At 47.0% G+C, this 57671-nt stretch carries 62 protein-coding genes (1 of these 62 running past the window's edge); 48 read left to right on the forward strand and 14 right to left on the reverse strand.

Translation table 11 applies throughout. The features are described from left to right. Window positions 1–216 precede the first annotated feature (216 nt). Window positions 217–1065: an EcsC family protein gene (locus tag ABIE27_RS21195; RefSeq protein WP_123063158.1), complete on the forward strand. Its 849-nt coding sequence runs from the start codon at window positions 217–219 to the stop codon at window positions 1063–1065. Window positions 1066–1321: 256 nt separating this feature from the next. On the opposite strand, the gene ABIE27_RS21200 is transcribed toward ABIE27_RS21195, so the two are convergent. Beyond that, window positions 1322–2596: an MFS transporter gene (locus ABIE27_RS21200; RefSeq protein WP_123063159.1), complete on the reverse strand. Its 1275-nt coding sequence runs from the start codon at window positions 2594–2596 to the stop codon at window positions 1322–1324. Window positions 2597–2946: 350 nt separating this feature from the next. Between ABIE27_RS21200 and ABIE27_RS21205 the strand changes: the two genes are divergently transcribed. Beyond that, window positions 2947–3063: a putative holin-like toxin gene (locus tag ABIE27_RS21205; protein WP_240036669.1), complete on the forward strand. Its 117-nt coding sequence runs from the start codon at window positions 2947–2949 to the stop codon at window positions 3061–3063. A 313-nt stretch (window positions 3064–3376) separates the two neighbouring features. Here the strand turns inward: ABIE27_RS21205 and queF are convergent, their stop codons facing one another. The 6 genes from queF to ABIE27_RS21235 all read right to left on the reverse strand — a co-directional run bounded on the left by queF (window position 3377) and on the right by ABIE27_RS21235 (window position 7416). Continuing rightward, entirely contained in the window at window positions 3377–3868 is a 492-nt protein-coding gene (queF, locus tag ABIE27_RS21210; protein ID WP_110897191.1) for a preQ(1) synthase, read from the reverse strand. A gap of 61 nt (window positions 3869–3929) precedes the next feature. Next, window positions 3930–4667 (reverse strand): 7-carboxy-7-deazaguanine synthase QueE, encoded by a 738-nt coding sequence (gene queE, locus ABIE27_RS21215; RefSeq protein ID WP_123063162.1) that lies wholly within the window; start codon window positions 4665–4667, stop codon window positions 3930–3932. Next, the gene (gene queD, locus ABIE27_RS21220) at window positions 4660–5151 is read right to left on the reverse strand and encodes a 6-carboxytetrahydropterin synthase QueD (RefSeq protein WP_429351423.1); all 492 of its coding nucleotides are present in this window, start codon (window positions 5149–5151) and stop codon (window positions 4660–4662) included. The genes queE and queD overlap by 8 nt, the downstream gene beginning before the upstream one ends. Next, window positions 5151–5840: a 7-cyano-7-deazaguanine synthase QueC gene (gene queC / locus ABIE27_RS21225; RefSeq protein WP_429351525.1), complete on the reverse strand. Its 690-nt coding sequence runs from the start codon at window positions 5838–5840 to the stop codon at window positions 5151–5153. Before queC ends, queD begins: the two co-directional genes overlap by 1 nt. Before the next feature lie 397 nt (window positions 5841–6237). Next, window positions 6238–6942, reverse strand: coding sequence for an AIM24 family protein (locus tag ABIE27_RS21230; RefSeq protein ID WP_123063163.1), 705 nt, complete (start codon window positions 6940–6942; stop codon window positions 6238–6240). Between the two features lie 18 nt (window positions 6943–6960). Continuing rightward, window positions 6961–7416, reverse strand: coding sequence for a hypothetical protein (locus ABIE27_RS21235; RefSeq protein ID WP_123063164.1), 456 nt, complete (start codon window positions 7414–7416; stop codon window positions 6961–6963). Between the two features lie 333 nt (window positions 7417–7749). On the opposite strand from ABIE27_RS21235, the gene ABIE27_RS21240 reads away from it, so the two are divergent. From ABIE27_RS21240 to ABIE27_RS21250, 3 genes are all read left to right on the forward strand, one after another. Beyond that, window positions 7750–7917: a hypothetical protein gene (locus ABIE27_RS21240; RefSeq protein ID WP_192895061.1), complete on the forward strand. Its 168-nt coding sequence runs from the start codon at window positions 7750–7752 to the stop codon at window positions 7915–7917. Window positions 7918–8124: 207 nt separating this feature from the next. Then, window positions 8125–8829 (forward strand): hypothetical protein, encoded by a 705-nt coding sequence (locus ABIE27_RS21245; RefSeq protein ID WP_123063165.1) that lies wholly within the window; start codon window positions 8125–8127, stop codon window positions 8827–8829. 157 nt (window positions 8830–8986) lie between these two features. Further along, complete coding sequence (locus tag ABIE27_RS21250; RefSeq protein WP_123063166.1) at window positions 8987–9958, forward strand: helix-turn-helix transcriptional regulator; 972 nt, start codon at window positions 8987–8989, stop codon at window positions 9956–9958. Between the two features lie 35 nt (window positions 9959–9993). Here the strand turns inward: ABIE27_RS21250 and ABIE27_RS21255 are convergent, their stop codons facing one another. Continuing rightward, the gene (locus ABIE27_RS21255) at window positions 9994–10668 is read right to left on the reverse strand and encodes an exonuclease domain-containing protein (RefSeq protein ID WP_429351424.1); all 675 of its coding nucleotides are present in this window, start codon (window positions 10666–10668) and stop codon (window positions 9994–9996) included. Between the two features lie 549 nt (window positions 10669–11217). Between ABIE27_RS21255 and ABIE27_RS21260 the strand changes: the two genes are divergently transcribed. Next, window positions 11218–12954: a proline--tRNA ligase gene (locus tag ABIE27_RS21260; RefSeq protein WP_429351425.1), complete on the forward strand. Its 1737-nt coding sequence runs from the start codon at window positions 11218–11220 to the stop codon at window positions 12952–12954. 500 nt (window positions 12955–13454) lie between these two features. On the opposite strand, the gene ABIE27_RS21265 is transcribed toward ABIE27_RS21260, so the two are convergent. From ABIE27_RS21265 to ABIE27_RS21275, 3 genes are all read right to left on the reverse strand, one after another. Next, window positions 13455–15263, reverse strand: coding sequence for a 5'-nucleotidase C-terminal domain-containing protein (locus ABIE27_RS21265; protein ID WP_429351426.1), 1809 nt, complete (start codon window positions 15261–15263; stop codon window positions 13455–13457). A gap of 176 nt (window positions 15264–15439) precedes the next feature. Continuing rightward, entirely contained in the window at window positions 15440–15856 is a 417-nt protein-coding gene (locus tag ABIE27_RS21270) for an ImmA/IrrE family metallo-endopeptidase (protein WP_123063170.1), read from the reverse strand. Window positions 15857–15902: 46 nt separating this feature from the next. After that, window positions 15903–16343 carry a helix-turn-helix domain-containing protein gene (locus tag ABIE27_RS21275; protein ID WP_275670028.1) on the reverse strand — a complete coding sequence of 147 codons (441 nt, stop codon included), beginning with the start codon at window positions 16341–16343 and terminating at the stop codon, window positions 15903–15905. Window positions 16344–17045: 702 nt separating this feature from the next. On the opposite strand from ABIE27_RS21275, the gene ABIE27_RS21280 reads away from it, so the two are divergent. The 8 genes from ABIE27_RS21280 to ABIE27_RS21315 all read left to right on the forward strand — a co-directional run bounded on the left by ABIE27_RS21280 (window position 17046) and on the right by ABIE27_RS21315 (window position 25382). Then, window positions 17046–17528, forward strand: coding sequence for an ArpU family phage packaging/lysis transcriptional regulator (locus tag ABIE27_RS21280; protein ID WP_123063418.1), 483 nt, complete (start codon window positions 17046–17048; stop codon window positions 17526–17528). 95 nt (window positions 17529–17623) lie between these two features. Beyond that, window positions 17624–19297, forward strand: coding sequence for a GAF domain-containing sensor histidine kinase (locus tag ABIE27_RS21285; protein WP_123063171.1), 1674 nt, complete (start codon window positions 17624–17626; stop codon window positions 19295–19297). 19 nt (window positions 19298–19316) lie between these two features. Then, a complete protein-coding gene (locus ABIE27_RS21290; RefSeq protein ID WP_123063172.1) occupies window positions 19317–20126 on the forward strand; it encodes a response regulator in 810 nt (269 codons plus the stop codon). Between the two features lie 211 nt (window positions 20127–20337). Beyond that, window positions 20338–20907, forward strand: a complete 570-nt coding sequence (locus tag ABIE27_RS21295) for an NADPH-dependent FMN reductase (RefSeq protein WP_123063173.1) — start codon at window positions 20338–20340, stop codon at window positions 20905–20907. Between the two features lie 82 nt (window positions 20908–20989). Further along, a complete protein-coding gene (locus tag ABIE27_RS21300; protein WP_123063174.1) occupies window positions 20990–21448 on the forward strand; it encodes a VOC family protein in 459 nt (152 codons plus the stop codon). Next, on the forward strand, window positions 21445–22155 hold the full coding sequence (locus ABIE27_RS21305; RefSeq protein WP_123063175.1) for a VOC family protein: 711 nt from the start codon (window positions 21445–21447) through the stop codon (window positions 22153–22155). Before ABIE27_RS21300 ends, ABIE27_RS21305 begins: the two co-directional genes overlap by 4 nt. 143 nt (window positions 22156–22298) lie before the next feature. Continuing rightward, window positions 22299–23249: a hypothetical protein gene (locus ABIE27_RS21310; protein WP_240036670.1), complete on the forward strand. Its 951-nt coding sequence runs from the start codon at window positions 22299–22301 to the stop codon at window positions 23247–23249. Between the two features lie 429 nt (window positions 23250–23678). Continuing rightward, window positions 23679–25382 (forward strand): DUF4127 family protein, encoded by a 1704-nt coding sequence (locus ABIE27_RS21315; protein ID WP_123063177.1) that lies wholly within the window; start codon window positions 23679–23681, stop codon window positions 25380–25382. A gap of 95 nt (window positions 25383–25477) precedes the next feature. Here ABIE27_RS21315 and ABIE27_RS21320 read toward each other — a convergent pair whose 3' ends face one another. Further along, a complete protein-coding gene (locus tag ABIE27_RS21320) occupies window positions 25478–25954 on the reverse strand; it encodes a hypothetical protein (RefSeq protein WP_429351427.1) in 477 nt (158 codons plus the stop codon). A 235-nt stretch (window positions 25955–26189) separates the two neighbouring features. Between ABIE27_RS21320 and ABIE27_RS21325 the strand changes: the two genes are divergently transcribed. The 30 genes from ABIE27_RS21325 (at window position 26190) to ABIE27_RS21470 (ending at window position 52130) form a co-directional block, all read left to right on the forward strand. After that, window positions 26190–27371 carry a hypothetical protein gene (locus ABIE27_RS21325; protein ID WP_151458051.1) on the forward strand — a complete coding sequence of 394 codons (1182 nt, stop codon included), beginning with the start codon at window positions 26190–26192 and terminating at the stop codon, window positions 27369–27371. 185 nt (window positions 27372–27556) lie between these two features. Further along, on the forward strand, window positions 27557–27757 hold the full coding sequence (locus tag ABIE27_RS21330; protein WP_123063180.1) for a hypothetical protein: 201 nt from the start codon (window positions 27557–27559) through the stop codon (window positions 27755–27757). Further along, the gene (locus ABIE27_RS21335; RefSeq protein ID WP_123063181.1) at window positions 27757–29220 is read left to right on the forward strand and encodes a phage tail sheath subtilisin-like domain-containing protein; all 1464 of its coding nucleotides are present in this window, start codon (window positions 27757–27759) and stop codon (window positions 29218–29220) included. The genes ABIE27_RS21330 and ABIE27_RS21335 overlap by 1 nt, the downstream gene beginning before the upstream one ends. 198 nt (window positions 29221–29418) lie before the next feature. Further along, window positions 29419–29826 carry a phage tail tube protein gene (locus ABIE27_RS21340; RefSeq protein ID WP_123063182.1) on the forward strand — a complete coding sequence of 136 codons (408 nt, stop codon included), beginning with the start codon at window positions 29419–29421 and terminating at the stop codon, window positions 29824–29826. A gap of 155 nt (window positions 29827–29981) precedes the next feature. Next, on the forward strand, window positions 29982–30416 hold the full coding sequence (locus tag ABIE27_RS21345) for a phage tail assembly chaperone (protein ID WP_090918338.1): 435 nt from the start codon (window positions 29982–29984) through the stop codon (window positions 30414–30416). A gap of 14 nt (window positions 30417–30430) precedes the next feature. Then, window positions 30431–30574, forward strand: coding sequence for a hypothetical protein (locus ABIE27_RS21350; protein WP_186811683.1), 144 nt, complete (start codon window positions 30431–30433; stop codon window positions 30572–30574). A gap of 25 nt (window positions 30575–30599) precedes the next feature. Continuing rightward, on the forward strand, window positions 30600–32279 hold the full coding sequence (locus tag ABIE27_RS21355) for a hypothetical protein (RefSeq protein WP_429351428.1): 1680 nt from the start codon (window positions 30600–30602) through the stop codon (window positions 32277–32279). A gap of 56 nt (window positions 32280–32335) precedes the next feature. Continuing rightward, window positions 32336–32968, forward strand: a complete 633-nt coding sequence (locus ABIE27_RS21360) for a LysM peptidoglycan-binding domain-containing protein (RefSeq protein WP_429351526.1) — start codon at window positions 32336–32338, stop codon at window positions 32966–32968. Continuing rightward, window positions 32965–33954: an XkdQ/YqbQ family protein gene (locus ABIE27_RS21365; RefSeq protein WP_429351429.1), complete on the forward strand. Its 990-nt coding sequence runs from the start codon at window positions 32965–32967 to the stop codon at window positions 33952–33954. Before ABIE27_RS21360 ends, ABIE27_RS21365 begins: the two co-directional genes overlap by 4 nt. Continuing rightward, on the forward strand, window positions 33947–34357 hold the full coding sequence (locus tag ABIE27_RS21370; RefSeq protein WP_429351430.1) for a hypothetical protein: 411 nt from the start codon (window positions 33947–33949) through the stop codon (window positions 34355–34357). The genes ABIE27_RS21365 and ABIE27_RS21370 overlap by 8 nt, the downstream gene beginning before the upstream one ends. Next, complete coding sequence (locus tag ABIE27_RS21375; protein WP_429351431.1) at window positions 34350–34799, forward strand: DUF2634 domain-containing protein; 450 nt, start codon at window positions 34350–34352, stop codon at window positions 34797–34799. The genes ABIE27_RS21370 and ABIE27_RS21375 overlap by 8 nt, the downstream gene beginning before the upstream one ends. 4 nt (window positions 34800–34803) lie before the next feature. Then, a complete protein-coding gene (locus ABIE27_RS21380) occupies window positions 34804–35949 on the forward strand; it encodes a baseplate J/gp47 family protein (RefSeq protein ID WP_429351432.1) in 1146 nt (381 codons plus the stop codon). Continuing rightward, on the forward strand, window positions 35942–36517 hold the full coding sequence (locus ABIE27_RS21385) for a YmfQ family protein (protein WP_429351433.1): 576 nt from the start codon (window positions 35942–35944) through the stop codon (window positions 36515–36517). Before ABIE27_RS21380 ends, ABIE27_RS21385 begins: the two co-directional genes overlap by 8 nt. After that, entirely contained in the window at window positions 36517–37497 is a 981-nt protein-coding gene (locus tag ABIE27_RS21390) for a tail fiber protein (protein WP_429351434.1), read from the forward strand. The genes ABIE27_RS21385 and ABIE27_RS21390 overlap by 1 nt, the downstream gene beginning before the upstream one ends. Window positions 37498–37522: 25 nt before the next feature. After that, window positions 37523–37942: a phage tail terminator family protein gene (locus tag ABIE27_RS21395; RefSeq protein ID WP_429351435.1), complete on the forward strand. Its 420-nt coding sequence runs from the start codon at window positions 37523–37525 to the stop codon at window positions 37940–37942. A gap of 30 nt (window positions 37943–37972) precedes the next feature. Then, entirely contained in the window at window positions 37973–38215 is a 243-nt protein-coding gene (locus ABIE27_RS21400; RefSeq protein ID WP_429351436.1) for a hypothetical protein, read from the forward strand. Next, window positions 38215–39531: a phage tail sheath family protein gene (locus tag ABIE27_RS21405; RefSeq protein ID WP_429351437.1), complete on the forward strand. Its 1317-nt coding sequence runs from the start codon at window positions 38215–38217 to the stop codon at window positions 39529–39531. The genes ABIE27_RS21400 and ABIE27_RS21405 overlap by 1 nt, the downstream gene beginning before the upstream one ends. 1 nt (window position 39532) lies before the next feature. Continuing rightward, window positions 39533–39991 (forward strand): phage tail tube protein, encoded by a 459-nt coding sequence (locus ABIE27_RS21410; RefSeq protein ID WP_017690162.1) that lies wholly within the window; start codon window positions 39533–39535, stop codon window positions 39989–39991. Window positions 39992–40218: 227 nt separating this feature from the next. Beyond that, the gene (locus ABIE27_RS21415) at window positions 40219–40641 is read left to right on the forward strand and encodes a phage tail assembly chaperone (RefSeq protein ID WP_123063193.1); all 423 of its coding nucleotides are present in this window, start codon (window positions 40219–40221) and stop codon (window positions 40639–40641) included. 199 nt (window positions 40642–40840) lie between these two features. Next, window positions 40841–42919, forward strand: a complete 2079-nt coding sequence (locus tag ABIE27_RS21420) for a hypothetical protein (RefSeq protein WP_429351438.1) — start codon at window positions 40841–40843, stop codon at window positions 42917–42919. After that, the gene (locus ABIE27_RS21425; RefSeq protein WP_429351439.1) at window positions 42920–43618 is read left to right on the forward strand and encodes a LysM peptidoglycan-binding domain-containing protein; all 699 of its coding nucleotides are present in this window, start codon (window positions 42920–42922) and stop codon (window positions 43616–43618) included. A 13-nt stretch (window positions 43619–43631) separates the two neighbouring features. Further along, window positions 43632–44642: an XkdQ/YqbQ family protein gene (locus ABIE27_RS21430; RefSeq protein WP_123063197.1), complete on the forward strand. Its 1011-nt coding sequence runs from the start codon at window positions 43632–43634 to the stop codon at window positions 44640–44642. A gap of 6 nt (window positions 44643–44648) precedes the next feature. Then, window positions 44649–44906: a DUF2577 family protein gene (locus tag ABIE27_RS21435; RefSeq protein WP_429351440.1), complete on the forward strand. Its 258-nt coding sequence runs from the start codon at window positions 44649–44651 to the stop codon at window positions 44904–44906. Beyond that, window positions 44903–45316 (forward strand): DUF2634 domain-containing protein, encoded by a 414-nt coding sequence (locus ABIE27_RS21440; protein WP_123063198.1) that lies wholly within the window; start codon window positions 44903–44905, stop codon window positions 45314–45316. The genes ABIE27_RS21435 and ABIE27_RS21440 overlap by 4 nt, the downstream gene beginning before the upstream one ends. Continuing rightward, complete coding sequence (locus ABIE27_RS21445) at window positions 45309–46367, forward strand: baseplate J/gp47 family protein (RefSeq protein ID WP_123063199.1); 1059 nt, start codon at window positions 45309–45311, stop codon at window positions 46365–46367. The genes ABIE27_RS21440 and ABIE27_RS21445 overlap by 8 nt, the downstream gene beginning before the upstream one ends. Further along, window positions 46364–46909, forward strand: coding sequence for a putative phage tail protein (locus tag ABIE27_RS21450; protein ID WP_123063200.1), 546 nt, complete (start codon window positions 46364–46366; stop codon window positions 46907–46909). Before ABIE27_RS21445 ends, ABIE27_RS21450 begins: the two co-directional genes overlap by 4 nt. Further along, the gene (locus tag ABIE27_RS21455) at window positions 46909–49584 is read left to right on the forward strand and encodes a hypothetical protein (protein WP_429351441.1); all 2676 of its coding nucleotides are present in this window, start codon (window positions 46909–46911) and stop codon (window positions 49582–49584) included. Before ABIE27_RS21450 ends, ABIE27_RS21455 begins: the two co-directional genes overlap by 1 nt. Before the next feature lie 12 nt (window positions 49585–49596). Further along, the gene (locus tag ABIE27_RS21460; protein ID WP_429351442.1) at window positions 49597–50106 is read left to right on the forward strand and encodes a hypothetical protein; all 510 of its coding nucleotides are present in this window, start codon (window positions 49597–49599) and stop codon (window positions 50104–50106) included. Between the two features lie 219 nt (window positions 50107–50325). Then, window positions 50326–50865 (forward strand): phage holin family protein, encoded by a 540-nt coding sequence (locus tag ABIE27_RS21465; protein WP_429351443.1) that lies wholly within the window; start codon window positions 50326–50328, stop codon window positions 50863–50865. Between the two features lie 302 nt (window positions 50866–51167). Continuing rightward, a complete protein-coding gene (locus ABIE27_RS21470) occupies window positions 51168–52130 on the forward strand; it encodes a glycoside hydrolase family 25 protein (protein WP_429351444.1) in 963 nt (320 codons plus the stop codon). Window positions 52131–52273: 143 nt separating this feature from the next. Here ABIE27_RS21470 and ABIE27_RS21475 read toward each other — a convergent pair whose 3' ends face one another. Then, on the reverse strand, window positions 52274–52753 hold the full coding sequence (locus tag ABIE27_RS21475; protein WP_123063204.1) for a YbaK/EbsC family protein: 480 nt from the start codon (window positions 52751–52753) through the stop codon (window positions 52274–52276). A gap of 30 nt (window positions 52754–52783) precedes the next feature. Beyond that, window positions 52784–53341 (reverse strand): helix-turn-helix domain-containing protein, encoded by a 558-nt coding sequence (locus tag ABIE27_RS21480; protein ID WP_123063205.1) that lies wholly within the window; start codon window positions 53339–53341, stop codon window positions 52784–52786. A 1023-nt stretch (window positions 53342–54364) separates the two neighbouring features. Here ABIE27_RS21480 and ABIE27_RS21485 point away from each other — a divergent pair. The 4 genes from ABIE27_RS21485 to nikC all read left to right on the forward strand — a co-directional run. Further along, window positions 54365–56014, forward strand: coding sequence for an ABC transporter substrate-binding protein (locus ABIE27_RS21485; protein WP_429351445.1), 1650 nt, complete (start codon window positions 54365–54367; stop codon window positions 56012–56014). A gap of 138 nt (window positions 56015–56152) precedes the next feature. After that, window positions 56153–56281: a hypothetical protein gene (locus ABIE27_RS21490; RefSeq protein ID WP_275670030.1), complete on the forward strand. Its 129-nt coding sequence runs from the start codon at window positions 56153–56155 to the stop codon at window positions 56279–56281. Further along, a complete protein-coding gene (locus tag ABIE27_RS21495; RefSeq protein ID WP_123063207.1) occupies window positions 56278–57282 on the forward strand; it encodes an ABC transporter permease in 1005 nt (334 codons plus the stop codon). The genes ABIE27_RS21490 and ABIE27_RS21495 overlap by 4 nt, the downstream gene beginning before the upstream one ends. A gap of 143 nt (window positions 57283–57425) precedes the next feature. Further along, window positions 57426–57671 carry the 5' end (the start) of a nickel transporter permease gene (gene nikC / locus ABIE27_RS21500; protein ID WP_123063208.1) on the forward strand. It continues 654 nt past the right edge of the window, so the window shows 246 of its 900 coding nt (coding positions 1–246); it begins with the start codon at window positions 57426–57428; its stop codon lies off the right edge, out of view.

The following is a 57671-nucleotide window of genomic DNA, read 5'->3' on the forward strand; positions in this document are numbered from 1 at the left end:
AAAACCAAAACCAAAACCAAAACCAAAACCAAAACCAAAACCAAAACCAAAACCAAAACCAAAACCAAAACCAAAACCAAAACCAAAACCAAAACTCCTCAGTTTAAACTGTTTTCTACATATTTCCGGTGTTTCGTTATGATGTGTTAAGCTGAGAATGAGCTAGGTCAGATTCAGAATTTTTGGAGCACACTACCACCTTAAGGAGGATTACATATGGAATCACGCGAGATATTAGATGGGGAGCTTGAGCAGATTTTAAAATGGGAGAAGGAACAGAAGGATTTGTTCATATGGGACAAGATTGGGCGGTTGCCATTTGCCATGTTGGATAAAGTGATGCCGAAGGCGATCAAACAGAAGATAGGCGACGCCCTGAACGAAGTGGGCCAGTATCTACAGACGGGTGGCAAGTTTCTTGTTCAGAAGAAAAAAGTAGCCAAGCTCCTGCGAGAGGAAGCCGAGCGCTCGGGTTACCCCATAACAACGGATTATATCTACCAATTAGAGCAGGATACGGATATGGAGAACACTGCCCAAATTCAGAGTGTGGAAAAACTACCGCTTGAGGTGCTGGACCGTGTGGCGGATAGCATCACCGAAAGTCGAAGCAAATTTGCTGCGGCACAAGGAGCCGCGACAGGATTTGGAGGCATCGTAACGATCGCAGCGGACATTCCACTGGTAATGGGACTTTCATTAAAAGTACTTCAAGAGATGGCGCTGTGTTACGGGTATGATCCCGATGATCCGCTGGAGCGTATCTTTATCGTGAAGTGTCTGCAATTCTCTTCCGCCGATATTGTGGGCAAGAAAGCCATCATTGATGAGCTGGCTGACTACGATAATCCAGACAAGCAAGTTGAAGTGGTGTCTCAGATGCAAGGATGGCGTGAAGTGTTTAACTCGTACAGTGAGTCTTTTGGCTGGAAAAAGTTATTCCAGTTAATACCCGTTGCGGGGATGATCTTCGGCTCCGTCAGCAACAAAAATACAATTCAGGACGTCGCTGAGGCAGGTAAAATGCTGTACAAAAAACGGCTGATTTTGCAACGCTTGAAATAGACAAATCCGCCTCAGGCTGTTAGTTGTAGGTTGAGATTACTCTAGATGACTAGGGAAGCGAGTCTTAAGATAGGACGATATGATGAAAAAAGGCTCCTGCCGATCTGGATGAATTCAGATACGGACGGGAACCTTTTTATTTGTGTTTGATAAGCAGGAGCGGAAGCGAATTTTTGGAAATTTAACGATCTCGAGAGAAACTATTTCATCACTCTTACATTACCCCATATCAAAACCAGGATGTAGCCGAAAGAACTTACTCCTCACTACCGTTTTCCTGTGCCCAACGATTGAGCAACTTGTCAGATGGCAGCAGGAACGTAAAGATACCAATGAGCGGCAAAAAGCTGCATATTTGCATGACGGGTGAAACGCCGAAGACGTCGATCCAGTTCCCGAGCACGAGTGCCCCAAGACCGCCCATCCCAAAGGCAAGACCAGTAATCAGACCGGAAACCGTTCCGATTTTGCCCGGAATGAGCATTTGAGCGTATACCACAGTAACGGAGAAGCTGGATAACATGATAAAGCCAATAATCGTCAGCAGTACGCCCGTCCAGAACAAATTGGCGTAAGGTAACAACAGCGCGAGCGGTGCAGCTCCGGCCATGGATAGAAAGATCATGTTACGTTTACCGAATCGGTCTGCGAGCGGGCCGCCAAAGAAGGTACCCAGTGCACCGGCAGCCAGGAAGAGAAAAATATAAATTTGCGCGTCTTCCGTAGATAAAGCAAATGTATCTTTCAGATTAAAGGCGTAAAAGCTGCCGATCGAAGCTACGTACCACGAACGGACAAATACGAGCAGAATCAGGATCGTAATCGCGGCAGCAATCTTTTGACGCAATGCTGGATTGGGAGCGCGACGGGCAGCCGCTTGTTTACGCAAATAGGAACCGGATTGCAACATCTGACCATACCAACGTGCGACGTAGAGCTGTACGGCAATTCCCATTGCGGCAATACCCGTAAAGCCAATGGCACCAAACAGCCCAAACGGGATGAAAATCCAGCGTGTAAGCAGCGGTGCAAGGGATTGTCCAGCATTACCGCCTACCTGAAAAATAGACTGTGCCAGTCCGCGGCGCTGGCCCGCGGCCATGTGGGATACCCGAGAGCCTTCCGGATGGAAAGCCGCGGAGCCGAGTCCAACAAAAATGACGGAGATGAGCACCATCACATAACTGTCCGCAAAGGCGAGCAGCAACATGCCCGTAAATGTGAAACCCATCCCGATCGGCAGGATCGACGGAGTAGGTTTTTTATCAGCAAACCAGCCGACAACAGGCTGCATAATCGATGAGGTAAAGTTGATCGCAAAAGCGATCCAGCCAATCTGAGTGTACGTTAGATGCATGGAGTCTTTTAAGATAGGAAATATTGCCGGAATGACAGACTGGATGGAATCGTTGAACAGATGCACCAGACTGATGGCAATAAGTATCCGGTATACGGTGCTTTGAGCATCCAATCCGGGTGGGGCTTTCGAACGCGCTGCGGCGTCCTTGGCTAATGTGGTTTGTGTAGACATGTTCAGTTCTCCTTTGGTCGCGGTCACGAGGGATCAGCGCCTAATGTTAGATTATATGCAATTAAGCATATTGTTACATAATAGGATAGATTGCAAGAAGCGACAAGGGGAACAAAGAAGGAAGTTACAACAACAGAATGGCTTGAATGGGTGGTCGGCTAGGGCGTGTCTGAAAACGCTGAAGGAAGCAGATTTTGCTGAATTTTCGTTCCAAGCAAGGAAGTTTTCTGCAGGCGTGCCGGGGCACGTCAAGGGAAAGTGACGCAGGAGGGGGCGAAAAGGCAGTAAAAGATGCACTTCAGTAGGTTTCAAGACACGTCCTAGGTCTCCTGTGTAAGGAGGTGATGCCTGTGGAGATAAAAGATGTACTGACGCTGATGATCAGTTTTGCAGGGTTTACAGTAACCTTGATTAGACTGATTGTAACGATCGTCATTGCATTGAATAATCAAAACAAAAAGAAATAGACCGCCCCGACTAAGGTAATGGTCTATTTCAGTTACCGGTTACAGCCACCGCCCTTGAAGCGGCTGTTGTAAAAGAGTGAGGATGTTGATGCATCCTTACTCTTTTTTATAATCCTTATTGATTACAGTTTATCACAACATTCCCAAAACTCCACATGTACCATACTGACATTTTATCCGTTTCGTACTCATTCCTTCAAGGCTGAAGGTTAAAATCATTGCCAATAAGTCGGGATTCATCGTTTCAAACCGTGAAATCAGGACTGTTTCAGCCTTGAAGAGTCCCGCTAATAATAGTATCTACAGACTCAAATTAACGATTATCAATCGTCTCCGGATTCATGTCATGGTTCATCATGCGGTGTTCAGCCATTTGCTCGTATTTCGTTCCAGGTTTGCCGTAGTTGGTGTACGGGTCGATGGAGATGCCGCCGCGCGGAGTGAATTTGCCCCAGACTTCAATGAAGCGCGGGTCCATCAGCTTGATCAAATCGTTCATAATAATATTCACACAGTCTTCGTGGAAATCGCCATGGTTGCGGAAGCTGAACAGGTATAGTTTGAGCGATTTGCTCTCAACCATTTTGATATCGGGAATATAGCTGATATAGATCGTCGCAAAGTCCGGTTGACCCGTAATCGGGCACAGACTGGTGAATTCCGGGCAGTTGAATTTTACAAAATAATCACGGTACGGATGCTTGTTATCAAAGCTCTCCAGAATACCAGGATCATACTCAAACGTATATTTCACATTCTGGTTGCCCAGCAATGTTACATCTTGCATCTCGTCAGGTTGTCTCATTAAAATAAACTCCTCGTATTCAATTGAAGCCGTAGGCCTCGTATTATAATCTCGTATATAGTTAAACCCCGCGTTTATTCCCCCATACCAGCGTATGAAGCTGCGGAAGCACGCGCACGTTGTTCAGATCGTCCGAGGCACTTACCTGATCAATCAGCCATTCGTAACGCTCCAGCAACGAAGCCGCAAGATCCGGCGTATCCGCCGAAGAAACATCGGGGTTCCCCGTTTGTAAAAATAAAGCTGTGCCCGGATACCGTGCATGCACACGGCGGGCATAGTCCAGGTCTGTCTGATCGAAGATCACGATCTTCAGACTATGGCTTCGATCGGCCGGGCCAGCAGCCAGACGGCTGATCACATCGTCCAGAACAGCCCAGTCGGTGTCCATGCCTGAGCTGGGTGGCTTGGGCGAGACGGTGACTTCGTCAATGTCCGCCAGCCATGACTGCCAGCGTGAGCCCTGCGTCTCAACCGCGGTGCGGACGCCGTGCTCACGCAGCAGGGCAACCAGCCCGCCCAGCGAAGCGAGCAGGGCGGGGTTGCCGCCGGAGAGGGTTACATGGGAGAAACGCGTGCCGCCCAGGCGGCGCAGTTCATCCCATACCGCCTCCGGCGTCAGCATGCGAATCTGGTCCTTGCCACTGCCGTCCCAGGTAAAGGCCGAGTCGCACCAGGAGCAGCGATAATCGCAGCCCGCGGTGCGCACAAACATCGTTTTTTGCCCGATGACCATGCCTTCGCCTTGAACCGTCGGACCAAAAACCTCCATAACAGGGATCCGTGCTTCCTTACTCATCGATCATCCACTCCCGTCTTGCTTCAGCATAACTGGTCGGAGTCTCGAAGAGTCGCACGAATTCCATGCGGGCTCCGTCTGTGAGCCCGGCATAAGGCTCCGTTTGTAGAGCATGTTCCATCTGCTCGAATAGCCAGACCACCATATTTTCAGCCGTCGTATTCATGAGAGGCAATGTTTCATTCAAATATTGATGATCCAGGTAACCTTCAATCCGGCTTTTCCAGATGTCCTTGATATGTCCAAAATCAACCGTCAGCCCGGTTTCACCCGGATAACCGCTGATGCCAAAAACCACTTTATACGTATGCCCGTGCAGATTTTTGCACTTGCCTTCATAGCAGTGCAGATGATGTGCTGCATCAAAAGTAAATTCTTTGCTGACCAGCACACGTTTGCGGTGATATCTCAGCTGTGTGGGTAGAATATCCTGATCAATTCGCTGCAAGCGTTCAACGATGCGAAACGTTCCGGGTTCTCTCATCATGCATCCACTCCAGTGGAATGTGCAGTAGTACAAGTGGCTGCACGTTCCTCTGCATAACGATCCAATCCGGCTTTGCGTAGCTTGCAAGCCGGGCATTCACCGCACCCGTCACCGATGACGCCGTTATAACAAGTCAGAGTACGTTCGCGCACATAATCGAAAGCACCCAGTTCATCGGCCATCTTCCATGTTGCAGCTTTGTCCAGCCACATCAATGGCGTATGAATAACAAATGGGTAGTCCATCGACAGATTAAGAGTTACATTCATCGACTTTACAAATGAATCCCGGCAATCGGGATACCCGCTGAAGTCTGTCTCGCAAACACCTGTTACCAAGTGGCGAGCGCCTTTTTGTTTTGCCAAAATGGCGGCAAAGCTGAGGAACAGTAAGTTCCTTCCGTCAACAAATGTGCTGGGTAGTTCGCCTTCTTCATGCGCAATTTCCACATCGGAACGTGTGAGAGCGTTTGGTGCGAGCTGGTTAAGCAAGCTCATATCCAGTACGGTTTGCTGCACACCCAAATCTTTGGCAATCGCTGCTGCACACTCAATCTCCAGCTTATGGCGCTGCCCGTAATCAAACGTAACCGCTTCAACTTCGGCAAATTGTTTTTTTGCCCAGAACAGACACGTTGTGCTGTCCTGGCCGCCGCTGAATACAACGACCGCTTTTTCTTTGTTCAACATAAAAAAACCTCTCCATCTTCTTGAGATCACCCCTGCATATAAGCAAGAAATGTCGGAAGAACAGAGAAGTTCATGAACTGGCATCCATCAAAAAACACACCTTCTTAATAACCGCTTTAAAAAAAGCTGCTATAAGCAAGTGTCCTTAGTTTTTTACGCACACCGCGTCAGCCCGTATCCTTTTACAACTTAAGCTTTAAGCCTAAAGCATGTAAAAGCTACGTTTAATCACGGAAATCAGTACGCAAGACTGTAGCGACCATACACAGGTCAAGTCTTGTAGAGGGAGTTCGCGAACCTCTCCCATGCCATAGGCATGGATTTTCTTCTTTAATTGTCCGGGTTCAGTATACCATATCATTTACCGGATCGGCACATTTTTTAAAATCCATATTTACTTAATAATGACGTTACCAAAAGGAATGACTTCTTTTAATATACGTTTGAATAAACCTTCGTCATTGATGTCCTGTTGCAGTCTGTAGTTTTCCCGTCCCGCTTGAAAAAGCACCGGGCCTTGTCCTGTCATTTTCCAATGATAGTTCATATGCTGGCTGGCCAGGTTGTTTCCGTATACGGTTAATTCCAGATGAGCATTCTCGGGGTAGGCGATGACGCTCCCAGCATCTACATAAAGCGGGGCAGTGGGATGCAGTTCTTGCTGACATACCTGACCTTGTGTGAGCAATCCAATGGTTCCTTTGCCTGCAAACTTCATCTTCACTGCATCCCGGGTAATCAGCATATTTTTGATCTTTTGAATTTTGGTCTGCATGGTGACACCATCAGAATAGAAGAACAAATGGCGAAAATCATAAAGCAGATCACTGTGTTCTGTAAGCTGCACTTCTTTCATAGTGAATCCCGGAGGAAGGGCAGCTACAAATTGACATGGGCCGGTAATTTCTGATTTAATCAGCTTTTTTTTGCGATACATACCCGAAATATTCATGAATTTATCTTGTCTGCTGTTGCTGGGCCCGCGAAAAGCAACGATTTGCTGCGGATGCAGAATATGGAGGCGGTCATCCTGGATCAGTGAAAATGTAACCACTTGTCCGGCTCCGCCAGCTTCAGCATGGTTCAGATGTATATGCATGCAGTAACTCCTGTTCTTTTATAGTCGGCCAGATCGGCGACGCATTCCCCAGCGCATCACGCGAATCAGAAGGAAGTAACCCAATATGAGAGCAACAATGGTGATCACCATGGTTTGAATTCGCTGTGCGGTGGCTGTTCTGGCATCCTGTTCAGTTTGAAGTTTGCTGACCATTTCGGTCAGCTTCTGGTTCTGAGCCAGGAGTTGATCATTTTGTGCTTTGAATGCTTCCACATTCGCCTGGGCTTGTCCGAGCTGGGCGGAGGTTTGGTTTAGTTGCTCCAGTGTTTGCTTGTAACTCTCCTGTAATGCGTTCACTTCCCCGGGTAGTTCCGACACACGCTCCCAACCGTTATAAATATCCGAGAATATATTCGCACTCGCTGCATTTGCAGTAGAACCGAGTATGACTGTAAATAGAATGCATGTGGAGACAAACACCCGAATGAAATATCCCTGAATGGATTTTGGCATGAATGACACCTCTCTCTTCGGTAAGATCGATTCAGAGCTGATTTCGTCGTCATTTGTTGAATCCTCGCTCTTTCATTATACGTCAAAAACCTGGTGTTGGGTTCAAGAGGATTACGTTTTATTACCCGAATGTCTCGCGAAGAATTGGTAAAAGCAAATGTTTTAATTTAAAAATCAGCGGGTAATACAAGAATAGCAGTACCCCGGACAGAGCAAACACAAAGATTTACTCCCGTTCCGGGTATATCCTGTTCACAAATATGCAATGTAATGCTTAAAATTAATATATTTCGATTTTGAATAAGATCGCAAATAATGAAGGAGTAGAATAATATGTACGTATCAAACCAGAGCACGTCAACGAAAACGATCATGATTACTTTAAATGGTGAGCCAGTCGGACGCAAACTGATTATTGACAGTGTAACTTATGCACCGGTTGCTGAAACGGATAATGCGCAGTATATGCACAAAATGGAGCATAATCATCCAGCTGTTTAAGTTGGGACTTGTCATAGAGAAAGGTGTGAAAAGCTTGGCTATTAGCCAAGCTTTTTCGTCGTTTATTGTCGCTTCTAGGCGGATCAAGGGGAATAAAACTAATATAATGGAAAAAAGTAATGGGAACATATGTTCCGTGACAATATAGTGTCCATTCACCCTGCTAACTTAGAAGATAATACACATAAATCGGGGGAGAGACTACCAGTGAACTCAGTCTTTGAAGTATCTTATTCGTGGAATAAAGAGGCCATACCGACAGGGGGAGCCGATCCCGTATATATGATGGTAGAGTGGCGTTACGGAGCCCCTGCCAAAAGACTTAGGAAAATAGCACCCAAAATTATGTCGAGAGATTTAGAGCTTTTGCTCAAACCGGAATTTGGTGTCCAGCTTAAAGGCATCTATGGATGCCGATCCAAAGAAACGGATATTGGCTGGGTACTGCGACTTGGCGATGTACTCAAGGGAGAAAGCAAACAGATTCTGCTGGAATTTGCCGTAGGACCGCATCTCTCAGGAAAAGCAGCGATATGTTCTGCCTATTGGAGTACTCGGAAGTTAAAGCAAAGTCAGCGTGTGCTTCTACGTCGGGAGCAACTCTATATTCAGTATACAAGTCACCTGGGGATGCTAAGGCAGCCTGAAGACCCGAAAGTAGAGAAAACGATTAAATTGAATGAAACCGTACCATTACTCAAGCAGGCTCTACGTGCTTACGAACGAGGCCGCATCGAGGAAGGGAGCGAGATGCTGCGCCGTCATGCCGATGCACTGCTTATCGAAGCTGCACGCAAACAGGACATGGATTATTTTACAGAAGCCGAGATTGTCGAGAAGCTTCGTTATCATTATGGAATCACGTTTACAACAGGTCACCATAATCCTCAAAGAGCAATGTTAGGTGAATGATAACGTAATCAAGTGGTAACCGTACAGAGAGAACCAGTTTACATAAGTTTTGAAGGTGAAGTTAAACAACAAGTCGAATGTATATATCCATACTATATCGGTTGAGGATGGAGCTGTATCACACTATTTGAAACAACATCATGGAGGGCCTGGCCAAATGACAGACCGACTAATCCGATTAATGCGCATTATCACGCTGGTACAAGCCAAGCCAGGTATTCTGGCTCGGGAGCTTGCGGAGCGGTGCGAGACAACGGAAAGGACGATATACCGTGACATGGAGGCCCTCAGTGCAATGCATATTCCGATTGCCAATATGGGACACGGAAGAGGGTACATGTTTATCAGCCATTTTGCCATGTATCCGCTTAATTGGTCTGACGAGGAAGCTCAGGCTTTCATACAGCTTGCAGACGTTATGGAAGATATTCGTCCGCTGCTAAAGCCTGCCTTTGAGAGTGCCTACGAAAAAGTGGTAGCTTCAAGTCAGAAGAATAAAACCGAGCGAGTGGAATGGGCTGAGCAGATCAGAGGAATGTTCAAAGAGGGAGGAATCGTCTGGCAAAACAATGACGGAGATGAACCGAGTGATTCGCTCCTTTTGTTGCTTCAAGCAGGGATTTCACAAAACAGCATGGAAGGGAAGTATCAGTCTCAGGGAGAAATGGAGATGATTCGCTTTGATCCATATTGCCTGATTCCTCGGGAATATCAATTTGATCTGTTAGCTTATTGCCATCTCTCCGAGAGCATGAGAACGTTTCAGGTTAACCGGTTGCACGATTTACGAATCATTCCACGTACCTTCCGCAAAAATGATTATTTAATCCAGTCTTATTTCCGTACTGCCTGGATTTCGAGAGGAAGTACAGAAGAGACCGTGGTTAAAATCCGATTTTCTTCCCTAGTTGTGGACCGCGTGATGCAGGAACGCTTTTTTGTACGCCCCGTTCTGACCAGAGAACCTGAAGGTACCCTATTGTTTGAAACTGTAGTGAGTGATGCTGAGGGGTTTTTCGTGTGGATATCCAGATACGGACCAGAGGCTGAAATCCTGGAACCGGAACATTGTCGTACGCTGATGCAAGAACATTTGGAGCGCTGGCGGCAAGTGTACAATTCAAAATAAACTTCAGATTACAGGTTTAACGTCTGGAAGTCGTCTTACTCCTTGGCTTTAAAGAGATTGGCAAGATTGCCAAACGGTGATTCCTTTTCCTCATCATCCACAGTACTGGAGTAAACCACTTTGGAAGCAACGCCTTCATCATCCGCTGCGCAGTTACTTTCCAGTTTGAACTTGTCGAACTGGTGCATAAACACTTTAGCAGTATTAATGGCATCATCCAAAGCACGGTGCTGTGTACCGTCAAACTCAATTCCGCAAAGTTCAAGAGCCTGGGCAAGCCCGAGTTGCCGGAACTTTCCTTCTTTGTGCATGGCCCGCGACCATTGCTGCTGTAAATCATTATGATTAGTAATCCAGGCCACGTCCAGCTGATGTGTTCGGCAATGGGAGATGAGTTTGTTACGGTCATCTGGTCCCCAAGAGCACATATAATAAGGCTCATTGCCCATCCAATCGATGAACTGACTCAGTGCTGCCGGGAAAAGCGGGGCTGCATCGATGTCCTTCTGTGTGATTCCTGTGAACTGAACGGTGTCGGTGGACAAGACGGATTTGTTAGATGGACGAACATACGTATGAAAGGTGTCGGTGACTGTAAGACCTGTATCCGGGTTCTGGCTCACTTTGACGGCACCGATATCAATAATTTCAGAGGAGTAGCGTGTATTGCGGCTTACTGTAAATTCAAGATCATATATAATATAGGGCATAAGATAAACTCCTTTATGAAGGATACAAATTTCCATTCATGGATCTGTATGTTAGATCCGTGAAATGTTAATCTCTATTCTACAGTGAACCTGGGGCCGTGTCAGCCATTGTTATGAATTTTGCCTGAAGGATCTTGGCATAATGGTTTCGAGTGACCCATTCGTTTAATTGTATTTATTGACAAGTTCGTGTAAATGTTCTAATGTGATCAAAAATGAAAAATAGCGTTTATCGAGGACATAATTACGTAGGCTCGCTTCAACAGAGAGGGAATGGATTGCTGTAACATTCCTGTTGCTGCTGCGCAATTCCTACCTCGTTAGCTGCAAAGGGGAATGTCTGTCTCATAACAGGCTGCAACCTTTGCCGGAAGGGTCCGTTACGCCCCAAAGGACTGTATGTTAGCAGCAAGAGACATGAAACGACTGAATACAGTTAAATAAGGGTGGTACCACGACGCATTCGTCCCTGACGAATGCGTCTTTTTGCTGTTCAAGACTTCATGTGCGTAGTGCTTACCCATCTGATAAACAAGGAGTGTATTCAAGATGCGTCAAAGTGAATTGCTTGTTCCAACATTACGTGAAGCACCAGCGGAAGCTGATGCAACAGGGCACCGCCTGCTACTGCGCTCGGGTATGATTCGTCAAGTGGCCGCGGGAATATACAGTTATTTACCACTCGGGCGACGTGTGCTTCTGAACGTCGAGCAAATCGTCCGGGAAGAGATGGATCGTGCCGGGTGCCAGGAAGTACTGTTGCCAATTATGCAACCAGCAGAGTTGTGGGAAGAATCCGGCAGATACACGCAATATGGTCCAGAGTTAATGCGTCTGAAGGACCGGCACATGAGAGAGTTTGCGCTTGGACCGACTCATGAGGAGGTCGTTACAGCATTAGCTCGTGACGAAGTCAACTCTTACCGTAAGCTGCCCTTTACCTTGTATCAGATCGGAACCAAGTTCCGGGATGAGCGCCGTCCGCGTTTTGGCTTGTTGCGTGGCCGAGAATTTATCATGAAGGATGCCTATTCATTTGCATCGGATTGGGAGGAACTGGATCGAACCTATCAGGTAATGAATACAGCATATTGCCGTATTCTGGAACGCTGTGGTTTGGATTTCCTTCGGGTTGAGGCAGATGCGGGAACTATTGGTGGACAAGGCGAAACACATGAGTTCATGGCTTTGGCTGATGTAGGAGAGGATACCATTGTGACGTGTAAAACATGTGGTTATGCTGCAAATCTGGAGAAGGCGGCGTTTCAATCCGCAGCACCTGCTATCCTTACGAATAAACCAAAAGCTAATGAGCACACAGAAGTGTTACGGGTTGAGACACCAGGTGTTCGTACGATCGCAGAATTATGCTCTTTCCTTGGCAAGAATGCAGAAGAGATGGTCAAAACATTGCTTTATCTGGCGGATGGTCAGCTTGTCGCTGCAATTGTCCGTGGAGATCATGAACTCAACGATATTGCCTTGAAACAGGTGCTTGGCGCAGAGGAACTGGAGCTGGCTGACGATGCAACTATCGCCGCGCATTCTAATCTCACCGTCGGTTATCTTGGACCTGTGGGGCTTGGACTGCGTATGGTGGTAGACGCTGATGTGGCCACCATGAAACATGCAGTGACCGGAGCAAATGAGGCTGGCATGCATCTATCAGGTGTTCGTCCAGGCGTGGATTTTCCGCTGGATCAAGTTGAGCGTATCCGCTTTGCCGCTGAAGGGGATTGTTGCGTATCATGTGGCGAACCACTTGTGTTCACCAAAGGTATTGAAGTAGGGCATATATTCAAGCTGGGTACAAAGTACAGCGATGCCATGGGAGCTTCTTTCCTGGATCGTAATGGCCGCCAATGTGCACCTGTAATGGGATGTTACGGTATCGGGGTATCTCGTTTAATGGCAGCTATTGCTGAACAGTACGCGACGGAAGAGGGTATCCAGTGGCCTGTATCTGTAGCGCCTTATGATGTGCATCTCATCCCGGTAAGCTGGAAAGACGAGCATCAACAGAAGCTAACGCTTGAGTTGGAGCAACAGCTAATGGATTGTGGATTTCGTGTGCTCGTCGATGATCGGGATGAACGCCCGGGTGTAAAATTCAAGGATGCCGAGTTAATCGGACTGCCTGTACACATTGTTGTAGGCAGAGGAGCAGCCGAAGCACAAGTGGAACTGGGTGCCCATATGCTTGCTGTTTCAGGCGAAACGAAACGAATCAGTATGAAGGCACAGGAAGCTGTGAATTACGTGAAGGAGCAAATTCGCCGAGATTAAGCGAGGGTGTAGCATAAGAAGCGAAGAAAACACAGTAGTTTATGATAGATAAAATTTGCCTATATAATAGGACTGAATATTATGTCGATCTTTATTTTTAGCTGAATAAGCCAGAGGTTCCTTGGAAAACGGGACTCTAGAAGTAGAAAGAAAGTCTAATTACAGAAAATAATCATACCAAGTGACTACAGCTGGAAAATAAAGATTAGGTTAATTTCGCTTTTGCTCATAAAGCTGCGGTAAGCTTGGCTAATCGCAGTGATACGGGTATAAGTGTGCAAAACTAACGTAAGCGTGATTGTACTTCAACCATGCTGTAAATCGCATAAGTACGGATGTTACAGGCAAATATGTTCTAGTTCAGCAGGGGGTAGACATCGACTTTGAAGTCGAAAGTGGCATGCAAGGGATTTATTTTTGAAAAAGAAAACGAAAAGGAGTCCTTAGCCTGTGATCTGGGCAAGGGCTCCCTTTTGTCGTTTATTTGAAATGGCTGCAGATTAAGAGGCAGCAGGCAATTTCAGTGTTTGACCTGGATAAATCCAGTGTGGTTTTTTAATTTTGTTGAGTTTTTGCAGGGTCTGCCATGTTGTACCGTATTGTTTGGAGATCGAGTACAGAGACTCGCCTGATTTTACAATATGCAATTTAGCAGGGGCTGGAGCTGGTTTCCCTGGTGCTGGTTTGACCGGTTTCTCCGGTTGAGGCTTGGTTGGTGTTGGTGCTGGCACAGGGGCCGGAGCCTCAGTACCCGGTGCTTCTGGTTCTACAGCAGCTTTCTTGCCTTCGCTGATACGGCCGTCGGTTTTAATATCGACTGCGCCGAGCTTTTGCATGTAGTTGATCAACGCCTCATCCAGTGCACCGTACATACCGGTTGTTGGATACTTGGCGAACATCGTGTACTCATCACCGCCGACTGCTGTGAAGTCATTGGTTGCAAGTGTGTAGGTCGCTGCTGGATCAAGAGCTTTATCGCCGACCATTACGGAATGAACACGGCTGCCTTTTGCAGCAGCGGCATCGATTTTGAATGTGATCCCAGATACTTGCGGGAATCCACCGCTTGGTTCCGGGTAGGAGCCTACACCGTTCTCCAGGGCTGCGAGTACATCAGAGCCTTTTACATTAAGGGTCACAACTTGGTTGCCAAAGGGAAGAACGGTAATGACATCGCCTTTAGTTACGATGCCTTTTTCGATAGAAGAACGAATGCCTCCGCCGTTAGTCAATGCGATATCGGCTTTGCTGACATCACGGATTGCATCAGCCAGCAGGTCACCCAGATTGGTCTCGCCAGTGCGTACTTGCTCACGTTTGCCGTCGAGCAGAACGGCAGTATTTGCTACTTCTTCTTTCAGAATCGGTTCTTGTTTTTTCTGAATGGAACTTACGAGCGCGGCAACGTTCTCGTTTGGTTTAATGTCTTTGGCCCCGGTTTCATCCATTAATGTTGCTGTTTTCTTCGAAACTTTGCCGCCGTCTACCCACAGGTCAATGACACCTACATAATTCGTATATTCACCTGCACTTGCAATCAAAGTTCCATGATCAGATACAAGTCCGTTTTTCAATACGGTATGGCTATGTCCATCGATGAACACATCAATGCCTGGCACCTCTTTAACGACTTTGAAGCTTGTATCGGTACTGGAAACATCTTGTCCAAGGTGTCCAAGAACAACGACAACATCGACTTTGCTACGAATTTCATTCACGAGAACTTTAGCTTCGGCAGAAGGGTCTGTGATTTGCAGACCTTCTACGTTTTTCGGGTTCGTTTTGTACATGGTTTCTGGTGTAGTCAAGGCGATAATCCCGATCTTCACACCATCAACTTCTTTGATAAGGTAAGGTTCGAAGATACGAGTTCCGTCTTTTTTCTTTACGTTTGCACTGAGCATAGGGAATTTCATCATCTTCGCCAGCTCCATCAGACGTTCCGAGCCATAGTTAAATTCATGGTTACCAGGTACCATCGCCTGATAGCCTATTTCGTTCATGACCTGGGCAATGCTCTCGCCTCTGACAAGCGTAGCAAATGTGGTACCGTGTACCGCATCGCCTGCATCCAGCAAGAGGGTGTTTGGATTTTCGCTGCGATATTTGTCAACGATGCCTGCGACTTTTGCAAATCCCATAGCAGGTGACTGTTCAACTGCACGGGCATGCATGTCATTGGTATGTAGGATAGTGATGTGCTTACCTGTGCCTGGAGCAGAATCCGTTGCTGCCGCCGCAATGCCTACACTGCCAAACAGTAAACAAACCGTTAGCAGAAGTGAAACAACGTTTTTCCAGTTTTTCATGAATCCGAAACCTCCCAAAATAGTAATCTATTAGAGCGTTTATACAGCTCATGTAGTATTTTAACAGACTATGATGAGTAAATCTCGTGATTTGCGTAAAAATAAGTAACCTGAAAGTTACATCTGATTTTGCCTGTAAAGCAGGTTCAACACTACACTTAAAAGAACATATGTTCTTAAATGCTGTAAAAAAAATGCTGCGCTTCACGCGGCAGTCCGGTACGTAAGCAAAATTTCTCAAGAGATTCATCCGGTTCCGGTGTGATTCCGGCCGTCAATAGTTGAATGGCAAAAAGATTGGCTTGTCTCTCCAGTTTGCCTGGAGCGAAATAGGAATGCTCCTCCAGGAAGAAACGATTAATTCCTTTGTGCAGTCTGTCATGCCCCAATTCATGCGCGCATACAAAGCGCTGCCATTCGGGGGGCAAGTCGTTGTGTATCACAATAAATCTGCGACGAAGTTTGCGGAAATACAGCCCTTTCGTGGATTTGCCCAGATTCGTAAAACGAATCTGTATTCCTACAGCACGGGCAATGCTGAACGGACAGTTGGTTCGGTGTTTGCGAATCAGCTCGGTTACGATGTCATCCATATGATCTCACCTGCAGTTTCAATAAGTTTGAACTCGTGTCCTGTTCTCATGGGCGTTGATCCGATTCGCCTGACTTTTTCCGTTTATTCATCTGTTTGGCTTCCCAGAACAAACCGGTCAGCACGTCTTTGATCCGTTTCTTGTCCTCTTCATCCAGCGGAATACCGTCGAACATCAAATCGTCGTCATCCTCCAGCATCTTTTTAAAGTCCCGGCGATCCTTGTAAGTTGCCCATTCCGGCACTTCCTGATGGTTTGCCTCAAGTCCTGTTTCAATATAACCTGCCTGTTTCATCATGTCTGAGTAAGGTACGGCGAGTGCGTTGGCAATCTTTCGGATGGTTGCTGGTTTAGGCACCCCGCGTACACCATTTTCAATCCGTGAAATCTGTGAATTGCTTATTCCAGCCGCTTCAGCGAGCTGATTGATGCTGAATCCCTGTTGCTCTCGCAACTGTTTCATATAAGGACCAAAAGCGTGCTCCACAACTCATGCATCTCCTTCGACTCGTCATAAGTGTTTGTGATTATAAAGAAGTCCGTTCGTTCTGCTCATGTGACGTTCTGCAAACTTGCCCGTTCCGGATGCGGATCATTCTTTCGATCGCTGTTATCCCCGGATTTTCTGTCATGTTCTCCTTTAAAGGGAGAAATCCGGTGATAAAGGCGAACGCTCCGCTTCTCCAGAATTGATTCCGCCTCCTGCACTACGTCTGTGCGCCTGCTAACGTGGAGTCATTCCCAGAGCCATGGACTTCTTTATAAAAAACAAATGACTTATACGAGTTCAGTAATTATCTGTACTATATCGTATATATACCATTAGGTAAAGAGATATGAAACAATTATGCCAAAAGGTATAGAAAATGAGAGCGAAGGTTTTATTTTATCGTCTAAATGACCCGAAATGAAGGTTTACTCCATTCTCCAGAAAGTGGTATCCTCTAATAGAAATACGAACAAAATGCGAACATGGTGTAAACAGGAACTCGTTTCCAAAAGGCAACGTAAGAAAAAAATCAAAAAACGTTACGTTTTGAAGAATCGGAACAACTCTATATGAGAGACTGTCTTCGCTAGAAGATGGGGATGAGGATTAGTCTAAGTATCAGTATGGGTTGTCAAAATGGAATGAAATATAGAGGGAATCAACTTGAGGAGGAGAATGACTATGGCAACGATGGCAAATATGGAATTGATGTTACCGGAATTGGATCGTCGTAAAACGCAGGCAGCTGTGGAGGCTGTATTGGAGAAGTATCGGATTTATAAAACGATTGCTTTTGAAGAACGTGAGGTGCAAGTGACCGCAAGTTATACGGAACGTTTGCATGGAGCTACCAATGTCACGGGGGATTCTACCGCAAGAACAGCGATCTATAATGTGGATGTCCAGCGTGCGCGTCAGGCTTACTGCGATACCATCGATCATATCGTATCTCGGCTTAGCGAGAAGGAACGAGTATTGGTACAGGAGCGATATATGAAGGACGATGATGTTTTTGATTATAAAATATACAACCATGTTTTTGATCCGCCTGTGAGCAAGGATACCTACACCAAGATTCGCACCCGTGCTTTTTACAAATTGGCGCTGGCTTTGTCCGACCGTGGGCTGATGAATATGGAACCACTGTCATGCACAAGAAAAGAACGGAAGAAGCTTGGCTGAGTATTAGGCAAAAAGTTGAAGCTTTCATATCCACGAAGGATTGGTTACAATGGTTTGGACAAAATCACTGACGGAGCATCTGAGGGGGAGTGTCCATGCCGGAAGAGGCTGGAATGCAGGAAATGGTGACGCTTAAAACCATTGCGGAAACGTTAAATACCTCCAATGACCTTAGTCTGATGCTGGATACGGTTGTTGGCAAATTACTTGAGCTAACCGGACTCACGGCGGGATGGCTTTTTCTTATCGATGAACGCGGAGAGTATGCCTGTGTATCAGACTATAACTTGCCGCCAGCTTTAATTCGAAACGATAAAGAGCCCATGCGGATGGGAACGTGCTGGTGTATCAACCGTTTTAGGGATGGAGGGCTGCAACATGCGATCAATATCATTAACTGCAAACGTCTTGAAGATGCTGTGGAGTTTAAGTGGGGAGATACGCAGGATATTACACACCACGCGACAGTTCCACTGCGTTCGGGTGATCGAATGTTGGGACTGCTCAATGTAGCAGCGCCAGGCAAAGAGGTTTTCAGCGATAGTGAACTCGCACTTTTGCAGGCGGTAGCCTATCAGATTGGCAGTGCAATGGAGCGAATGCGATTTTATCGTGCAGAGCAGCGACGGGCAGAACTCTATGCCCGGCTCGGGGACTTCGGCACAGCATTAAGTCTTGCTGTCAATGAATGCAGTGAGCCGAATGCATTGCCGGATACTGTTGCAAGGCTGCTTGGCAAGCATTTTGATTGGTCGTTCGCTGCGCTTGTACAACAAACGAATAGCACATTTCATATACAGGCAATGTATGCACATGGTGAGGTATGGACGGACTCGGCAGATCCCCTTTCCTTGGAAGGGACACGCCTCATGGATCGGATCGTGGATCACTATCGTGCAGCCATCCTATCCGCGGATGAACTTGCTGAAATATTCGGCCAATTCAGCCTTGAATTTCAATGGGGTGAATTTGCTTCGGGGGTGGGTGTACCTCTCCCATATCATGCGCCAGAGGAACCGGGAGTGTTGATCATCGGTACTGAATCACGATCCCTGGATCTGATTCGGGCAGACAGGGAAGTCCTTGAGGCTCTGGCAGAGCATATCATTGCTTCACGGGAGAGCCTGAAGCTGGCAGATCATCGGCGCGAACTGGCGAGGCTTGAAGAGCGGAATCGGCTTGCTCGGGATTTGCATGATTCGGTGAATCAAATTTTGTTCTCCCTATCGTTGACGGCGAAAGGTGCAGAGAGTATGCTCTCCGGTACGGAGCCGATGCATCCGGCAGCAGAAGTGATGAGAGATATACGAGCCTTGTCTCAGGAAGCACTCAAGGAGATGCGAGCATTGATTATGCAGCTTCGTCCATCAGGTTTGGAGGCCGGATTAGTCAGCGCGCTTCAGGAGTATGGGGCAAAACAGGGGCTTCAAGTTATCGCTGATCGTAAGGGGATGCGCTCCATACCGCGTAATATCGAAGAAGGTTTGTGGCGTATTGGTCAGGAGGCTTTGAACAATATTCGGAAGCACGCAGGGGTGTCTTCGGCATGCGTACAGCTTGAATTCAGTGAACGTGAAGCGAAACTCACCATCTCGGATCAGGGGAAGGGCGGTGCCAAGCGGCGGAAGCCATCATCGGAAAATTCACTCGGATTGTCGATTATGAGAGAGCGCGCACAATCACTCGGAGGCAAACTAAATATAAGGAGTTCTTCGCGTAAAGGGACAACCGTGACAGCAGTTATACCACTTCCGTATGAAGCGGAATAGAGTCAGGAGGCAGGCAATGATGCCGATTACAATTCTACTTGCCGACGATCATGTCATGGTCAGACGGGGACTACATGTTTTTCTGAAAACGCAGGAAGATATGAAGGTTATCGGTGAAGCATCGAACGGGCAGGAAGCCTTGGAGCAAGCACAGGAGCTGGAGCCGGATGTTATTCTGATGGATCTTCATATGCCTGTCATGGACGGCATCGAAACAGCCAGGCGTTTGCGTAGTCTGCTGCCACATACGCGGATTATCGTGCTAACTTCGTTCTCGGATCAGGATCATGTCGTTCCTGCGGTTCGTGCAGGTGTGAAGGGGTATCTGCTTAAAGATATCGAGCCTGAGGATTTAGCCGCTGCGATCCGTAATGTGCATTCCGGTCAGGTCGAATTACATCCAGCGGCTGCAAGTCAATTGATGCATGTCATGGCGTCGATGGATATGCTGTCAGATGCACCGCAAGAGGAAGGGAATACCTCAGGAAAAAAATATTTACAACGTTCGAATCAGACGGATCAACAAACGAGCGAACCAAGCCAATCGAGTAAAACGAGTCAGTTAAATGAACCAAGTCCTTCAAGTCGTTCATGGAGTTCTAGTCAATCGCGTTCTCCGTCCGATGAAGGTCTAAATATACTTACTCGCCGTGAACGCGAAGTGCTGGGGCTGATCGCTCAAGGGCTGAGCAACAAAGAGATTGCCGTACGGCTCGTGATTTCGGAGAAAACAGTCAAAACACATGTCAGTCATCTACTGGATAAACTAGGGGTTGCAGACCGTACTCAGGCAGCACTGCATGCTGTTCGAAATGGCTGGGAACTGTGATGAATTACAGGCTACCACTGGAGTCGCCAAATTCAGACAAAATTCAGACTAAAGTCGTATGAACTCAACCCAAAGGTTGAGTTTTTTTGTGCTGAAGTTAAGTCCATTAGCTGACGAATGCCGAGCTACATCAAGGTAAAATAAGGATAACCAAAGCCGAGAGACAAGAGCAGGTAAGAAGATACTAACAGCGATCAGGAGAGTGAATGTAATGAATATTGTGATATTGGCAGGCAGCAACCGGAGAAATGCAACAAGCACACGTCTGGGTGAATATGCCGCAGAGATCATTCAAAGACAAGGACACGAAGCGAGCTTATTTAATCTGTATGAAAAACCACTTCCGTTCTATGCCCCAGATGAAAAGCAAGATACCGACGAGAACCTGGTAACATTGAATACCGCGATGCTTGCAGCGGATGCCATCATTCTTTCTACACCGGAGTATCACGGTAGCATAAGCGGTGTGCTTAAAAATGCGCTTGATCATCTGAGTCAGGCCCATTTCAGTGGTAAATCGGTTTTATCGATCAGCTCTGCTGGAGGAGCAGTTGGGGTAAGCTCGCTTACCCAAATGCAAACCATGGTACGTAATCTGCATGGTATTAATGCTCCGGAATGGATTTCCATTGGTGGTGCACAGCGCAGACGATTTGAAGCGACGTTTGATGGCTACGAGGAATACGAAGGAAGTCAGGATATTGAGGAACGGGTGCAGCGTGTACTGGGCTCTTTTCTGAATCTGGCTCAGACGTTAACGGCGGCAAGGAGTGCACTGTAGAGTAATCCAAGGCTGACAAGTGGGGCATCATTTCAGTCTAATAAATTCATCATCTTAACGAAATAGAAGGAGGGGACACAGCGTGATTAAAGGTTTATATGAAACACATCTGAATGTTGCAGATCTTCAAAGATCACATCATTTTTACGAGAAGGTACTGGGCTTACCTCTTGCTAATGCACAGCCGGAACACGGATACTTATTTTACTGGATTGGCGGCGAGCGCCATGCCATGCTGGGGCTGTGGGAGAAGGAACCTGCACAGGTGCAACGTCAGCACTTTGCTTTTCACGTATCTTTGGAAGATATGAAACATGCCGTTGAATACCTGGAAAACAAGGGCATCCCCACCCGTAATTTTCAGGATGATGATATTGGGGAATTATATGTCTTTGCCTGGATGCCTGCGGTTGCGGTCTATTTTGCTGACCCGGATGGTCACTCGTTAGAATTCATCGCTGTGCTGCCAGACGAAGCGAAGCCTGAGCTTGGCTTGGTGCCGTGGAGTGAATGGGAGAGGCTGCATGGGAGAAGTATATGATCATTGAACAAGTATTGTTTCATACCGTAAAGCTGGAGGAACTGCACCATTTCTATGGAGTTAGGCTGGGCATGAAGGTATCCGAGATTAATCCTGTAGAGGAGGCCTTCACTGTGAAGGCTGGAAGCACCAAAATGATATTCAAGCAGTGGAACTCTGCAACCGAAACAGAGAAAAAGGGCATTGAACCGTTTTATCATTTTGCCTGGATGATTCCGAGGAATCAGTTTCAGCAAGCGAAGCAGTGGGCAGCGTCACGGGTAACGCTAAGCACAGATGGAGAGCGGGATCAGACTTACTCAACCAATTGGGATTCACATTCGTTATATTTTGAAGACCCGGCCGGAAATATCGTGGAGTTGATCGCTCATCATAAGGAAAATAACGAGCAAGAGGGTGCATTTTCGGTGGAAAATATTTTGAAGGTGTGTGAGATCGGGCTGGTTTCGGAGGATGTGCCAGCCACAGTGCACGAATTGGAGAAAGTGGGATTACCCCGCTGGGGCGAAGGCAGTGATACGTTTTCTCCTGTAGGTGATCGAAACGGTTTGTTTATTGTGGTGAGGAAAGAACGAGTATGGTTTTTCTCTAATCAAAAGGCTCAGATTTTCCCGCTAGAAGCAACGATACATCAAGTGGGTACGCTTCGATTCGAGGGGGATTATAGCCATTCATCAGGATATTTTGCTACTGGACTGACAGGTTGAAAGTTCTTAGATCAGATATAGGGGAAAAGGGGAATAAGTATCTGAACTCCATCATGTTATAGAAGTAAACGCTTTATTTTATGGAGATCAGGAGTAGTCCGGCTTGTAGCGAGGCTTCCGTAACTTGAAGGGGGATGACACACTTGGATCGACGTTTGTTGGAAGAGGGACTAGCGACTATTGCGTCCAGTCGGGAACGCACAGGTGACCTATGGCATGCCCATTATGGGGCAGGGGCTATTGCGGCTTACTTTTGGGTGAGGGAAAATCGCCTCACAGCCCTCGCCGCTGGCAGTGTTACCGCCGAAGCGAAAGCGATGCTTCGCCAGCATGGGACACATATCAGTCATACCGCTTCACCAAGTGAGCGCATGCCGTTAGAAGAAGCCGAAGCGCGTATTGCAGACGCGCTGGAGCACACGATTGGCGAGTTGCACTGGGTAGGACACCAAGTGATCTATGGTGCGATTAGCCTCAAAGCCCTTCGTGAACTGGAAGGATGGGGCACCGTAGAAGAGATTGAGCAGATTGCTCAATTAATCGAGTCGTTTGAACGTACGATTCCAGGGAGATCCTGGGTGAATACAACAGTAAAAGAGATTCGCCATATGCAGCTGGACGATAATGACGATTTCCCTGAGATACTGCATCCGATTCAGTTGTCTCAGTTCATTCTGGAGGAACTTGGTGCGTTTCGTACAATTTATCAAGCGGAAGCCCATCATGATCTGATTGGACATATGCTTACCTACGGTCATGCGCTGAACATGCTTTATGAGCTGGGTTATCAGGCTCTATTCTATAAAGGCGTTCCGCCTTTTCTCAAAATGGTCAAGGCCTTGCGCCTGAGCCGTGATATCGATCTGACGCCGGAGGCAGCCACGCTGCAATCTCCTGTGGACGTGCTACCACTAGCACAAGCTGAGCGTTCACGCGCTCTGCCACATGAATTGGAATACTGGTTGAAGGATCGGCGCTGCCGTGACTGGTATGGCGGGCATATATTTAAATTTCCGTTCAGCTTCTATCACCATGCCAAACATGAGGAGCCTGAGCCTGGAATTTGGGAAAATTTCCGTTATATTATCGCGTGAACATGGATCAGTGTGAATATGCCATAATTGGAATCGATATATATGGATTAAACCGGCATCCTTGAATAACGAACAACTTAAAAAGATTAGCTTAGAAAAGCACTTGCCCAAGCGGCAGGTGCTTTTTCGGTAGAGCCGCACTATTTCTCATAAAACCGACGACAGATCGGCGTAATTCATCCGCAATACCGTCTACGTGAGGGAGAAAAGAAGGTAAGATGATAGTATCGGATCAGAAGCAAGGGAAGCAATGTGCCGTGCAGTTTGTAGCGTGTAGCGCACAAAGTCTAAACGATGTGCAAGAGACGGAAAAGTAGCTCACGCAGAAAAAGATCAGGCCAGCAAAATGCTGGTTTTTTTCATTTCGGTGATTGCGCCCTTGCCCTGATCGGGTATTGAAGAATATCAAAAAACAGGAGGATACATGATATGAAAACAGTATTGTATGTACCACTCGATGATCGTCCGGCGAATCTGGATGACGTCATTGTCCAAGGGAAAGCAGCCGGTCTTCACATCGTTACACCCAGCCTGAAAGATATCAAGAACCGTTTGGATACGAAGAAGACGACCGACGGCACAACGCTGCTGGGCACTTCGACGCCCGTTTACGGGAATCCGTCCAACATTTATGATTTCATTGTCAAACATGCAGCGAAGGCAGATGGTTTCATTATTTCAACGGATATGCTTGCTTATGGCGGATTAATCGGCAGTCGTCAGCTTCGCGAAAACGGCGGGGGAACGTATCCGTCATATGACGAGCAAACCACTCATTTGCTGGATGTCATTCGAATAATTAAAACGAAGTACCCTCGCAAACCGCTGTTTGTGATGGATACGATTATGCGGCTTGCAACCACTTCATTTGCAGATGGTTTGGCACTGGATGCCTATAATGAATCTCGCTCTCTGATGCAGCAACCACGCCAGACCTTCACGGAGTTTGAAGATATTATTCAAGGATATAACGTTTCTCCAGATGGAGTAGAGTATGGGGAGACCACTTATTTTGATAAACCGAAATACTATAATACAAGACAGCACAAGTTCAAAACCAATCGTTACATTCTGGATCAACTGGCTCGTACGGGTTATATTGATTTCCTTGCCGTTGGTGTGGATGATGCGAATACCCAAGGGGTTCAGATCAACGAGATCAAGTATGTCGAAGCACGGATTAACGAATGGCTTGGCGGCACGGATGGACAGAACCCGGATCGTGCGATTATTTTGCCGGATGCCGACGGTCTGGGACATGCTCTAGTCGCTCGAATGGCGAACCAGTTATTCAGGGGCGGAGCGAAAACGAAATATGGTGTGAAGTATTACGGGCCACACGGCTCGACGATCATCAATACCTACGAATATATGGATGTACATCAAAATGTGGTGCATCACGTCGATATTGTCGGTGGTGTTATGATTGAGGATGGGGCAGATTCTACGTTGGATATGGAGATCATTGCTATTACGGCGCTTGACCAGGCACAGGCGGCAGTGGAGCGTTTGGCAACGAATGGGGAACAGGGGTTGCCTTCGATCCTGATTGATTTTGTGGGTAAAGGGCCTGCGAATGTCGATGTGGCTGAAGCGTTGCTGAATAGTCCATATACCGGACGCGTACTTGGATACAGTGCCTGGAATACACCGGGGAACAAAATTGGTCTTGCGGTTGGCATGGCACAATCGAGATTTGCACTGATCACGACTGAAAAGCATGAATATAAGCTGCGGGATGCCATGAATGCACACGGCTCGCTGTTGTTCAAACGTTTCCTGAAGGACTACAGCTACAAAGCGGTAGCCATTGCCGATGTTCGTACCTATTCGCGTGCGCATGCACTGTATACCAATGTAGCAACACTGGCGGATCAGAATATGCTGCTGTTTAACTCGGAAGAGGATTACGCTCATCTGCAAAGCTTGCTGCGTGACCTTATGCAGACACACACCGCTGAACTGGCAAGCAAACCGGCTTTCGGGCAAGGCAACCCGGCCATTCGCCGAATCTGTGACGGGCAACTGACGTATGCAACTTATCATGGTGAATTGTTGGAATACAACAATCCGGATTTCATTTGGGGACGTGCGTTTGAAATTACGCTGAGCCCGCAAGCAAGGCTGAACTAAAATCATGTTTTAGAATGACAGAAGAAATGGACTGCAATTCAAGTTGAGAACAAATAGAGCGAGCTACTCATAAACGGTAGCTCGCTTTCTGATTCTCAATGCCAAGCAGCTATAATGACGAACATCATAGCTACAACAAAAGAAAGTATGAGAAATGATTTATAACTGTGACGCTTATGTGCGATCCATACCCCATAAGAAGACATGAGAGACGAGATAAAGAAAAATAGGTAGAATAACCTTCCTTCTGGAGAAAATAGAAAAGCAATGCTTGTAAAGTTCCAAAATCCAGAAAGAACAGGGATCGAATATACGGGGACAATGGCTGCAAGTGCGAATAACAGCGTTTGTGTCCAAAGAAAGTACTTATTTATCCATTTCAATAGAAGAATGGATAAGAGAAATAATAGCAAAGTTACTGTGAAAAAAGAGGGGGCGGTCCACATGAGAAGTTGTCCCCAACCACTCATTTTTTCATCATAAAGTAGAAATAAACCCAAGGTATACGCAACTAGGCCTGCCAAATAACTTGAGATGAACACCCAGATGTAAAATAGATCAGATTTTTTCATTTAATCGCCTCCACTCTAATAGAACACGATCACTTTATTAATGGTATATTTTTAACATTTAATTGTCTATCTTTAGAGAAAAAAGTCACATAAGAAGTGTCGTCTTTTTACCGCCCAACTTCCTCCCTTATTCGCGCACAAGTCAACCCAATCACCATCCGCGGTAGGGTAAAAAGGCTGTAAGATAGTATTATCGGATCCATTGCCGAGGGACACACCGAAAGCACATACGCTAATGTACAGACCAGTCAATAGGGCTGGTCTTTTTGATGCGGTGAAGTTGTCCCTGCATTTTGATCCGGTTTCTACACGGAGTGTGGGAAAAAGGGGGAATCCCGAACTGCCACATGGTTGCTGTAACATGCGGGCAGCATTCACTTTTACGGCGGAAGGGGGCGAAATGAATGTGTCTATTCGACATGAAATGAACAGTGAAACGAGCAATAAAATGAACAATGAGCAAAGCCACGAAATTAGCAATGGTGTATCAGAGATCAGGATATCAGAGATCAGACTAAGTACACGTATCAAAAAGACGTTAAAGCAGAAGCTTGCAACTCTCATACCTGCTTGGGAAGGCCGCGTGCAGGATATTCCTGCTTCGGGTGAAGTGCTGTCTGGCCCATGTGCAGTGATTGCTTTTGCTGAAGAAGTGCCCAAGTCAACCTGGGCAGGATACAGGAGAATCATCAAGATTTCACCGTATGCCCGATCGGAAGACGGGGGTGCAGAGCAGGTGGAGGCCTGGTCAGCAGAGTTAATCGCAGGCTTGCATCAGGTTCGGCTGGAAGATGAGCAAGGTGAAGCTTTTACCTGCCTCTATCTGGGTTCAACGGACAGTGACCGTGTTGATAGTGGATCGGGTATGGTTACGCGTAGTTTACGTTTTGGTGTATACGTTCCTGAACCGCAAGGCGCCGCCGGGAATAACCCTGTCACGGGTGATCCTTGGCTTGTTGCTTTGCAGCTATGGACAGCGAACAAGCTGGGATCGAATTGGTCTGTGTATGCCAATAGTTGGCCAGGTGGGTATAGGATGCCGTCTGTACTGTGGCGTTTAAGCGGGTACAGTACCGCAGTGGCCGGAACATCGGCGCTTGAAGTACGCAAACAGTGGATCGGGCATGTTCTCACCGATGATACAGGTCTGACAGATCAGGCGGCAAGCCACCTGGTCCAGCAATTGGCACTTCAATCGCGGATTCCAATGACTCCATTGGATAACGAGGAAGCTGGAGCTAACGCGATGGGCGAGAGTCATACACGGTATGTGACAGTAGATGAGGTAACAGCAGATTTGCAAGCCGATGCGTATCTGAATGGACAGATTCGTCTGACATTAACACAGCGTATCCGTCGTCCGGTTACAAGTGCACCGCTTATGCGTGAGATCCACCATAACAAAGGAATAGAGTAAAAGTAAGTCCCAGAGAAGCTATCACTAACGGGTAGTTTCAGATCGTTTTATATCGTAGCTTTTGTAGACTGATTAGTATCAGAAAGACTGCTTCAAAAGTAGATATTTCATCGATTATAGGATTAAAAATTAATAGGTGAGACGAGATCATTTGAACTTTGTTAAACCAACGAGGTGAGAAATACATGGCAAGCTTTATGAAAAAAAAGTCACCAGTTTCCCCGCAGTATACGCGGGCTGAACTGATGAATCATTCGGAAGCCCTCTTTGCCGTGAAGGCAGAGGTGCTGGCTGGTGCGCTGCACGAAGCGGCGCAACAGACGTTTTCCATTGAAGAAGCACAGGCAAGAATCAACCAATTTTTGAAAGCGAAGGTGAATGAATAATGGCAGGTGGAACTTGGGAACAAACAAATCGTCCGGTCCTTCCGGGTTTGTATATGAATTTTCAGGCGGCAGCGTCTTCAGCAATTCAGGCAGGCAGTCGTGGAACGGTCGTTGTGCCGGTCAAGGCTAACTGGGGTCCGGTGGGCACGTTTGTGGAAGTAAGCAGTGAAACGGCAATTGAACGTACATTTGCGGCCGATGCAATGGATAACGGTACGGCTTATACATCTTTGAAACTGGCTTTGCTCGGCGGACCGAAGAAACTGCTCGCTTATCGGGTGGCAAGTTCTGCAGCGAAAGCAGCCACGCTGACGTTGAAGGACGGCGGTGGTGCTGATGTGCTCCAGATTGATGCAAAATATCCGGGCGACCGTGCGAATGGCTTCTATGTAACGATTCAGCCGGGTGTGATCGACAATACGAAGTTTGAAGTGCGCCTGTTTGAAGGCAACCGCATGCTGTATGCTCTCTTGACGGCAGATGTTACAGCGGCAGCCCTTGCCAAAGAGATCAATGCCGATGAGCAAAATCTATGGATCACGGCTCAGGCGATTGGAGAAGGGACTGGGGAGGTTGCGAACGTATCGGGTGCGGCTTTCAAAGGTGGTGTAAGCGGCAATGATGCACTGACGAATGCAGAGTACATTGCTTTGCAGGGCGCGCTGGAAGGAGAGCAGTTTGATGTGCTTGCCCTGGATCATGCGGCGGATGCAGCGTTGCTTGCGAGCTTTGCGGCATGGGTCAAACGGGTACGCAGTGAAGGCAAGCCAGTCATGGCCGTATTCGGTGGCTCTACGGCAGATGATACGTCTGCTTCGGCAGCTCAGAAGGCTGCAGCACGCTCTCTTACGCTGAACCATGAAGGTGTGATTAATGTGGGCACGGGCGTGCGTTTGGGCGATGCTTTCTATAGCTCCGCACAGACCTCTGCTTATGTTGCGGGTCTTATCGCCGGACAACGTCTGAACGAATCCACGACATATGCGGCAGCACCGTTCGATGATGTTACACGCCGCTGGACACGCGCCGAACAGGAGCAGGCTGTACAGAATGGCGTATTTATTTTCTTCCACGATGGACGACGGGTTAAAGCTCTTCGTGGCGTGAATACTCTGGTTACCCCTGCTGCCGGACAAAATAATGCGTGGAAAAAAATCCGGTCGATCCGGGTCATGGATGTGATTAATACAGATTTGCAGCGCTCCGCAGAAGATACGTATATCGGCAAAGTGAACAATACCGAAGAAGGTCGTCAGGCACTGATTGGTGCGATGAAGGCCTATTTGGCGTTGCTTGCACAGAGTAATGTTATCGAAGCCGAAGGGTATGATGTTGTTCTCGACCCGGCGTATTACGGTGATGTTCCTGTGCTGAAACCGGAGGCAGATCAGGTATTCCTGCAATGGAATGTGAAGCTGACGGATGTGATGGAGCAGTTGTTTGGTACGTTTTACGTGCAATAAGGTAAAAGGCTTGATAACAGGCTAACAGGCTAGTAGATAGTTTTGTAAAAAAGTAGAAGGACATGTTGAGTGGTTGGTTTACACGAATAACGGAGAGGACAGCGAAATTCTAGGGATACAGTGATTCGGAGGATTTCTGATGGCGTCGTTATGATATGTGAACAATAACCACTCAACCATAATAAGGAGGAAATATACATGTTGGATGCATCAAGAGTGATTCTCGGTACCCACGGTCAATTGCATATGGATGGTGTGTGGCAGACCAATATTAACAAGCTGGAGGCCAGCGTAGAGATTGAGAAACGTGAGCTGAATCTGGTCGGCAACGAGTGGAAGGTTCACAAAAACGGTGCTAAAAAAGGTACAGGTACGATGACAGGTTACAAGGTTACGTCCGATATGATCAAGCGCGGCTTTACCAAATTTCAAATTATCTCCAAGCTGGATGATCCCGAGTCGTACGGACATGAAAGTGTACTGTTGAAAGGTTGCATGGTAGATAAAATTCAGCTGGCGAACTGGACGGCAGGTGAGGAAGTGCCGGAAGAAACGGGCTTTACCTTTGAAGGGTTCGAATTGCTGAATCCGATTGTAGCGAACTGATTTTTATGAAAGGTTATTGAACTTGTTCACAATAAGCAAGGACACTGAAGCAGACCGAGAACCCCTCGGTCTTTTTGTGTCTTGAGATGATTATGAAATACACACGGAAGCACATCGAATTCAGAGAATACATGAGAAAAAGGAGATTTTAACCGATGAGTATGAATGAAAATTTGTCCGAAGAGCAGATTTTAGATCAGTTGTTTGAAGCGGCAGAACGTCTGCCAGAAGAAAATGTGCGTATCCAGCGTCTGGATCTGCTGCTCACCTTGCGCGGATTGACGTCTTCCAAAGTAGACCAGATTCGCGAGCGCTGTACGATCCGCAAAACGACAAAAGGCCGCACCGAGGAAAAGGTGGATACCGAAACGTTTAACGCCCTGCTGATCTCCGAGGCCACGGTGAAAATGAGTGTCCGCGGACTGGAGCTGTCCGGCTGGGGAGACAATCGCATCACAGGACGTATGAAGCTGTCGGGTGGAGAGCAGGCGGTGCGCCGTATGTTGCTGGCTGGTGAACTGGATGCGGTTGGGGATAAAGTGCTTGAACTGTCCGGCTTCGGCGTGGAGATTGAAGACCTAAAAAACTGATTCACTCCGGCGGGATGACCACGTTCCTATATCACATGTGGGTGCGTCATCATCTCCGTCCCGGAGAGTTCTGGTCTTTGCCACGCGGGGAGCGCTCGTTGTTGCTTGCGTTCTCGGAAGAAGAGATGGCGGCAATATCTGCTCAAATGAATCGTTAATTGAAAAGGTCAGGAGGTGAAACAAATGGCAGAAATGATTATCGGGTTATCCCAATCGAACACACAAATGAAAACGACGCTTCGTTACCTCGATCAGATTCAACGTTCTACAGATCGCTTGAACCGGGTTCGGTATCAAGGGCTGATCAAAGTGAATGATGAGCTGAGAACCACCGGACGCAGACTGGAAAGCATCTATAGTACAGCTGTCCGTTTGAGCCGCTTGCGGATCACACCGAGAATTGGATTGGACGATCAAGCTACTCCGGTGCTCAATGGTCTGATGAATAAAATGAAGAGCATTCCCTCTAATTTGTTGAATGCTACAGCAAGTGTGAAGCTCAAAGTCAGCCATCAAATCTCAGGCGTATCCGTTAATGTAAATTCGCAGTCACTGATTGATGCTTTGAATAGGAATACACTATCGATCTATATGCTTAGTAACAAACTGAATTCCCTTAATCTTGCAGCAGGAGGAAAAGAGGAGAAACCGAAAACTTTTTTGCAGAAGATGAAAGGCATGTTTGATCGGGGAAAATCAATCTCATCTGGTGTGGGGAAAGTTTTTGATGCTAGAAATAGTGGGAAGAAGCTATGGAAAGAAATCACAACACCCGCCACACCGGGTAATAAATTCAAAAAGGCGTTCAAGATTACAAAACGTGGGGCAAAGTTTGTGAATGACTTCTCGTCCGCAGGGTCTGATCTAATCGGTGGATTCGATGGATTATGGGGCGATGTAAAAGGTCTCTTTGGCGGAGGAGGCAGTGGAAGTGGAGGTGGGGCAGGAGGCAGTGGTGGGGCTGGCATCATAAGCAAGCTTGGTGGCAATCTCGTTAAAGGAGCGGGGAAATTGTTTGCACCACTCCGTATGTATAACAATATTCAAGAACTTGCAAGCGCCCCACCTGAGGATCGTGCTCGTGCGTTAGGTTCGGTTGCTGGTAATACAGTAGGAACAGCTATTGGTACCGTGCTTGGTAGTGTGATTCCAATTCCGGTGATTGGGAACATGCTGGGCGGTTCAATAGGCGGTTGGCTTGGTGAAAAGGCAGGTGGATGGCTGGGTGACAAGGTAGGTGGATTTCTAAAAGACAACGCGGAGGGCATCTCAAAAGTAGCGAAATTTGCTTCTGAGGGAGCGAGTTACTTGGCGGATAAAACGACAGATTTTTTCAGTGGGGTTGCAGGTTTTTTTGGTATCGGCTCTAAAAAAGAAGAGCAGACTGCCCCAGTAGCAGCGGACATAACGTCATCCTCAACACCTGCAGCACCGCAGACGCCACCCCCTCCACCGGCAGCACCTCAAATGCCGCCAGCGTACAGACCGGCAGTTCTCTCAATCACTGGGCCCGAAGCTTATATGAACAATCGATTGGGCTCACCGACGGCTGCGGGTCTTATGGGAACAAGCGTGATGCAATCCCAAGCGATGGCCACGAATAACGCAGGTCAACCCAATGAGAAAGCTTCGCCGCTCACCGTGCGTATTTCCGAAGAACAGATGAGCAGTTTGGCAGGTTACCTTAAGGATTTTAAAACGGAAACGACCAACCAGATTTCGGTGAATGTTGCACCAGGCACAGTGCAAGTGACCGTTTGGGAGAACGCGATTGATTACGACGCTGTGACTCAACAAGTGGGGCAACGGATCTCGAACGAGCTCCGCCGGGCGATGCAAAATCGCAAAACGATTATGGCCTAAGCAGAAAGGAGGCCGCAGATATGTCTGTACTTCAAGATGAAGTTGGTCCTAATAAAATGTCGTTCACGTTGAAGGACGGCAGTACTTCGTTTGTATTCCCGGTGAACCCGGAAGAAGTCAACATTTCCAGATCCAAGGGGTACGAAACGATTAATATGCTGGAGCATGGCGAGTTTGATTTTGCACAAGGGGAGAAGGTGAAGGAGATCACCTTCTCTTCTTTTTTTCCCAAAGTATATGACCCGTCCTATTGCATGGACAAGAAGGATTTTCCAGACCCACGCGTGGCGCTGAATGTGCTGAACACCTTTCTCATCTCCAAACAACCGATGCGTTTCATCATCTCGGGGACCGGAGTGAATGTACCAGTATTTCTGATTTCACTCAATTCGAGTTTTCGCGGCGGGGAGCCGGGAGATATTTATTTCGACTTGACCCTGCGAACCTGGCGAGATTCCAAAGTGGGGAAAGTGGGTTCAGGCACTTCTGGTAGCAAGTCTGGTTCACGTACCGATCTGAAAAAAAGCAGCAAGACGTATACCGTCAAAGCCGGGGATTCCCTGTCCAAAATAGCCAAGCTTGAGCTCGGAAATAGTTCCAAATGGAACGAGATTTACAACCTCAACAAGAAAATCATCGGCAGTGATCCGAATCGGATCAAGCCCGGGCAAAAGCTGGTGATGCCATGACCTACAAGGTTATTGTCGATGACAAATATGATATCACCAAGCTTGTCGAAACGATTACGCTGAAGGACTCGCTTGATCAGATTGCCTATCAAGCGAACATCCGGCTGGCCGTGTCTGCTTCTTCAGGTCTGCCTTCGATTTCACCAGGCATGGCGGTGCGGATCAGTGGGGTTCCTTTTGGCGAAAAATCAGTGGTCTACCTGCTCCATCCAGCGGTCATCTGGGAAGCGGAAAGCTCGAACAGCGGCACCAAGCGTTTGTCCCTCACGGTCTACGACCGAATGATTTATCTTGAGAAATCGGAGGACGAATTCCTGTTTCCCAAGGATCAGACGGCAGTGCAACGGCTTAAAGCGTACGCTAAGGAATGGAAAATTCCCTTGGCTACGTTGCCAGAGATCAAGACGAAGCTGGGTAAGGCGGTGTATCGGTCACAGACGATTTTTTCGATGATATTTGCCGATCTGAAAGAAACGGCCAAGTCCGGGGGAGACATGTATCATCCGCGGATGACGCCTGGCGGGTTGCAGTTGTTCAAGGTAGGTAGCAACACGAAGGTACACGCGCTGGATCGGATAATCGATCTGACGCAGATGCGTACACTCGAAGGCGCGGTCACGAAAGTAAAGGTGATGGCAGCGTCTGAGTCCGGCGGTAGCGGTAAAGAGGTGCCTTCCAAAGTGTTAGCGATTGAGCAGAGTGATACAGAGCAGTTAGGTACATTACAGAAACTGGTCGAAGACGATCAGGTAAAAACCGCGGCCGCCGCAAAAAAACTGGCAAAAAGCAAACTGACAGGTATTCAAGAGACGTTTACGATCTCGGCTCCGGATATCAATACGATTCGCGCAGGAGATGCGGTCACGTTGAAAGGTCTAAAGCTGATCGTCATGTCGGTGAGCCGGGATCTGTCAGCCGGGCCGGGCACGATGACGCTGGAGCTGGGCACGGCGGAGCTGGTGAAAAGGAGGTTTTACCTTGAATAAAGAAGATCCGTACGGGCAGTTTGCCAATGTGATGCGGGGAGCGATGAGCACACATTCCCGTCAGGCCGTGAGCGGTTTGGGCGCGGTGCTTGGTACGATCACGGCGTCCGGTGTGAAGCTGGACGATTTCAAGCACGAAGTGCAGGATTATCTCGTGGCTGAGCTACCGGGCACGCTAGGGTTGCCGGAGCGCGAGACAGCTGGCGCGATTTCCGGGATATCTGATGTGGCGGGCGGCGGTACGACGGGCACGGGACGGTTTCTTTTGCAAAAAGGGGAAGTGGAAGAAGCAGTCTGGTCTTTGGGCAAAGGGTTGAAAGCCGGGGATCGCGTGCTGGCGATGCGGGTGAATGGCGGGAACGATATTGTGGTGCTGTGTAAGGTGGTGAGTGCGAATGCCTAGTTTGTTTCCGGGTATGGTCTGGGGAGATGAAGAGGATCTGTCCGGGGTGGCCTCGGAAGAGGTGCGTTTTGGACGAAGCTGGCGCTATGACTATGAGGCTGGTGATTTTGTGCTGACCCCCAGCGGCAAGGTGGCCACGGCAGATACGCATGAAGCTTGGGTACAGTGGTGTATCAAGGCGGTGAAAACTCCGCGGTACAGACATGTAATCTATTCTCGGGACTACGGTTCGGAACTGGAGGATCTGGTCGGTCAGGGGGATAGCCGCGGTGTGACGGAAAGTGAGATTGCCCGGATGGTGACGGAAACGCTGCTCGCCGATCCACGTACCGATACGGTCGATCAGTTTACATTTGATTGGGACCGGGAGCAGTGCGGGTTTACGTGCCGGGTGATGAGTGTGCAGGATGAGATGTTTATTCTGGAAAGTGAGGTGATCTGACGGGATGGCTGAAATTCCGCGTTATTTGGAAGACCAGACGGAGGAACAGATTATGCAGCGTATGCTGGATCGTCTGCCCGCGGATCTGGATAAGTCGGAAGGGTCGTTTTTGTGGGATGCGGAGGCTCCGGTAGCCTTTATGCTGTCCGAGGCGGCGCTTTGGGCGCAGGAGCTGCTGCGGCGCGGATTCGCCAGTACGGCGGCGAGCCGTGATCCGAATTTTCGTTCGGAGGAACTGGATTTGCGCGCGGGTGAACATGGCATTACACGCCGGGCGGCGGTGGCGGCACAGGGCACCGTGAAATTCACGGGTGAGCCGGGGAAAGTCAAAGTCGTGCCAGCAGGTACGGTTGTAGCTACTCTCGCAGATGAGGTATCCGGTGAAGCGTCGCTGGAATATGAAACGGTGGGCCGTGTGGAGCTGGATGAGGATGGTCTCGGAAGTGTAGGTGTACGTGCGCTTGTTGCCGGAAAAGAGAGCAATGTACCCGCAGGCACGTTAACCGTGCTGTCTACACCGGTAAGCGGAGTGACGTCTGTGGTAAACACGGACGTCATCAAGGGCGGTGCGGACATCGAGGCAGATACCGCGCTACTGGAGCGCTTTTATGCCAAAGTCCGCAACCAGGGAACCAGCGGCAACAAGGCACAGTATGTGCAATGGGCCAGCGAAGTGCCGGGCGTCGGGGCAACGCGGGTAATCCCGCTATGGCAGGGGCCGGGTACCGTCGGGCTGTATCTGCTGGATACGGACAAGCGAGCTGCAGGATCTGATCTGGTGGATGCGGTGCAAAAGTACGTTGATCCCACGCAGGATGGACAAGGCGAAGGCGTTGCTCCGGCTGGCCCTGTGGTGACGGTGATGCCGGCAGAGGAAGTACCGATGAACATTCAGGTGAAGCTGACGCTGGCAAGTGATGCCACGCTGGCGGATGTCCGGGCATTAATCGAACGCGGAGTGACCGCGTATTTGAAGCAGCTTGCCTTTGCCGATCCACTCGTACGTTACACTCGCATTGCTGCGATTCTGCTGGACATCCCGCCGATTATCGACTATTCGGAGCTGACCGTGAACGGTGTAAGCGACCAGAATATCGAGATGACCACCAGCCAAGTGGCCGTGCTGGGGACGGTGGATGTGCATGAGTAGTGTGGGACTGACGAGTGAGAAAGGCCGGGAGCTGTTCTCCTTTTTGCCCCAATATTATGAGACTTCGCGTGTGATGCAGGCCGATATGCAGGCCAAAGGTGTGGAGATGGATCTGCTGTATCAGGCTCTGGACGAGACATTGGAGCAGTTTTTTGTCCGTACAGCGACGTGGGGACTGGATTTCTGGGAGCGGGAGCTTGGCATTGAGACAGATCGTCTCAAACCTGTGGAGCAACGGCGTGCTGTGGTGGAGTCGAAGCTGCGCGGGGCAGGCAAGTTTTCTGGAAGACAAGTTGCAAACGTTGCTGAGGCATATGCCGGGGGCAAGGTGGATGTCACGTTCCAGCCGGAAGCATGGAGTTTTACGGTGAGTTTTGTAGACACGATGGGCATTCCGCCCAATATCGATGATCTGAAACGAGCCATTGATGAACTGAAACCAGCGCATATGGCAGTAGAATATAAATACCGTTATCTGGTCTGGGACGACCTGGACAAGAAGCAGAAAACTTGGGATGAACTTGATGCCGCGTCCCTGACGTGGAATGAACTGGAGGTGTGGGCGTAATGCCACAGGAAACCGATCGATTGAAGCTACCTCTTCCACTAGGAAATGAAACTGTGAGTCGGGAGAGCATTAATGCAATTTTTGAAAAGATTGACGCAGGCGTTGCCACACAAGCGGATTTGGACGCACTTCGTGAAGCAGTGAGCAAGATGGATATCCCCGATGCGTCCTTGACGCAAAAAGGGAAGGTGCAGTTATCGAACAAGATGGATGGCACATCCGAGACGGTGGCGGCGACGGAGAAGGCGGTTAGGGATGCGAAGGTTGCGGCGGAGACGAGTGCAAAGAATGCGAGTTTACCAAAGTCAGGAGGCTCATTAGTAGGTGATGCGGGGGTGTTAAATCTTGTTGGATCAACTCATGTTTACCAAGGTTTTTTGCCAGCAGGGACAAATGCAGGGAGAAAGGGCTACATTGGGTTCGGTACTCCCGGTGGGATTGATTTCTCAATTGCGAATGAATATGGCGGAGAACTGATTTTTAGAGATAAGAATGGCACTACAACTCTTTCAGATTTAAAGTCATCTGTCAGTAGCGGAAAAGCAAGTATTGCTGCCGCCATTACTGGCAAAGGTATTCCAACGGCAGCGGATGCTTCATTCCTCATGATGTCCAATAACATAAGCTCACTTAGAACTAGTATAAAATTTAAAAGTGCTACAGTTTCTGCTTCAGGAGGGAGCATCTCATCTTTATCTTTTAAGCCCTTATTCTTATTAGTGCAAAGTTCATCATATCGTGAAGTGGGCGGTATGATTGGAAGTGTTAGATCCAATGGTAATATTTTAGCTTGGTTAGACGAAAGTAATACTTTAAAGAGGAGCGCTTTCGTGGGTGCAATTGCTGGTACTAGCTCTCCGGAATCGTCAAATTTCGATTTTTCATATGTTGAGTTTGGAGAAAGAAGTGTAAATTTCGGAGTTCAATACTATGCTCGATCTAACCAAAATTCTTTAGAATGTTTTGTCTTTGGTCTGTAGTTTTAATCATTAAAGGAGGTGAACCATGACCACAACCCAAATTACCAACTCCATCGCGGCAACACTATCACATCATCTCCCTAATATCCCCATCCAGCCTGCAACAGGAGCAATAGCTCCAGAAAGCCAAGGGCTAACTTATCGCTTACTTGCTGCCAAACTCACTCGTGAGCGCAGTGATCGATTCGTGCAATCTCACATCTACGAGATTCGGTGGCTGGATGGGAGTAACATTCCGGAAGACTTGCCGGACAAGCTCTTTGAAGCACTGGAGACGATTGAAGTGGAAGGTACTCCCTATCGAGCAACGGAGCTGCGATGGAAGGCTTGGGGAGAGACACCCAAACTGTGGGTGTATTACACGATGCGAACCACCAAAGTGTCGGAGTCCTCCGGTCCAATGAAGCAGCTGGAACAACGACCGACTGCTTTGAAATCATCATAGCAAGATGAACTTATTTTAGGGGGACTTATTATGAAAGGAATAGGAGGCGCGCTCGCGATGTTTACCAAGAAAGAAACAAATCGAGAGAAACATGAAGAAACAGAACAGCAACATAACGATGCACAATATAAGAAAGAACAGTTTGCCGACGCCCGGCAGTTTAGCCGGTTGGAAAAAGATATTTTGGCAGCCGTTCTATCGGAAGAGAAAACGTACACCGTGCTAGAGGCACAGCAACAGATCCAACAATTTATGAATGAGGAGGCACAATAATGGCTGGAGGAACATGGACAACTCAAAATAAGGTACGCCCCGGCGTATATATGAACTTTGCATCAGAGGGTACTTTGCCCGGTACAGTGGGAGAGCGGGGAACGGTGGCTTTGGCACTTCCGCTGTCTTGGGGACAAGCAGGTACAATCTTGTCGGTACAGGCAGGTGAAGATGTGCAATCGAAACTCGGTTATGACTGGACAGCACCACAACTGCTGCTGATTCGTGAAGCGTTGAAACGTGCACAGACCCTACTTTTATATCGTCTTAATGCAGGAACGAAAGCCAAAGCCACATTGGACACCCTTACAGTAACTGCTCAGCATGGCGGTGTAAGAGGGAACGATCTGGCCATTGTCATTTCCGCAAATATGAACGAGCCGGAACAATTTGATGTATCTACTTTGCTCGCTGGCAAAGAAGTGCACAAACAGACGGTGTCCAACATCGGTCAACTACAATCCAATGCATTTATCACCTTCACTGGCGAAGGCACGCTTACGAATACGGCTGCTCTTCCGCTAACAGGTGGTAATGATGGTACATCTACCAACCAGGAGCATGCCGATTTCCTGAGCAAACTGGAAGTACTTGATTTCAATACGGTTGGCCTGATCTCGGATGATGCAACACTGAAGTCTGTTTACACCGCATATATCAAGCGTCTGCGCGATATTGAGGGTAAGAAGGTACAACTGGTGCTTTCCAACTATCCAGCCGCGGATCATGAAGGTGTCATTAGTGTGAAAAATGGAGTTGTGCTTGCGGACGGTACCGCCCTTACACCGAAACAAACGGTAGCTTGGACTGCCGGTGCAACAGCAGGGGCTAACCTGAACGAATCTCTAACCTTCCGTGCGTATGACGATGCTGTGGATGTAAATGGACGGTTGACACACACCGAGACAGAGGCGGCACTGCGGAGCGGCGAGTTTGTATTTACAGCGAGCAGCAACCGTGCGCTGGTTGAGCAGGATGTGAACACATTCCGTTCCGTAACCCCGGATAAAGCACGTCATTTTGCCAAAAACCGTGTGGTGCGTGTTCTGGATGGTATCGCTAACGACATGAAACGTATTTTCGAATCCTACTATATCGGCAAAGTAAACAACAACGAGGACGGACGCAGCCTGTTCCGCTCCCAATGTGTTACCTATCTGAAGCAGCTTCAGGATATTGGAGCGATTCAGAATTTTGACTCCAAAACGGATATTACCGTGCTACCGGGCAGTGAAACCGACAGTATTTTGATTGAAGTGCAGGTACAACCTGTGGATTCCGTTGAAAAAGTATACATGAAAGTGAAGGTGGTTTAAGATGGCATTTTTGAAAGCAAGCGACACGATTTCCGGCCAAGAGGGCCGTGCATATGCAACCATTAACGGACAGACGGAAGAAATGTTCTACGTGAAGACACTGGAAGCAACGGTGGAGAAGCAAAAAGCAGAGGTTAAAACATTGGGTCGCCGCGGCGTGCAGCACAAAGCAACAGGCTGGTCCGGTTCAGGTTCCATGACGATTTTCTATACAACTTCCCGTTTCCGCGAGCTGATGCTTCAGTACATGCAAAATGGCGTGGATACCTACTTCGACATTGAAGTGACCAACGAAGACCCATCGTCCACCATTGGTAAACAGACTGTGACCCTCAAAGGTGTTAACCTGGACAGTGTAATCATGGCATCCCTGGATACCGAAGCCGAGGCGCTGGAGGAAGAAGTGAGCTTTACGTTTGAAGATGTGGATATGCCTGTATCCTTTAATCTTCCGAAATAAGTGATACATGTGTTTAGCGCGTAAACCAAGATAAACAATAAATAGTCGAGCATCGGTTTTGTAAAAGAAACCAGTTCAACTTGCCTGTGTTACGGGCTATTTGATGTGTCCAAGTTTTTCAGGCAGTCGCTCTGAACATACCGAGCTTTGCTTGTAAATAACCCAGTATAAATGCTCTTCGCCGCTCTATGCGGCGGGGAGCCCTAACTTAAGAGGAGGAACTAAACATGAGTGGATTGAGTATGTTTTTTGCACAAAACGCGGTAGCAGATACAACGGAGGAATTTATCGTCTCATCTCGCTTCAAAGATGACAAAGGTGCACCGGTAGCATGGAAATTGCGCAGCATGACCGAGGACGAGAACCAGGAATGCCGCAAGGCAGCTACCCGCAAAATCAAGGGCAAGAATGGTGTCTACACTCCTGACATTGATGCCAATGATTACATGGCTCGTCTGATGACGGCAAGCGTGGTATACCCGGATTTGAAAAACACCGAATTGCAGCGCTCCTACGGCGTAATGGGTGCAGAGTCACTTTTGCGAAAAATGCTGTTGCCTGGGGAATTTGCTTCACTCGGTGAACAGGTACAGAAGCTGAATGGCTTTAATCAGGACATGAACGAACTGGTGGATGACGTAAAAAACTAATCAAAGAGGGCGATTCCGAAGCCAATCTGGCTTATTACGCTCTCCATGAATTAAAGATTTTGCCGCATGAGCTAATGGCCTTCTCCATGCGAGAACGGGCAGCGATCTATGCGATGATCCAGGTTAGGGTGGAGGAAGAGAAGAAAGAGCGGGCGAGAAGCCGCACGCGGAAGAAATAATGAAGGAAGGAGGGGAATGAATGTCGGGCACAAGCATAACGGTAATCAATCCTCCGACGATTAATAATCTGATCAATAATTTGAATCTGGTCCAATTGAAAACGACAGAAATTATCAATAATTTCAACCAGATGAATCAAATTAACTTGAATCAGTTTAATCAAACCAATATTGCCAATCACTTTAATCAAGTGAATCAGCAGATGAATGTAACCATTAACTTGATGGAAAAGTTGGAGGATACAGCTGATGATACAACGGATAAACTCGGAGATAACTTAAGTAAGCTCTCCAAGTGGCTGCAAATGATAAAGTCGGCTGGAACCATCGTGTTAAAAGCGGCGGCTGAAGAAGAAGACTTTAAATATCGTTATATGGTTGCTGCTCAAGATCCGGTAGTTGGTGAAGGGATTTATCATAAATTCCGAGATCAGGCTTCTAAAAAAGGCCAAGATGTGAATGATTCGCTTAAGGCTTCCCTTGGTTATTTGCCAATGGCACAGAATGCAGGACAAGTAGAGCAGTTAAATGACCTTGCCGAACGTTTAAGTATGTTGTCACCAGATGGCAAAAGTCTGTCTGATGCTTCTGGAGCAATCCTTAGTGCAATGAATGGAGAAAACAAGGACTTGTCGAGTCAGTTCGGTATCTCCGAGAGTGCATTGAGTGGTGCAGGTTTGGAAGGATTTATTCAAACGAAAGATTTGGATGGCTTTATCCAGGGCCTGCAATTGGTTCTTGAAATGCAAGGGTATACTCAAGAAGCATTTGATACGATGCTGGATTCTCCATTGCAAAAATGGACCGCTCTTGTGAACCAGTTCAATAGCATCCTGGCTGAGGTCGGTACAAAAGCGTTGGAGGTACTTTCTCCAGTACTTGATCGACTGAACGAAGCGATGAGCTCAGGACAGTTCAGCAGTTTTATTGAATGGATTAGTGGAGCATTTGCGATCATCGCTCAGGTCATCGCCTTTATTGTGGATGGATTCATAAATTTCGCCACAGCTGTGCAAGAAAACTGGGATATTATTGCGCCTATTTTGACAGCTATTGCTGTAGTTCTGCTAGGTAAACTTATTATTACACTCGGTGTTGTTATAGCTCAGTTTTTTATGTTGGCAGCAGCTAATTGGCCTATATTACTTGTAATCGGCGCTATTGCAGTACTTATCTATATTTTGCAAGCGTGTGGATTCACCGCTGGAGATATGGTCGGCACAATAATTGGTTACTTTTATATGGTCTATGAGCATATGAAATCAATTTTCGCATCTATTCTGAATTATTTTATATCTTGGGCCGAGTTCGTCATTAATGTTTTCAAAGATCCGACTTATGCTTTCAAAAAGTTGTTTGCTGACATGGGGCTTATTGTTTTACAAATCTTATACAACATAACAAAAGGGGTAGAAGATTTCGCAATAGGATTCAAGGATCAAATCAATTGGATAATTGAGGGCATTAATAAGATTATACCTTACCTGAATAAAATTTTTGGTACAGACTGGGGGGGGATTGAACTTGTATCAGATGCTAATATTCACTCGATGAGTGAGAAGATCAAAGGACTAATGAATGATCTTGAAGCGAGTGTTCCTGAGAGTAAAGAAGATGTTGTTAAATTATGGAGAATGGATGCGTCAGCAGATTATAAGACCTCATTTGACCAAGGGTTTAAGAAAGGCCATGACTTGGTGGCTAACACTAAAAATCCATTTTCCCAAACTTCTGATGAATTGCCCGGGGGCTTTGGCAAGGACTTTAAACCAAAAACACCTCCCATGCCACCGATGCCAACGACGCCTGCCCCCACAAACATGAACAATATGAGTAACCTCAACAAGATTAACAATATCGGACAGGTGGACAAAATCGGTGATGTGGATGGTACGGTGGATGTAACGAGTGAGGATCTGAAACTGATGCGTGAGCTTGCCGAGATGCAGGCCATTCAGCGCTTCGTCAGTCTGACGCCAACGGTGCAGGTGACGACAGGCGATATCAATAGCGGACATGATGTGGACAGTATCATTAGCAAAATTACCGAAGAAATGAACAGTCAGATCGTCTCCAATGCCCAGGGGGTGTATGGATAAGTGAGCTATTCGATACAGCTTAGCTTCAACAATCGCGCGGAATATATTTATTTCCCGGTTATACCGGAGAGTATTGAGTTTTCAGATGCAGGGGACGGAAGCACGTTTAACGTTAGTCGTCTAGGGGAGATCAATGTGATTAAGTCCCCCAAACTACGCGAAGTCAGCTTCAGTGGCATTTTTCCGGCAGATTACAGTCCATACCATTACAAATATGACGCAACAGACCTGAATGCAAAGAATGAGTTTTACCGTGACCCGTATGAGTACGTGAGAGTTATTATCCGCTGGATGCAGACAGGGCGTCCCGTCAGGCTAATCTTTTCCAGTGCAAGATACACGGTCAACATGGCCGTCTCCATTGAGAGCTTCGATTGGAAGGAGACAGCGGGTACGGTGGGCGACGTGCAATATGATATCAAGCTGAAGCAGTATGTTTTTTATGCTGCCAAAAAAGTAGTACCACTGAAGAACAGTCAGAACAAGGCTGATGCTTCAAAGACGAAAACCAAAGCCTCCCGGCCGGATGAAAAAGTAAAACCCAAGACCGTCACGCTGAAAGCCGGAGACTCCTTATGGTCTGTTGCCAAAGCTCATCTGGGTGATGGAGCACGCTGGAAAGAGTTGCAGAAGCTGAATGGCATCAAAGACGCACAGCTCAAGAAGCTGCCCGTTGGACTTGTCATCAAGCTTCCGTGAAAGGAGAGACGATATGCAGCAGGAGATCCATCTGGACAACAGACAGATCATTGAGAAGGAGCAACTATTGCTGGATGACAAACAGGGGAACATCTGGGACATCAGCGACATTGCTGGCGAGATTACGTACAAAACTTCACGTATCGGCAAGCCATCCTCTCTCGAATTCACGTTGATTAAGGGCAGCTTGTTTCAGCATCGAAAGTTTAGCTATGAGAATGGTTATGTAGTGAGGTACACTCATGGAAAACAGGGAATATTTTACGGATATATCTTTTCTGTCGACAGCGGCAAGGACGAAAAAGTAAAGATCAAAGCCTATGACCAGACACGATATCTAACCGCAAATCAGACGTATCAGTTTGTTAACGCAACAGTAGCGGATGTCATCAAGCGGATTGCGACGGATTTCCAGTTGAAAACGGGGGATTTGAAGCAGCCAAGTTATGCCATTCCACGAATGCTTTTCGATAATAAAAAGCTGATTGACATGATCTGTGAAGCGTTGGATCGGACGCTGATTTATGGCGGCACAAATTATATCTTTTATGATGATTTCGGCAAACTTGTCCTTCGTGATGTCGAAGAGATGCCCTATGGCTTTGTGATCGGGGATCATAGTCTGCTGACGGACTACAGCTATACACGGTCGATCGACGACCAGACTTATAACAAGATCAAGTTATACCGGGATAACAAAGATACAGGCAAACGGGAGACGTTTGTGCATCAGAATTCAAGCAGCATCCGTCAATGGGGGCTGCTTTTTTTGTACCAAAAAGCGGACGATGGTCTGAATAAAGGTCAAATTGATAACATGCTGAAAACGCTGATGACCTTGCGTAACCGGGAGACACAGAAGTTAAAGGTGGATGCCCTTGGCGATTTCAAGGTGAGAGCCGGGAGTTTTGTCAATATTCAGATCGATGAATTGAAGATCAATCAATATTTTCTGGTGGACGAGTGCACGCACAAGATACAGGGGGGTGTGCACACCATGTCCCTGGATTTGAAGGTGGTGTAGCCATTTATGATGCTTGATGTGATTAAAAAGGCGGCAATAGCCGCCGTAGATGCCAAATCTCCCGTACAAATTATGTACGGAACTGTAACGAACACACAACCTTTGGAGATTACCGTGGAACAGCGGCTTGCGCTGAGCGACCCTTTTCTTGTGCTCACAGAATCGGTGGCACAAAAAAACTGGACGATCGGTGAGTTGGCTTTATTACTTCGTGTGCAGGGCGGAGACAGTTATGTTGTACTGGATCGGCTGGTGAAGCCATGATTCCACAAGGTTCTCAAATTGGAGAAGAAAATCAGGAAGAAGTTTCGGTGCTTCCTAGCCTGACCTATGTGTTGCAAGCATCTGGACAACGGATTGGCAGGCTTCAGTTGGAGGGAAAAGAAGCGGTTAAGCAAGCGGTATACAAAGCTTTATCGACACGTCGTTATGAACATTTGATCTATTCGCCTGATTATGGAATGGAATGGTCTTGGGAAGGCATTTCCGGGAGATCCATGGTTGAATCCGAACTGGAGCGCTGGATTCAGGAAGCATTGCTTCCAGACGACCGTATTTCGGAAGTAACCCAATTTGAGTACGCCCATGAGCCGGATGGCGTTAAGGTTTCTTTTACCGTGATAACGGATTTTGGTAACTTCAGGCAAGAGACGGAGGTGAATATGAATGTATGAACAGGAGACATTTGAGGTCATTTTGAACCGGATGCTGGATAAAGTGCCCGATGGTGTCGATAAGCGGGAGGGCAGCATCATCTATGATGCCCTCGCGCCAGCAGCCGTGGAGATGGCCCAGATGTATATTGAGCTAGATACTAACGCCAATCTGAAGTTTGCTGATACCGCTTCAGGTGAATATCTGGATCAGGCAGTAGCGTGGTCAGGTATTACTCGCAAGCCGCCTACAAAGGCGCGTTGGTCTGCAAGTTTTCAAGATCAAGAGGGCAAACCTGTGGAAATTCCATCAGAGAGTCGTTTTTCGACAGGAGAACGAGTTTATAGAGCGGTGGAGCGAATTACCGCAGGGAAATATGTGCTCGAATGTGAGATTGCTGGTGCGGAAGGTAACGAGTATACCGGGACACTGTTACCCATTGATTATATTGCAGGCCTGACCACCGCGGGATTAACCAAACTGCTTGTTCCAGGTGAAGACGAGGAGACGGATCAAGCTCTGTATGATCGTTATCAGGACAAAGTTTCCCGTCCGATCACAAGTGCCAACAAGTATCAGTATGAGCTGTGGGCGCGGGAGAATTCGGGAGTTGGCAAAGCGAAGGCCTTTCCGCTCTGGAATGGCCCCGGTACAGTCAAGGTGGCATTGTTGAACAATGAGATGCATGCTCCTGCGGAGGGAGTCATCGAGGCTGTGCAGCAATATATCGATCCTTCGCAGGATGGCATGGGGGAAGGGGCAGCGCCGATTGGCCCTATTGTCACCGTCGTAGGGGCAGAAGAAGTTCCGATTCATATTGAGGTGCAGGTTACACTTGCTTCAGGATCAACATACGAGGGTGTGAAATCTTTGATTGAGACAGGGGTGACAGCGTATCTGAAAGAGTTGGCGTTTGCTGATCCGCTCGTTCGCTGGACACGGATTGCCAATGTCATTCTGGATATTCCGCCCGTAATCGATTACAGCAATTTGCTGGTCAACGGCGGCATGTCCAATCTGGAGATTACACCGGGAGCTGTTGCTGTGCTTGGGACGGTGAAGGTGACGTGAGTAAAGCAGATGTACTGATGAACCTTTTGCCCCCGCTCTACGAAAATGTGCTGGAGATGCAGTTGCTGACACAGACGGAAGGGGCTGAACTAGATCAGCTCGCAGCCGATGTGGAAGATGTATTGCAGCAGTTTTACCCGGAATCCGCAACGTGGGCATTGGAGCGATATGAACAGGATTTGCAGATTCCGACCAATCGTGCCAAACCGGATGATCAACGAAGGTCTGTCATCATCTCCAAAATGCGTGGTAGCGGTAAAGTTTCAGGCTCCATGCTCAAAAATGTAGCTCAGGCGTACGAAAACGGGGGCATTGATGTATCCGTTAATCCAGGCGAGTATCGCATCTTGATCCGTTTTATTGATACATTGGGACTGCCACCTAATCTGAACGATCTAAAAGCAGCGATCGAAGATATTAAACCGGCTCACATGACCGTCGAGTACCGTTTGCGGTATCTGACCATTGCCGAGGTTGAAAGAATGACTCTGAGTGAGATGGAACAAACCCGGCAGGATAAATTAGCAGGAGGTGGAGCGTAATGAGTGAACCAAAAACACCCAATTTAGGGTTGTATAAAATCGATCGTTCCTCGCCATCAACAACCTATTTTGATCTGGACAAGTATCTGGATCAGAACTGGGAGAAGATTGATGATTTTGCAGAGCAGATGGGGGAAAAGGCTGAAGAAACAGCAACGAAGGTAAGTAGTTTGCAAGAGAGGTTGGATACAGATAAACGAGGAGCTGCTACATTACAGCCTGGCGTAAATGTAGTAAGTGCTAATCAGGAGGCAACGTTTAATCTTTCGAGCATTAAGGGGAGAACATTGGTTAATTTGCTGGGGCGTGCTGGAGGTTGTGAACAAGCAAGCTTAGTAAACTCCTATCAATCTACAATAACGGCTGATACATCTAACAAAGTACAAGGAAATCAATCTTTGAAAATTACGACAACGGCAATGCCAGCAGGAGCATTATCGATATCCCCTATTAATTTAAAATCAGGGAAGTATTATATTGTTCTCTCCTCAGCAAAGCTGATATCTGGAGAATTGGTAGGTATGTACTTAAATGAACTTAACCCGAACAAAGGGAAAGTTACTTCAAGTAATAGCAAAAGATTCAGTACGTTATGGGGAGCATATAGCATTTCTACCGATATTAGCACTTTTTTTGTTAGTCAAGTTGTTGGAGCATCTGGAAGTTCCGGGTATATTGATGCAATTAGACTTTACGAAATTAGTGCCTCAGAGTATGTTGCACTCGAAAATATGACAACGGAGCAGATTGCATGTAATTACCCTTACGTCGATAGTGTTCAACCAGTTTTGAATCCGTATGCCATTCGATATGGACAAAACTTATTACCGCCATTTTATGAGTGGAGTGAAACAGCAATAGCAGGTCCAAGTGAGATCGAGGCACCCTACCAACTTAAAATGACAAAGGCAAGCAGTGCGATAGGTTTTAGCAATTTCATTAGTACTGTAAACGTAGCTCCCTCTACGGAATATACATTTTCAATTACTGTAGACGTGACTAACTTTGCCGGTAATGGAGTAGCTGGGGTTTATTGGAATGGATGGTATTACGATGAAGATAATAATGCCATAACGTCGTTTAATATGCCTCCCTATGCAAAGGCAAACGGGAAGTTCACATTAGGGAATAGCTTTAAAACTCCTGATAACGCGAAGAGTGTACGTATTGTTATCGGTTTTGATAGCGAGACAACAGGAACTGCAACTTTTAAGAATCCGTGTTTAAACTTAGGTACGTCAGCAATGATGTTTAAACCACGCGAAGACTCTTTTCTCGCACTACAAACTGAGCTACACGCCAATCCAGATACGGGAGAAAACCCTGATAGCGTTTTTGAGCGTGATGGTCAGTATTATAAATTGGCGAAGTGGCGTAAGGTTACGTTGGATGCTGACATCAATTTTTCATTGTGGGGGGGGCAGAATGGTTTTAAGGTTGTTAATGCAATGCTTCCGGGACCACCAGCCGTTGACGGATCAGGTACGCTGACGAAGTATCAAGGTAAAGTGATCAAAGAGACAGATTACGCTACTGTAAACAGCGTAACGGATAATCTAAATATCGGTTCATCTGGCGCTAACGGGGTGTTCGATAATTTTCAAATTTCTATTTCAAGCGCGGATAGTGGGTGGGGAGACAGCTATACTAACCTGACCTCTGATGAAATTAAGGCTTATTTCATGGGATATTTTATGTATACAGCTGGACAAGACCCGAATAACAATGGAGCTGGGTATAATGGGTCTGGAACTAAGGTATGGACACCATTACTATCCAAGAATTCACAAAATTTTTTTACGGCAGTGCCAACAGTTCCAGCACCAAACTGGACCTCATATCAACTTCTATACCAACTTGCTACACCAGTCGTCGAGCCGATCATGTCTGAGGGGCAATTGACGTTTATAGACGGGGATAATCAGGTGGAGGTAGGTACGGGGATTATACTGCGGGAGTTGGCTAAGCCAGTCTATACTTCAGACGCTTTTAAGTCATATAACATCAACAATTTCAATGTATCCTCAAAACTGAGAAAACGAGTACAACGAATACTGTCCGTGTATAAAAACAGTCAGCCAGATAACTGGGAAATTAACAATTTCAATCCTGTTTCCGAAACCTATGGCGTTCAACTTGCATCATTGTCTGCGTCCCAATACGATCCATCAGCAGCCTACAGCGTCACATACCTGATGTTGGACAAGTATCCGGCTACGGATATTACTGGTACGTATGCAAAAAATGAAAAGGCTTTGCTGTTGGATACTGTCAAAAGGTTGCAAGATAACACGACAAGGATATCCGTGTTGGAGTCGAAAAAGGCCGAGAAAGATAGTCCTGTGTGGATTGCTCCGACATTACTTAATGGGTGGGTACCGTATGAGACAAATGTAGCGGGTTATCCGTCCGCAAGATTTTTCAAGGATTCAACCGGGATGGTACATGTAGATGGATTGATTAAGGATGGAGTGGTGTCTGCCAGTCTTCCTGTATTTAAGTTACCTGTCGGATTCAGGCCAAAGCAAGTTATTACTTGTGTATCTGTATCCAGAGCTGGAAACGACGAAATTATTTCAAGAGTTCGTATTAACCCAAACGGGGAAATTGTATTCAATAACGGGGGGAATATTTTCTTTTCGCTTGTCATTCCACCGTTTCTGGCTGAACAATAAAGGAGGAATCACATGAAAGCCGTACCTAAAGTAAATACAGACGGACTCTATTTAGAGGACGAATTAGTGGACGATGCCTTTAGTGGTGTCGTCCCTTTTTATGCCAAACCGGAGCCTGTGATTTTTGCCCCTGATCAGGTCGAACAGGTGCCAACGCCAAACAAGAATGAGGAGGAAGCAGAACGAAAGACTGCCGGGTATCTGGTCGGCGTGCCTGTTCCTGCTGGTCTGTTTCACCCGCGCTTTGACTTAGCAGCTTGGGAAGCATATCAGGATGCTGTGCAGGTGGAACCGCAGAAAATTTTTCCTGACCTGTGGGTGGAAGGGCTAAGCCAGGAAGAGATCGACGAGTTGACTAAGCCGCAACCGGAGGAACTGTCTGAACTGGATCTTTTAAAACAGCGCCTTGCAGAATCAGAAGCGGAAAACAAACGTTTAGCTGAGGAAAGTAACGCCAATCAACTGGCTTTAATGGAATTACACATGCTTGTACTTAGTGTGGTGCCGCCAAATGAGGGATAAGTATGAAGGTTTGCGATCCACTAGCCTGTGATGTTTATAAGGAGAGGTGAGACTATGTTAGCTGTATACGTAATGATGATTAATAAAAAATTGATTGAGCTGCACCAAGTTCCAGAGAGTAGTCGAGGTCAAGTTGCTGTGTTACTGGAAGCAGCCAATATAGATAATTAAGGACAAAATAAGTGTTTTTAATGAATTCAATCAAAAGGAGGTGAAGCCATGGAACGATGGGACACCCTATGGAAATGGGGAATCGCACTGATGAGCAGCTCGGCATCCTACTTCTTTGGAGGCTGGTCAGGAGTGCTCGGCGTGCTGCTAGTCTTCGTCATTCTCGATTACCTAACAGGTATCGCAGCGGCGGGAATGACGGGCAAGCTTGAAAGTAATATTGGACTGTTTGGTATCGCCCGAAAGGTATTTATATTTGCAATGGTATCGGTGGCTCATCTGGTGGACGGTGTTCTGGGAGACGGACATTTGTTCAGGGATGCGGTCGCTTTTTTTTATATCGCGAATGAGTTGCTGTCCATTATTGAAAATGGGGGCAAGCTGGGAGCTCCGATCCCGCCAGTCATCCGGCAGGCGATTCAAGTGCTTAAAGGAAAGGCGGGGGAAGATGCATTATCTACTCCATTGCCACATACGCCTCCTTCATTAGATCATTCCCAAGGCGAGAATGATCATCCTCCTGGAAATGAACAATCCAAAGAAATGGCGACGGATCAAGAGAATTCCGATGTTAAGATAAGCAGTTAGAATGGATGATTTAGAACCGTCTGAATCAGAACGATTTAATATAGAGCGGGCTTGATTTGCTACTAAACGCTATGCTAAGAACAAATAAGAGACAGAATTGCTAAGTAGCAGCAAAAATAAGAAAAGCACCCGTGATGGGTGCTTTCTTTACTTCCAGTCATCACTTTATGCATCTTATAAATCCTCGTTACTCTATGATCCCATAGCATCATAAAACAAGGGACACGCACACAAGCAATCCTTAACCCGTCCGCATTAACTATATACAAACGGCAACTAGCCGAATAAAGGGTGTGAGAAATTTGCAAAATAGAACCCCGGGCAACACGCAGGGCATTGATGTCTCCAGGTACCAAGGCAATATCGACTGGGCCAAGGTGAAGGCAAGCGGCATGACGTTTGTGTTTATCAAAGCAACCGAAGGGCGAACATATGTCGATCCGAATTTTCAGAGAAATGTAAACGGTGCGTTGGCGGCAGGCATGTTGGTGGGAACCTATCATTTCTTCCGCGGAACGTCTGTCGAGATTGCGAAAGCTGAAGCAGCACATTATGCCAATACGCTGAACCAGATCGGAGGAGCCAGAGCCCTACAGTTGCCACAGGTTATGGATTACGAGAATAACCCCGGCAATCTGAGCAAAGCCCAGATGAATACGGTAGCCAAAGCCTTTTTAACAGAATTGCAACGTCTCACAGGTGTAAAACCGATCATATACACAGGCAACGCATTTGCCGGCAATTTCGATACTTCACTGAGTTCCTACGATCTGTGGATTGCGCGATACAGCACGTCACGGGTGCCTGATGCTCAGCCCGCATGGAAGCGCTGGACGTTCTGGCAATATACGGATTCGGGCAAGGTAAACGGCATTAGCGGCAACGTGGATATGAATGAATTCGAGGGAACAGCGGCACAGCTTAGAGCGAGATATACAGTAGCTACGCCAAACCCAAATCCTACGAATCCAACGAACCCGACCACGCCTTCGAATCCATCCAATCCAAATCCGCCAACTGTACCACCGAAAGGGGGCGAACCGATGACAGCCGAAGAGAAAGCCGCGTTTGATGCGCTCAAAGCACAGGTTGACCGTTTGCAGGCACGTCAGTTGATGGAAGTACCTGTCTGGGCGAAAGCTGCTGTAGATGCCGCACTGGCCTATGACCCCAAAAACCCGCTTTTCAGTATCGATAATGGAGCGAGCTACGATTTTTATCGTTTTATCACCGTGATGCATCGAAGAGGTTTATTTAAAAAGTAAATGATATGAGTGAGACTTAACCCATAAGTTTGCCTTTTGGCAAACTTATGCTTCCAATTTAACCATCTACAAACTCACATTCCTATTTCGTTTTGAAAATGTATCGTTTCCCGTTAGCGAAATAAAAGAAAGTTAACACTAATTTATTTTACAGAGATTACTTGCCCTTTTGTCATTTGCACTAATTCTTCGGGTGTTAATTGAAACACTGCTCTTGGATGTCCGGCAGCTGCCCATATCTCTTTAAATTGTAACAAGTCTTCATCAATAAGAGTGATAATTGACTCTATATGTCCTAAAGGAGGCACGCCTCCAATAACAAATCCTGTGTGTGTACGTACAAAATCAGCGTCAGCTTTTCCTATACTGTCATTCAGATAGGTGTTAATTTGTTTTTCATTAATTCGATTTACTCCACTGGCTATAACCAATAAGGGTTTATCGTTATTTTTGAGTCGAAAGATAATTGATTTAGCTATATGTGCAACCTCGCAACCTATCGTATCGGCAGCTTCCTGTGCAGTTCGTGTACTGTCAGGTAGTTCTATAACTTTATTTGCATATCCGAACTCCATTAGTTTGTTTTGAACCTGTTGTGCACTATCTTTAAGTTGACTTGTCAACGTGTATCCCTCCTTAATGATTACATGCAATTAAGGTTCCGCATAATACATAACAACCTGTATCGTTACATCTTCGTCCGATTTATTTATATAACGGTGTTCAACATTGCCTGCAAATCTTATAGCCTGTCCTTCTGGTAAGGCGTATATTTCATCCTTAATCTGTAGATTAAACACTCCTGAGATAACTGTGATGTACTCTTGAACCCCATCATTGTGTGGGAGTGAGACATAGTTACAAGTAGGACTTAGAATAATCGTAAACATTTCAATACGTGTTTGGGGGTCAAACGGAAACATTAAGTATACTCTACAATTTCCATTGTCTTCTGTTAAATCTGGAATTTCTTTTCGAGCTGCAATGGATACTACTGCCTCATCCTCTTTAAGTAGAGATGAAAACGAAATATTGAGTCCCGTAGCAATTTTCCATACGGTTGTTACTGTGGGCTGCGTTTCTCCTCGCTCAATTTGATGAAGCATACCTTTACTAACCTTTGTTAAATCAGCAAGCTTATCTAAGCTTAACTGCCTATGTTTTCTAATACGTTGCAGGTTGTTTCCTATCCTGATGTGTATAGCATTCAAGAAGTAACCCCCCCTCTATTTTGTTCGTTATACTATACAAATATATCACTATATGGAACATTTCGCAAACATTGTATTGTGCTAAATTGCCCGTTATTTTAAACATTTTATGACATACTTATAGGTAAACATTTGATCCGTCTATGGTTAAGTCTCAATGAGTCAGCTGTACAAATAGAACAGATCTGAACCTGGAGGAAAGCAGGGAACATGGGCGATTAATGTCGATCTGTGTTCCTTTTTTATACATAATGTCACTAATTCTGACGCGTGTAATATTGTTAAAAACGTATGTCTGTAAAGTTCTTGTCTAATTGGTAAATGTGATGTAAAGTAAGTTACACGAAAATGTTTTTCACCACGATTTAATACACAAACCTCCTCATCATGACAAAACCATAACATGAAAAGTTATTGTAGTGTCGATCTGTTCTATTCTTTTTCTACCCGTAAATCTAGCGAGTTTTACACCTCATGAAGACAAACTCACGGAACAAAATGCCTATGGCGAATGTTTTGGATCTTTGCGTCTACCCATTTAAGGACAAATTCGCTGATTCGAATTGACCTTGGTTCAAATAGATGAACTGCACTAGCTTGCAAAGTTGAAGATGAATTCCCTAATACACTAAATAACCGACCCAAGCTCCCTAGAATAACTTGATGAAGGCTGTTACGCCATCCTGTTTATTTTTGTGGTCTATTATTGTTTGAAATTCCATGCTGTTTGCTTAAACGCCGGCAATCCGTTGATCCAGATTTTTTTCAATGGTTCTACATCTACGTACTCTCTCACACTACTAACTTACTCGTTTCCAAATTCTCAACACTCCAACACAGGTATCAGAGGCATATAAAGCCTTTAATAGATGATACAAGAATCTAAAGAATTACAACCAGGGATTATCTGATGACTAGCTAGCATCGCCACTACATCATCGCACACACGGCCAGAGGTACCGTTTTTCGGTCGCAAGCATCACACACATTATGAGATAGGGAAGGGTGTTGTATCGTATGCGAATGAGAAAAAAATGGATGTCCGGTTTATTGACTTTGGCACTGAGTACCGTACTTGTGTTATCTGGCTGCTCCAGTAGCAAGGAAGGTGGGGAAGGTACGCCAGCACCTGCCGAAGGTAATGATCCTCCTACAGAAGCGGCCGCCCAGGATACGATGATTATGGGACGAGGCGGGGACTCGGTTGCGCTCGATCCTTCGATCGTAACGGATGGAGAATCCCTCAAGATCGGGCATCAGGTGTTTGATTCGCTCCTCGATTACAAAGAGGGTGGAACCGAAGTAGTTCCGGCGCTGGCTGAGAGCTGGGAAATTTCCGCGGACGGGCTGAAGTATGTGTTTAAGCTGAAATCCGGGGTGAAGTTCCATGATGGCACTGATTTTAACGCGGATGCCGTGGTGTTTAATTTTAATCGCTGGAGCGATCCGGCAAGTGAATATAAATTCGAAGGGGATTCTTTCGACTATTATGATTCCATGTTTGGGCCAGATGGCGCGCGTGTGATCAAGGAAGTGAAGGCACTCGATGAATCGACAGTGGAGTTTACCCTGAACCAGCCGCAAGCTCCTTTCCTGCAAAATATTGCGATGACTCCGTTTGGCATTGGCAGTCCAGCCGCCATCCAGGAGAAGAAAGAAAACTTCAAGAGTGAGCCTGTCGGCACCGGCCCGTTTGTATTCAAAGAGTGGAAGCGGAATGACTCGATCACGCTGGAGAAAAATGCAAACTACTGGAGGGAAGGTTTCCCGAAGCTGAACAAGGTAATCGTGCGTTCCATCCCGGACAACACGGCTCGTTTCAATGCATTGCAAAATGGCGAGATCGATATCATGGAAGACCTGAACCCGGATGATTTGAGCATTTTGGAGGGTAACAGCGAGCTGCAGAAGATTGAACGTCCACCGTTCAACGTGGCATATATCGGATTTAATTTTAAGAAAAAACCGTTTGATAACGTGAAAGTCAGACAAGCCCTGAACCATGCCGTGAACAAACAAGCCATCATCGATGCGTTCTTTGCTGGACAGGCAGAGCCTGCCGTAAACCCGATGCCACCTACGCTGTGGGGGTATAACGATGAGATCGAAGATTACGCGTATGATCTGGAAAAAGCAAAAGCTTTGCTGGCCGAAGCCGGCTTCCCTGACGGATTGCCTGATCCGGTCACATTTTATGCCATGCCGGTATCCCGTCCGTACATGCCTGACGGCAAGAAGGTAGCCGAAGCGATTCAGGCTGATTTTGAGAAAATTGGTGTGAAAACAACCATCGAATCTCCGGAGTGGGCGACCTATCTGGAAGATTCCAAAGCCGGGGAGAAGGACGATCTCTACATGCTCGGCTGGACAGGGGACAACGGTGACCCGGACAACTTCCTGTATACCCTTTTGGACAAAGACGCCATTCCAGGCAACAACCGCAGCTACTATGTAAATGAAGAGTTGCATACGTTGCTCACGAAAGCACAAATAGAGACGGATCAGGATAAACGTGCCGAACTGTACAAACAGGCTCAGGTCATCATCAAAGAAGACGCGCCTTGGATTCCACTTGTGCATACCACACCGATTCTCGCCGGGAAAGCAAGCCTGAAGGGTTTTGTAACCTCTCCGCTGGGAACAGAATCGTATGTGGGGGCTTATTTTGAATAAGTGTGTTTACTGAAACTTGAGAGTGCTGTAGTGAAGTTCCAAAAGTAATAAAAAAACGCAAATGTTGCCTGCAGACGACCACGTAAATGTAAAACTAAACGCAAGTGTTAAACCAAGTTATGCGCTGGCGGACATGCAATGCTTATTAGATTTTACATCCGGGTAGTGACGAGCCAAAGCATACGTGTTCGTCAGCGTTATTTCTATTATTTTGCCAAAGTTGAAATCATGCAGATGAACCCTTTAGGGCAGGTGATCTGGAAGTGAACAGCTATATTGTCAAACGTGTGCTGGTACTGCTGCCCGTTTTGCTGGGCATGACATTGATCGTTTTTTCTATCATTCATGCCATACCTGGTGATCCGGCCGAGACAATTCTGGGGCAAAAGGCAACGGAACAATCCAAACAGGCTCTAAGGGATCAGCTCGGACTGGACAAACCCTGGTTCCAGCAATATTTCGCCTATCTAGGCGACTTGCTGAAAGGGGATCTGGGCACATCCATTCGCACCAAGGTGCCTATTGCCCAGGAAATCGTGCCTTATCTGACAGCGACACTCGAACTTACGATGGCAAGTATGTTGTTTGCTGTCATTATTGGTGTGAATGCAGGGATTGTTAGCGCATGGAAGCACAACTCCTGGTTTGATTACTGCTGCATGGTGATTGCGCTTGTAGGTGTATCGATGCCGATTTTTTGGCTCGGGTTAATGGAGCAATGGCTGTTTGCCAACAAACTGCAATGGCTGCCGTCTATTGGACGAATGAACGCACGTGATCCGGTAGAGGCGATTACGGGTTTGTATGTGCTGGATACGATGTTTGCCGGACGCTGGGATCAGCTGTGGACGGTGACCAAACATCTGATTCTGCCAAGTGTAGCACTGGGCACCATCCCGATGGCTGTGATCGCGCGCATGACACGTTCCAGCATGCTGGAAGTGATGAGTTCCGATTATATTCGTACCGCCAAGGCGAAAGGATTGGGGCCGTTTTTTGTCGTATACGGGCATGCGCTGAAAAATGCATTTATCCCTGTGTTGACTGTCATCGGCATTCAAACTGGATCCCTGCTGGGTGGCGCGGTGCTGACGGAAACGATTTTTGCCTGGCCGGGTGTAGGGCGTTATATATATGAAGCGATTAGTTCACGGGATTATCCTGTGATTCAGAGTGGAATCTTGATCGTAGCTTTCTTTTTTGTGTTGATCAATCTGATTGTCGATTTGCTCTATGCAGTGTTTGATCCGAGAATCAGCTACAAATAGGAAACCGGATTCACAGGCATACCCATGCAAGGAAGCAAGCAACCTTGTACCTTGTGAAAGAAGTTGCTTCGGAAGCTTAGGCTGTGCATGTGTCACCGAATTTTCCCGTTCAACATATCTAAGTTCAGCAAAGGAGAACCTGTATGGCCAAATTGTCGACCAATACCGGACAAACCGTTGACGCAGCCAGTGCGAGTAGATCGGGTCCTTGGCGTGAGGCGTGGAGGACGTTTCGGCGAAATCAACTTGCGTTGGCAGGCTTGATCATTATTGTTTTTTTCATCGTATTAGCCTTCCTTGCTCCCTATATTGCGCCTTATGATTACAAAGAGCAGGTGTTACAGGACAGGCTTCAAGCTCCGTCGGCAGAGCACTGGTTCGGGACAGAT

The organism is Paenibacillus sp. 4624 (genome assembly GCF_050435065.1).
Taxonomy (GTDB): domain Bacteria; phylum Bacillota; class Bacilli; order Paenibacillales; family Paenibacillaceae; genus Paenibacillus; species Paenibacillus amylolyticus_D.

What these genes read in the sequence shown, in the direction of transcription:
- ABIE27_RS21490 (WP_275670030.1), top strand. Translation starts at nt 56,153, where the DNA reads ATGCTTATTAGATTTTACATCCGGGTAGTGACGAGCCAAAGCATACGT.
- ABIE27_RS21250 (WP_123063166.1), top strand. Translation starts at nt 8,987, where the DNA reads ATGACAGACCGACTAATCCGATTAATGCGCATTATCACGCTGGTACAA.
- ABIE27_RS21335 (WP_123063181.1), top strand. Translation starts at nt 27,757, where the DNA reads ATGGCAGGTGGAACTTGGGAACAAACAAATCGTCCGGTCCTTCCGGGT.
- ABIE27_RS21235 (WP_123063164.1), bottom strand. Translation starts at nt 7,416, where the DNA reads ATGCCAAAATCCATTCAGGGATATTTCATTCGGGTGTTTGTCTCCACA.
- ABIE27_RS21365 (WP_429351429.1), top strand. Translation starts at nt 32,965, where the DNA reads ATGACCTACAAGGTTATTGTCGATGACAAATATGATATCACCAAGCTT.
- ABIE27_RS21260 (WP_429351425.1), top strand. Translation starts at nt 11,218, where the DNA reads ATGCGTCAAAGTGAATTGCTTGTTCCAACATTACGTGAAGCACCAGCG.
- ABIE27_RS21430 (WP_123063197.1), top strand. Translation starts at nt 43,632, where the DNA reads ATGCAGCAGGAGATCCATCTGGACAACAGACAGATCATTGAGAAGGAG.
- ABIE27_RS21380 (WP_429351432.1), top strand. Translation starts at nt 34,804, where the DNA reads ATGGCTGAAATTCCGCGTTATTTGGAAGACCAGACGGAGGAACAGATT.
- ABIE27_RS21485 (WP_429351445.1), top strand. Translation starts at nt 54,365, where the DNA reads ATGAGAAAAAAATGGATGTCCGGTTTATTGACTTTGGCACTGAGTACC.
- ABIE27_RS21315 (WP_123063177.1), top strand. Translation starts at nt 23,679, where the DNA reads ATGAAAACAGTATTGTATGTACCACTCGATGATCGTCCGGCGAATCTG.
- ABIE27_RS21420 (WP_429351438.1), top strand. Translation starts at nt 40,841, where the DNA reads ATGTCGGGCACAAGCATAACGGTAATCAATCCTCCGACGATTAATAAT.
- ABIE27_RS21385 (WP_429351433.1), top strand. Translation starts at nt 35,942, where the DNA reads ATGAGTAGTGTGGGACTGACGAGTGAGAAAGGCCGGGAGCTGTTCTCC.
- queE (WP_123063162.1), bottom strand. Translation starts at nt 4,667, where the DNA reads ATGAGTAAGGAAGCACGGATCCCTGTTATGGAGGTTTTTGGTCCGACG.
- ABIE27_RS21355 (WP_429351428.1), top strand. Translation starts at nt 30,600, where the DNA reads ATGGCAGAAATGATTATCGGGTTATCCCAATCGAACACACAAATGAAA.
- ABIE27_RS21460 (WP_429351442.1), top strand. Translation starts at nt 49,597, where the DNA reads ATGAAAGCCGTACCTAAAGTAAATACAGACGGACTCTATTTAGAGGAC.
- ABIE27_RS21455 (WP_429351441.1), top strand. Translation starts at nt 46,909, where the DNA reads ATGAGTGAACCAAAAACACCCAATTTAGGGTTGTATAAAATCGATCGT.
- queD (WP_429351423.1), bottom strand. Translation starts at nt 5,151, where the DNA reads ATGAGAGAACCCGGAACGTTTCGCATCGTTGAACGCTTGCAGCGAATT.
- ABIE27_RS21395 (WP_429351435.1), top strand. Translation starts at nt 37,523, where the DNA reads ATGACCACAACCCAAATTACCAACTCCATCGCGGCAACACTATCACAT.
- ABIE27_RS21375 (WP_429351431.1), top strand. Translation starts at nt 34,350, where the DNA reads ATGCCTAGTTTGTTTCCGGGTATGGTCTGGGGAGATGAAGAGGATCTG.
- ABIE27_RS21435 (WP_429351440.1), top strand. Translation starts at nt 44,649, where the DNA reads ATGATGCTTGATGTGATTAAAAAGGCGGCAATAGCCGCCGTAGATGCC.
- ABIE27_RS21320 (WP_429351427.1), bottom strand. Translation starts at nt 25,954, where the DNA reads ATGAAAAAATCTGATCTATTTTACATCTGGGTGTTCATCTCAAGTTAT.
- ABIE27_RS21270 (WP_123063170.1), bottom strand. Translation starts at nt 15,856, where the DNA reads ATGGATGACATCGTAACCGAGCTGATTCGCAAACACCGAACCAACTGT.
- ABIE27_RS21340 (WP_123063182.1), top strand. Translation starts at nt 29,419, where the DNA reads ATGTTGGATGCATCAAGAGTGATTCTCGGTACCCACGGTCAATTGCAT.
- ABIE27_RS21440 (WP_123063198.1), top strand. Translation starts at nt 44,903, where the DNA reads ATGATTCCACAAGGTTCTCAAATTGGAGAAGAAAATCAGGAAGAAGTT.
- ABIE27_RS21390 (WP_429351434.1), top strand. Translation starts at nt 36,517, where the DNA reads ATGCCACAGGAAACCGATCGATTGAAGCTACCTCTTCCACTAGGAAAT.
- ABIE27_RS21325 (WP_151458051.1), top strand. Translation starts at nt 26,190, where the DNA reads ATGTACAGACCAGTCAATAGGGCTGGTCTTTTTGATGCGGTGAAGTTG.
- queF (WP_110897191.1), bottom strand. Translation starts at nt 3,868, where the DNA reads ATGAGACAACCTGACGAGATGCAAGATGTAACATTGCTGGGCAACCAG.
- ABIE27_RS21285 (WP_123063171.1), top strand. Translation starts at nt 17,624, where the DNA reads ATGCCGGAAGAGGCTGGAATGCAGGAAATGGTGACGCTTAAAACCATT.
- ABIE27_RS21240 (WP_192895061.1), top strand. Translation starts at nt 7,750, where the DNA reads ATGTACGTATCAAACCAGAGCACGTCAACGAAAACGATCATGATTACT.
- ABIE27_RS21330 (WP_123063180.1), top strand. Translation starts at nt 27,557, where the DNA reads ATGGCAAGCTTTATGAAAAAAAAGTCACCAGTTTCCCCGCAGTATACG.
- ABIE27_RS21445 (WP_123063199.1), top strand. Translation starts at nt 45,309, where the DNA reads ATGTATGAACAGGAGACATTTGAGGTCATTTTGAACCGGATGCTGGAT.
- ABIE27_RS21195 (WP_123063158.1), top strand. Translation starts at nt 217, where the DNA reads ATGGAATCACGCGAGATATTAGATGGGGAGCTTGAGCAGATTTTAAAA.
- ABIE27_RS21290 (WP_123063172.1), top strand. Translation starts at nt 19,317, where the DNA reads ATGCCGATTACAATTCTACTTGCCGACGATCATGTCATGGTCAGACGG.
- ABIE27_RS21465 (WP_429351443.1), top strand. Translation starts at nt 50,326, where the DNA reads ATGGAACGATGGGACACCCTATGGAAATGGGGAATCGCACTGATGAGC.
- ABIE27_RS21405 (WP_429351437.1), top strand. Translation starts at nt 38,215, where the DNA reads ATGGCTGGAGGAACATGGACAACTCAAAATAAGGTACGCCCCGGCGTA.
- ABIE27_RS21200 (WP_123063159.1), bottom strand. Translation starts at nt 2,596, where the DNA reads ATGTCTACACAAACCACATTAGCCAAGGACGCCGCAGCGCGTTCGAAA.
- ABIE27_RS21415 (WP_123063193.1), top strand. Translation starts at nt 40,219, where the DNA reads ATGAGTGGATTGAGTATGTTTTTTGCACAAAACGCGGTAGCAGATACA.
- ABIE27_RS21255 (WP_429351424.1), bottom strand. Translation starts at nt 10,668, where the DNA reads ATGCCCTATATTATATATGATCTTGAATTTACAGTAAGCCGCAATACA.
- ABIE27_RS21280 (WP_123063418.1), top strand. Translation starts at nt 17,046, where the DNA reads ATGGAATTGATGTTACCGGAATTGGATCGTCGTAAAACGCAGGCAGCT.
- ABIE27_RS21295 (WP_123063173.1), top strand. Translation starts at nt 20,338, where the DNA reads ATGAATATTGTGATATTGGCAGGCAGCAACCGGAGAAATGCAACAAGC.
- ABIE27_RS21230 (WP_123063163.1), bottom strand. Translation starts at nt 6,942, where the DNA reads ATGCATATACATCTGAACCATGCTGAAGCTGGCGGAGCCGGACAAGTG.
- ABIE27_RS21400 (WP_429351436.1), top strand. Translation starts at nt 37,973, where the DNA reads ATGAAAGGAATAGGAGGCGCGCTCGCGATGTTTACCAAGAAAGAAACA.
- ABIE27_RS21345 (WP_090918338.1), top strand. Translation starts at nt 29,982, where the DNA reads ATGAGTATGAATGAAAATTTGTCCGAAGAGCAGATTTTAGATCAGTTG.
- ABIE27_RS21360 (WP_429351526.1), top strand. Translation starts at nt 32,336, where the DNA reads ATGTCGTTCACGTTGAAGGACGGCAGTACTTCGTTTGTATTCCCGGTG.
- ABIE27_RS21410 (WP_017690162.1), top strand. Translation starts at nt 39,533, where the DNA reads ATGGCATTTTTGAAAGCAAGCGACACGATTTCCGGCCAAGAGGGCCGT.
- ABIE27_RS21350 (WP_186811683.1), top strand. Translation starts at nt 30,431, where the DNA reads ATGACCACGTTCCTATATCACATGTGGGTGCGTCATCATCTCCGTCCC.
- ABIE27_RS21265 (WP_429351426.1), bottom strand. Translation starts at nt 15,263, where the DNA reads ATGAAAAACTGGAAAAACGTTGTTTCACTTCTGCTAACGGTTTGTTTA.
- ABIE27_RS21305 (WP_123063175.1), top strand. Translation starts at nt 21,445, where the DNA reads ATGATCATTGAACAAGTATTGTTTCATACCGTAAAGCTGGAGGAACTG.